Origin of the sequence: Stenotrophomonas maltophilia (assembly GCF_047497515.2) — a bacterium.
GTDB lineage: Bacteria > Pseudomonadota > Gammaproteobacteria > Xanthomonadales > Xanthomonadaceae > Stenotrophomonas.
In genome coordinates this window covers 1-56,748 of the sequence record NZ_JAXAXL020000002.1, presented here as the reverse complement: position 1 = coordinate 56,748, position 56,748 = coordinate 1, and the positions used below count along the sequence as shown (strand labels likewise).

Annotated in this window: 51 protein-coding genes and 1 tRNA gene (1 of these 52 only partly in view); 22 read left to right on the top strand and 30 right to left on the bottom strand. The window is 66.4% G+C overall.

What is annotated here, in order from left to right; translation table 11 throughout:
• Positions 1-519, top strand: the 3' portion of a protein-coding gene (locus ACMZPQ_RS03960; RefSeq protein ID WP_197584055.1) for a cytochrome c biogenesis protein CcsA. 276 nt of this gene lie to the left of the window's left edge; only the last 519 of its 795 coding nucleotides appear in the window; its start codon lies beyond the left edge, outside the window; it ends in the stop codon at positions 517-519.
• A 101-nt stretch (positions 520-620) separates the two neighbouring features.
• Here ACMZPQ_RS03960 and ACMZPQ_RS03955 read toward each other — a convergent pair whose 3' ends face one another.
• The 4 genes from ACMZPQ_RS03955 to radA form a co-directional block, all read right to left on the bottom strand.
• Positions 621-1,085 carry a YqhG/Tai3 family protein gene (locus ACMZPQ_RS03955; protein WP_414486072.1) on the bottom strand — a complete coding sequence of 155 codons (465 nt, stop codon included), beginning with the start codon at positions 1,083-1,085 and terminating at the stop codon, positions 621-623.
• Positions 1,086-1,177: 92 nt separating this feature from the next.
• A complete protein-coding gene (locus ACMZPQ_RS03950; RefSeq protein WP_197583095.1) occupies positions 1,178-3,484 on the bottom strand; it encodes a tetratricopeptide repeat protein in 2,307 nt (768 codons plus the stop codon).
• Positions 3,485-3,532: 48 nt separating this feature from the next.
• Positions 3,533-5,389 carry an ATP-binding protein gene (locus tag ACMZPQ_RS03945; protein ID WP_197583096.1) on the bottom strand — a complete coding sequence of 619 codons (1,857 nt, stop codon included), beginning with the start codon at positions 5,387-5,389 and terminating at the stop codon, positions 3,533-3,535.
• 123 nt (positions 5,390-5,512) lie between these two features.
• Entirely contained in the window at positions 5,513-6,889 is a 1,377-nt protein-coding gene (gene radA / locus ACMZPQ_RS03940) for a DNA repair protein RadA (RefSeq protein WP_312646316.1), read from the bottom strand.
• A 149-nt stretch (positions 6,890-7,038) separates the two neighbouring features.
• Between radA and ACMZPQ_RS03935 the strand changes: the two genes are divergently transcribed.
• Positions 7,039-9,096, top strand: coding sequence for a putative bifunctional diguanylate cyclase/phosphodiesterase (locus tag ACMZPQ_RS03935; protein WP_197583099.1), 2,058 nt, complete (start codon positions 7,039-7,041; stop codon positions 9,094-9,096).
• 201 nt (positions 9,097-9,297) lie between these two features.
• On the opposite strand, the gene cyoD is transcribed toward ACMZPQ_RS03935, so the two are convergent.
• From cyoD to ACMZPQ_RS03910, 5 genes are all read right to left on the bottom strand, one after another.
• Complete coding sequence (cyoD, locus tag ACMZPQ_RS03930) at positions 9,298-9,639, bottom strand: cytochrome o ubiquinol oxidase subunit IV (RefSeq protein ID WP_005408584.1); 342 nt, start codon at positions 9,637-9,639, stop codon at positions 9,298-9,300.
• Positions 9,639-10,277 carry a cytochrome o ubiquinol oxidase subunit III gene (cyoC, locus tag ACMZPQ_RS03925; protein WP_053449130.1) on the bottom strand — a complete coding sequence of 213 codons (639 nt, stop codon included), beginning with the start codon at positions 10,275-10,277 and terminating at the stop codon, positions 9,639-9,641. The genes cyoD and cyoC overlap by 1 nt, the downstream gene beginning before the upstream one ends.
• Positions 10,274-12,271, bottom strand: a complete 1,998-nt coding sequence (cyoB, locus tag ACMZPQ_RS03920; protein ID WP_197583100.1) for a cytochrome o ubiquinol oxidase subunit I — start codon at positions 12,269-12,271, stop codon at positions 10,274-10,276. Before cyoB ends, cyoC begins: the two co-directional genes overlap by 4 nt.
• A 2-nt stretch (positions 12,272-12,273) precedes the next feature.
• On the bottom strand, positions 12,274-13,314 hold the full coding sequence (cyoA, locus tag ACMZPQ_RS03915) for a ubiquinol oxidase subunit II (RefSeq protein ID WP_107230228.1): 1,041 nt from the start codon (positions 13,312-13,314) through the stop codon (positions 12,274-12,276).
• Positions 13,315-13,630: 316 nt separating this feature from the next.
• Positions 13,631-13,987 (bottom strand): hypothetical protein, encoded by a 357-nt coding sequence (locus tag ACMZPQ_RS03910; RefSeq protein WP_414486073.1) that lies wholly within the window; start codon positions 13,985-13,987, stop codon positions 13,631-13,633.
• 731 nt (positions 13,988-14,718) lie between these two features.
• Here ACMZPQ_RS03910 and ACMZPQ_RS03905 point away from each other — a divergent pair.
• Both ACMZPQ_RS03905 and ACMZPQ_RS03900 read left to right on the top strand, forming a co-directional pair.
• Positions 14,719-15,054, top strand: a complete 336-nt coding sequence (locus tag ACMZPQ_RS03905) for a hypothetical protein (protein ID WP_197583102.1) — start codon at positions 14,719-14,721, stop codon at positions 15,052-15,054.
• Positions 15,055-15,084: 30 nt separating this feature from the next.
• Positions 15,085-15,411, top strand: a complete 327-nt coding sequence (locus ACMZPQ_RS03900; protein WP_197583103.1) for a hypothetical protein — start codon at positions 15,085-15,087, stop codon at positions 15,409-15,411.
• Between the two features lie 26 nt (positions 15,412-15,437).
• Here the strand turns inward: ACMZPQ_RS03900 and ACMZPQ_RS03895 are convergent, their stop codons facing one another.
• From ACMZPQ_RS03895 to ACMZPQ_RS03860, 8 genes are all read right to left on the bottom strand, one after another.
• Positions 15,438-15,956 carry a hypothetical protein gene (locus tag ACMZPQ_RS03895; protein ID WP_197583105.1) on the bottom strand — a complete coding sequence of 173 codons (519 nt, stop codon included), beginning with the start codon at positions 15,954-15,956 and terminating at the stop codon, positions 15,438-15,440.
• Positions 15,953-16,807, bottom strand: a complete 855-nt coding sequence (locus ACMZPQ_RS03890; protein WP_312646307.1) for an RHS repeat-associated core domain-containing protein — start codon at positions 16,805-16,807, stop codon at positions 15,953-15,955. Before ACMZPQ_RS03890 ends, ACMZPQ_RS03895 begins: the two co-directional genes overlap by 4 nt.
• 388 nt (positions 16,808-17,195) lie before the next feature.
• Positions 17,196-17,555 carry a TonB family protein gene (locus ACMZPQ_RS03885; protein ID WP_197583108.1) on the bottom strand — a complete coding sequence of 120 codons (360 nt, stop codon included), beginning with the start codon at positions 17,553-17,555 and terminating at the stop codon, positions 17,196-17,198.
• 430 nt (positions 17,556-17,985) lie between these two features.
• Positions 17,986-18,384 carry an Imm8 family immunity protein gene (locus ACMZPQ_RS03880; protein ID WP_197583109.1) on the bottom strand — a complete coding sequence of 133 codons (399 nt, stop codon included), beginning with the start codon at positions 18,382-18,384 and terminating at the stop codon, positions 17,986-17,988.
• Positions 18,342-19,268 (bottom strand): RHS repeat-associated core domain-containing protein, encoded by a 927-nt coding sequence (locus tag ACMZPQ_RS03875; protein ID WP_312646305.1) that lies wholly within the window; start codon positions 19,266-19,268, stop codon positions 18,342-18,344. The genes ACMZPQ_RS03880 and ACMZPQ_RS03875 overlap by 43 nt, the downstream gene beginning before the upstream one ends.
• A 377-nt stretch (positions 19,269-19,645) precedes the next feature.
• A tRNA-Thr gene (locus ACMZPQ_RS03870) sits at positions 19,646-19,721 on the bottom strand.
• Positions 19,722-19,771: 50 nt separating this feature from the next.
• Positions 19,772-20,776 (bottom strand): 2-hydroxyacid dehydrogenase, encoded by a 1,005-nt coding sequence (locus tag ACMZPQ_RS03865; protein ID WP_197583667.1) that lies wholly within the window; start codon positions 20,774-20,776, stop codon positions 19,772-19,774.
• Between the two features lie 101 nt (positions 20,777-20,877).
• Positions 20,878-23,751: an autotransporter domain-containing protein gene (locus ACMZPQ_RS03860; protein WP_197583666.1), complete on the bottom strand. Its 2,874-nt coding sequence runs from the start codon at positions 23,749-23,751 to the stop codon at positions 20,878-20,880.
• A gap of 238 nt (positions 23,752-23,989) precedes the next feature.
• Here ACMZPQ_RS03860 and ACMZPQ_RS03855 point away from each other — a divergent pair, with 238 nt between their 5' ends.
• From ACMZPQ_RS03855 to ACMZPQ_RS03845, 3 genes are read left to right on the top strand one after another with little or no spacing between them, the layout of a single operon-like run.
• Positions 23,990-24,517, top strand: coding sequence for an RNA polymerase sigma factor (locus tag ACMZPQ_RS03855; protein WP_197583664.1), 528 nt, complete (start codon positions 23,990-23,992; stop codon positions 24,515-24,517).
• Positions 24,514-25,482: a FecR family protein gene (locus ACMZPQ_RS03850; RefSeq protein ID WP_197583663.1), complete on the top strand. Its 969-nt coding sequence runs from the start codon at positions 24,514-24,516 to the stop codon at positions 25,480-25,482. Before ACMZPQ_RS03855 ends, ACMZPQ_RS03850 begins: the two co-directional genes overlap by 4 nt.
• 13 nt (positions 25,483-25,495) lie before the next feature.
• Positions 25,496-28,282 (top strand): TonB-dependent receptor domain-containing protein, encoded by a 2,787-nt coding sequence (locus ACMZPQ_RS03845; protein WP_197583661.1) that lies wholly within the window; start codon positions 25,496-25,498, stop codon positions 28,280-28,282.
• A 17-nt stretch (positions 28,283-28,299) separates the two neighbouring features.
• Here the strand turns inward: ACMZPQ_RS03845 and ACMZPQ_RS03840 are convergent, their stop codons facing one another.
• From ACMZPQ_RS03840 to murJ, 7 genes are all read right to left on the bottom strand, one after another.
• A complete protein-coding gene (locus ACMZPQ_RS03840; RefSeq protein ID WP_197583660.1) occupies positions 28,300-28,965 on the bottom strand; it encodes a lysoplasmalogenase in 666 nt (221 codons plus the stop codon).
• Entirely contained in the window at positions 28,962-30,845 is a 1,884-nt protein-coding gene (locus ACMZPQ_RS03835; RefSeq protein WP_197583658.1) for a M61 family metallopeptidase, read from the bottom strand. Before ACMZPQ_RS03835 ends, ACMZPQ_RS03840 begins: the two co-directional genes overlap by 4 nt.
• Positions 30,846-31,286: 441 nt before the next feature.
• Entirely contained in the window at positions 31,287-32,237 is a 951-nt protein-coding gene (gene ispH / locus ACMZPQ_RS03830; protein ID WP_197584065.1) for a 4-hydroxy-3-methylbut-2-enyl diphosphate reductase, read from the bottom strand.
• Between the two features lie 27 nt (positions 32,238-32,264).
• Positions 32,265-32,789 carry a signal peptidase II gene (lspA, locus tag ACMZPQ_RS03825; RefSeq protein WP_006424833.1) on the bottom strand — a complete coding sequence of 175 codons (525 nt, stop codon included), beginning with the start codon at positions 32,787-32,789 and terminating at the stop codon, positions 32,265-32,267.
• Positions 32,789-35,620, bottom strand: coding sequence for an isoleucine--tRNA ligase (gene ileS, locus ACMZPQ_RS03820; protein ID WP_312647189.1), 2,832 nt, complete (start codon positions 35,618-35,620; stop codon positions 32,789-32,791). Before ileS ends, lspA begins: the two co-directional genes overlap by 1 nt.
• Positions 35,617-36,564 carry a bifunctional riboflavin kinase/FAD synthetase gene (locus tag ACMZPQ_RS03815; protein WP_053449120.1) on the bottom strand — a complete coding sequence of 316 codons (948 nt, stop codon included), beginning with the start codon at positions 36,562-36,564 and terminating at the stop codon, positions 35,617-35,619. The genes ileS and ACMZPQ_RS03815 overlap by 4 nt, the downstream gene beginning before the upstream one ends.
• Positions 36,565-36,639: 75 nt before the next feature.
• Positions 36,640-38,244: a murein biosynthesis integral membrane protein MurJ gene (gene murJ, locus ACMZPQ_RS03810; protein ID WP_040008511.1), complete on the bottom strand. Its 1,605-nt coding sequence runs from the start codon at positions 38,242-38,244 to the stop codon at positions 36,640-36,642.
• A 117-nt stretch (positions 38,245-38,361) separates the two neighbouring features.
• Between murJ and rpsT the strand changes: the two genes are divergently transcribed.
• Positions 38,362-38,631 (top strand): 30S ribosomal protein S20, encoded by a 270-nt coding sequence (rpsT, locus tag ACMZPQ_RS03805; protein ID WP_005408560.1) that lies wholly within the window; start codon positions 38,362-38,364, stop codon positions 38,629-38,631.
• Positions 38,632-38,853: 222 nt separating this feature from the next.
• Here the strand turns inward: rpsT and cgtA are convergent, their stop codons facing one another.
• From cgtA to rplU, 3 genes are all read right to left on the bottom strand, one after another.
• Positions 38,854-39,906 carry an Obg family GTPase CgtA gene (gene cgtA / locus ACMZPQ_RS03800; RefSeq protein ID WP_006424789.1) on the bottom strand — a complete coding sequence of 351 codons (1,053 nt, stop codon included), beginning with the start codon at positions 39,904-39,906 and terminating at the stop codon, positions 38,854-38,856.
• A 202-nt stretch (positions 39,907-40,108) separates the two neighbouring features.
• Positions 40,109-40,372 (bottom strand): 50S ribosomal protein L27, encoded by a 264-nt coding sequence (gene rpmA / locus ACMZPQ_RS03795; protein WP_004148333.1) that lies wholly within the window; start codon positions 40,370-40,372, stop codon positions 40,109-40,111.
• An 11-nt stretch (positions 40,373-40,383) separates the two neighbouring features.
• Positions 40,384-40,701, bottom strand: a complete 318-nt coding sequence (rplU, locus tag ACMZPQ_RS03790) for a 50S ribosomal protein L21 (protein ID WP_197584023.1) — start codon at positions 40,699-40,701, stop codon at positions 40,384-40,386.
• A 319-nt stretch (positions 40,702-41,020) separates the two neighbouring features.
• On the opposite strand from rplU, the gene uvrA reads away from it, so the two are divergent.
• From uvrA to ACMZPQ_RS03775, 3 genes are all read left to right on the top strand, one after another.
• The gene (gene uvrA, locus ACMZPQ_RS03785; RefSeq protein ID WP_197584022.1) at positions 41,021-44,023 is read left to right on the top strand and encodes an excinuclease ABC subunit UvrA; all 3,003 of its coding nucleotides are present in this window, start codon (positions 41,021-41,023) and stop codon (positions 44,021-44,023) included.
• Positions 44,023-44,430 (top strand): acyl-CoA thioesterase, encoded by a 408-nt coding sequence (locus ACMZPQ_RS03780; RefSeq protein WP_006424673.1) that lies wholly within the window; start codon positions 44,023-44,025, stop codon positions 44,428-44,430. Before uvrA ends, ACMZPQ_RS03780 begins: the two co-directional genes overlap by 1 nt.
• 97 nt (positions 44,431-44,527) lie before the next feature.
• The gene (locus tag ACMZPQ_RS03775; protein WP_197584020.1) at positions 44,528-45,253 is read left to right on the top strand and encodes an enolase; all 726 of its coding nucleotides are present in this window, start codon (positions 44,528-44,530) and stop codon (positions 45,251-45,253) included.
• A 155-nt stretch (positions 45,254-45,408) separates the two neighbouring features.
• Here ACMZPQ_RS03775 and ACMZPQ_RS03770 read toward each other — a convergent pair whose 3' ends face one another.
• Positions 45,409-45,855, bottom strand: coding sequence for a copper chaperone PCu(A)C (locus ACMZPQ_RS03770; RefSeq protein WP_197584018.1), 447 nt, complete (start codon positions 45,853-45,855; stop codon positions 45,409-45,411).
• A 34-nt stretch (positions 45,856-45,889) separates the two neighbouring features.
• Between ACMZPQ_RS03770 and ACMZPQ_RS03765 the strand changes: the two genes are divergently transcribed.
• The 4 genes from ACMZPQ_RS03765 (at position 45,890) to ACMZPQ_RS03750 (ending at position 49,598) form a co-directional block, all read left to right on the top strand.
• A complete protein-coding gene (locus ACMZPQ_RS03765) occupies positions 45,890-46,666 on the top strand; it encodes an enoyl-CoA hydratase/isomerase family protein (protein ID WP_312646965.1) in 777 nt (258 codons plus the stop codon).
• Positions 46,667-46,793: 127 nt separating this feature from the next.
• The gene (gene tesB / locus ACMZPQ_RS03760; protein ID WP_004148214.1) at positions 46,794-47,714 is read left to right on the top strand and encodes an acyl-CoA thioesterase II; all 921 of its coding nucleotides are present in this window, start codon (positions 46,794-46,796) and stop codon (positions 47,712-47,714) included.
• 4 nt (positions 47,715-47,718) lie between these two features.
• Positions 47,719-48,228, top strand: coding sequence for a pathogenicity-like protein (locus ACMZPQ_RS03755; RefSeq protein ID WP_414486185.1), 510 nt, complete (start codon positions 47,719-47,721; stop codon positions 48,226-48,228).
• A 152-nt stretch (positions 48,229-48,380) separates the two neighbouring features.
• Positions 48,381-49,598: an RNA polymerase sigma factor gene (locus tag ACMZPQ_RS03750; RefSeq protein ID WP_197583889.1), complete on the top strand. Its 1,218-nt coding sequence runs from the start codon at positions 48,381-48,383 to the stop codon at positions 49,596-49,598.
• A 51-nt stretch (positions 49,599-49,649) separates the two neighbouring features.
• Here the strand turns inward: ACMZPQ_RS03750 and ACMZPQ_RS03745 are convergent, their stop codons facing one another.
• Positions 49,650-50,216 (bottom strand): EF-hand domain-containing protein, encoded by a 567-nt coding sequence (locus ACMZPQ_RS03745; protein WP_197583888.1) that lies wholly within the window; start codon positions 50,214-50,216, stop codon positions 49,650-49,652.
• Positions 50,217-50,372: 156 nt separating this feature from the next.
• Here ACMZPQ_RS03745 and ACMZPQ_RS03740 point away from each other — a divergent pair, with 156 nt between their 5' ends.
• A complete protein-coding gene (locus ACMZPQ_RS03740) occupies positions 50,373-51,128 on the top strand; it encodes an arginyltransferase (protein ID WP_197583887.1) in 756 nt (251 codons plus the stop codon).
• A gap of 38 nt (positions 51,129-51,166) precedes the next feature.
• Entirely contained in the window at positions 51,167-52,375 is a 1,209-nt protein-coding gene (locus ACMZPQ_RS03735; RefSeq protein WP_197583886.1) for an endonuclease/exonuclease/phosphatase family protein, read from the top strand.
• A gap of 77 nt (positions 52,376-52,452) precedes the next feature.
• Here the strand turns inward: ACMZPQ_RS03735 and purT are convergent, their stop codons facing one another.
• Positions 52,453-53,640, bottom strand: a complete 1,188-nt coding sequence (purT, locus tag ACMZPQ_RS03730) for a formate-dependent phosphoribosylglycinamide formyltransferase (RefSeq protein ID WP_197583885.1) — start codon at positions 53,638-53,640, stop codon at positions 52,453-52,455.
• Between the two features lie 137 nt (positions 53,641-53,777).
• Here purT and ACMZPQ_RS03725 point away from each other — a divergent pair, with 137 nt between their 5' ends.
• Genes ACMZPQ_RS03725 through ACMZPQ_RS03705 form a run of 5 tightly spaced genes read left to right on the top strand, consistent with a single transcriptional unit; the run spans position 53,778 to position 56,476 of the window.
• Entirely contained in the window at positions 53,778-54,659 is an 882-nt protein-coding gene (locus ACMZPQ_RS03725) for an SPFH domain-containing protein (RefSeq protein WP_197583884.1), read from the top strand.
• Between the two features lie 45 nt (positions 54,660-54,704).
• Positions 54,705-54,884, top strand: a complete 180-nt coding sequence (locus ACMZPQ_RS03720; protein ID WP_197583883.1) for a type II toxin-antitoxin system antitoxin — start codon at positions 54,705-54,707, stop codon at positions 54,882-54,884.
• Positions 54,881-55,060: a DUF4177 domain-containing protein gene (locus ACMZPQ_RS03715; protein ID WP_197583882.1), complete on the top strand. Its 180-nt coding sequence runs from the start codon at positions 54,881-54,883 to the stop codon at positions 55,058-55,060. Before ACMZPQ_RS03720 ends, ACMZPQ_RS03715 begins: the two co-directional genes overlap by 4 nt.
• 3 nt (positions 55,061-55,063) lie before the next feature.
• Positions 55,064-55,657: a PH domain-containing protein gene (locus ACMZPQ_RS03710; protein WP_197583881.1), complete on the top strand. Its 594-nt coding sequence runs from the start codon at positions 55,064-55,066 to the stop codon at positions 55,655-55,657.
• A 9-nt stretch (positions 55,658-55,666) separates the two neighbouring features.
• A complete protein-coding gene (locus tag ACMZPQ_RS03705) occupies positions 55,667-56,476 on the top strand; it encodes a D-alanyl-D-alanine carboxypeptidase family protein (RefSeq protein WP_197583880.1) in 810 nt (269 codons plus the stop codon).
• The last annotated feature ends 272 nt before the right edge of the window (positions 56,477-56,748 follow it).

The window sequence follows — 56,748 nt, the reverse complement described above, 5'->3', positions numbered from 1 at the left end:
GTGGTGTTCCCGCTGGCGGCCGTGCTGCTGCTGGCCTACCACGGCTATGGCCACGAACCGAGCAAGGTGCTGGGCTGGCGCCTGGCCAGCCACGCCTGGCTGGCGCTGCTGGCCTACGCCACGCTGAGCATCGCCGCGCTGCTGGCGATCATGCTGTGGCTGCAGGAGCGCGCACTGCGCCGCCGTGAATTCCGCCCCTGGCTGCGCGCACTGCCGCCGCTGGCCGACCTGGAATCGCTGCTGTTCCGGGTGATCACCGTGGGTTTCGCGCTGCTGACCCTGACCCTGGTCACCGGCGTGCTGTTCGTCGACGACCTGCTGGCACAGAAGCTGGTTCACAAGACCGTGCTCAGCGTGCTGTCGTGGATCGTGTTCGGCGTGCTGCTGATCGGCCGCCGCCGCTACGGCTGGCGCGGCATGAAGGCGGTGCACTGGACGCTGGCGGCGATGCTGTTGCTGCTGCTGGCGTTCTTCGGCAGCCAGTTCGTGATCGAACTGGTGTTCGGGCATACGCGATAGAGGCGTGCCGACCAACGGTCGGCGCCCCCCCCAACATCACAGGGTAGTGCCGGCCGCTGGCCGGCAACTGGACAGCACCCTGCGTGGATGCCGTAGGCGGTTCAGGGCACCGGCTGGGCCAGGATCTTCCGCACCGACTGGCCGCGACTGGTAACGATGTCATCGACCTGCCAGCAACCCTCGCCCTGCCGGACCATCGGTACGCGGGTCAGGCGCGCCTGCTTCCACACGGTATAGCGCATCTCGACCACGCCGGCGCTGGCCGAATCCTGCCGCCATTGGTAGTCCACCGCGCTGTCGATGTCACCGTCCTGGCCATCCAGCCAAGGGTCCGAATCGATGGTGCAGATGCCCTCCTCGCGCACCTGGCAGGCGCGTTCGCCGCGCAGCGCCTTGCCGAACGCCGGGCTCACCAGCGTAGTCGGCGGCTCCAACAGATCCCCCTTGCCCGTCGTCGCCTCATAGAACGCGCGCGCCACGGCCACCGGCGCCTGGCAGGCCGGCGCAGCCTGCACGGCAGGGGCCAGCAGCAGCGCGGCGATCACCCACATCCCTGTCTTTCGCATATATCTCTCCTTGGGGTAGTGCCGGCCGCTGGCCGGCAACAAAGCATCGCATGGCGCTGCCGGCCAGCGGCCGGCACCACCCGGCGCCGGGCTTACAACCCGTAGCGCTCGATCACATCCAGATGCGGCTGGCGGTCCTGGTCGCAGGCTTCGGCCAAGCGCAGCCAGCAGTGCGGATGGGGCCACGTCGCGGTCTGCTGCTGCAGGAAGCGATGCAGCGCCAGCGGCGCATGGTCCTGCGGCTGGGCCACGGTGAACAGCACGCCCGGCAGGGTGCCCTCGTCCGCGTCCGGATCGGTCACGGTGTAGTCCGGGCGGCTGTGCGACCAGACCTGCCAACCCTGTGCTTCCGCGGCTTCAACAAAGGCGTTCCAGGCCTCTTCGCCCGGGTGCGCGCCATCGATCAGCCAGCTGCGGGCGAAACCACCACGCTCCAGCACATGCACCTGTGCATAGGTCGGGATGAAGTGCTCGCGCGCTTCCTCCTCTTCCGGTGCCGGATGCACCAGCGCGGCGTCGAACACCACCCAGTCGCCGACCTGCTGGGCGCGGTTGGCCGGTGCGTTCTCGACGATGCGCGCGGTGACCGGGCCACTGCGGCGGGCGTAGTACTCCATCGGCTCGCCATGCTCTTCGCTGCGGATGATCACCCAGCCCCACGGCTCTTCGACCACGCCGTCCTGGCTGGACAGCTCCATGCCGATCGCCGCCGCCGAGCGGCGCACTGCGTCCCAGTCGCGCGCCGCGCTGGCCGCACTCATGTGGTCCCAATGCGCGGCGCTGGGTTCTTCCAACAGCTCCACCAGCTGCGCATAGCAGGCCTGTGCTTCGCTGAAGCGGCCGGTTTCCATGTACATGCGCGCCAGCGTGCCGCGTGCACCGTGCGAGCCCGGCGATGCCGCCAGCAGCGCCTGCGCGGCCTGCTCCAGCGCCGGCCAGTCGGACACGCGGCGTGCGCGTTGCACTTCGCACCAGTGCGCGAACACCGGCACGCTGCCACGATAGACGTCGGCCAGGCGACGCAGGCCGTCGTCGTCGCCCTGCTCGGTCAGCCAGCGCATCAGGGTGTAGGCCGCCGGGCCGTCTTCCTGCGCGTGCGCCTGCACGAACTGCCACAGCAGCGCGCGCGCCTCGGCCTGCGCACCGCAGGCCGCCAGCGCAGAAGCCGCCGTCTCGGCCAGTGCTTCGTCATCGGGCAGTTGCGACTGCGCCTGCAGCAACCATTGCGCCTCGCGCTCCGGGTCACGCGACTGGTTCTGTTCGCCCTGCTCGCTCAGCCACGCCAGCAGGTCGCCCGCGGGAACCGGCAGCGGCGCCACCGCCGGCAACGCCTCGATGCGCGCGGCGAGCCCAGCCACCAGCGCCGCCGCACCGCGGTCCTGGCGCAGCTGCGCCAGATGGGTGCGGGCCAGCTCCAGCTGGCGCAGCGCCACCCAGCGCGCCCCACGTTGCAGGGCCAGTTCCAGGCTCAGCGCCGCCACTTCAATCAGCAGGCGATGCGAACCGACACGCGCGAAGTGCTCGATGATCGTGTTGAAACGCGTGCCCAGATCCCACGTATTGCGCGCGGGATCGCGCTGGCACAGCGCCGCGGCAGTGTTCGCCCACAGCCGCCAGTAATTCGGGGTCAGCTCGCTCCACGGCACCAGCTGCTGCAGCGCCTCTTCGTCGCGGCCCAGCTGGGCCAGCGCCCACGCCTTGGACAGGCGGCGTGGCACCGTGCAGTTGGCCGGCTCGTACTCACCGGACGCGGCCACTTCAGCCTCGCGCTTCTCGATCAGCACCAGCGCCTCCTCGGCGCGCCCCATGCCCAGCAGGATCTTGATCTGCATTTCCGGGAAGCTGTCGAACACTTCCTTGCCACAGGCCTCGATCGCATCGGACTGCACCTGCAGGTAGTCGAGCGCATCCTGGCCGCGGCCATCATCGAGCAGCGCGTCGGCCTTCTCGCAGCTCAGGCACTGGAAGCAGGCCCAGCTCGGGTCGACACGACCGAGGGTTTCATCGCACACCTCGATGCGTTCGGGCACCCAGCCCGGGCCATCGATGTTGCCGTAGCAAGCGGCCAGGTCCTGGGTCACGCAGATCGACTGCGGGCATTCCAGCGTGTCCTCGCGGTGCGCGCGCTCGAACAACGCCACCGCTTCGCCCAGCGCGCTCTCGCCTTCCACGCGGTTGCCGACGCGGTTGCGCAGCGCCCAATGGCCGACATACACGTCGACCCAGGGATTGTCGAGCGCCTTGCCCAGCGCGCGCGCTTCAGGCAACAGCGCATCGACGCGGTCGATCTGCAGCTCACTGACCTCGTCGGCGAGGCGGTTCAGCAGATGCGCGTTCTGCGCTTGGCCGGCCTGGCGCAGGTCACCCTGCAGTTTTTCGACCCAGTTCCAGATATCCATGGGGTAAATGCTCCTGTCTAGCGAAGGCTGGATGAGAGGGTGCGGTGCTCAGCGCAGCATCTGCTGCAGGGCACCGGCAATATCGGAGAAGGCGCCGTTCAGATCCGGGCCGGGCGTGGCGGTCGCGCGGGCCAACGGACGGCCCTGCGCAGCAACGATGATCTTCAGCGAGCGCAGCAGGCGTGCGGCGGCCTCGGCCTGCGGGTGGCCCTCGCGCTGGGCGCGAAGCAGCGCCTGCACCGCCGGATTGTCGAGATTGAGATACAGCCGCGACGGTGCGCGCGATTCGATGCGCGCGGTGAACTGACGGGCCAGGCGCAGCGCCGCCATCGAAACACGCTTGTCGTTCTCGTCGTCTTCCAGGCGCTGCTTCAGCTCGGCCTCGCGGTCGGGCACCACCACCACCGGCAAGGCCTCGGGGCTGAAGCGCGCCGGCAGCAACTGCTCGCCGTCGCCCAGCTGCTCACGCAGCCACGCCAACTGGGCTTCGTCGAGGCTGTCGTCACTCCGGAACAGCGCGCGATTGCCCTGCTCGGTGCCGAGTTCAACCAGGCGCAGGCCCTTGGCCTGAGCCCAGCGCCGCAGGAACGGCACCACCGCATAGCGATGGCCATGCGCGACCGGCACGCCCATCGCACGGAACAGCATTTCCTCGAAGCCGCCACCATTGTCGAGGATCACATGCACCGCGCCACGCGCCGGCAGCGCGCTGGCCGGCAGGTCACCCTGCGAGGTCGGCACGCGCACGTGTTCCAGCAGCAGGTCGAACAAGCGGTCGTCGCACAGCGCCGCGCCCAGCAGCGCCTCGTTGTGGCGGCTGAGCACGCGTCGCCAGGCTTCCGGCTGCTGTCGCGCAACGTCGGCCAGGCCGTCGATCAGTGCCTCCAGCAGTGCATGCTGCACGGCGCGGTACTGGTCATCGCGCTGCAGGTCTTCGCGGCTGGCGGTGGGCGTCAGCCGCGAGGATTCGATCACCCCGCCGATGAAACCGGCCCACGGCGGCAGCAGGTCGCGTGCATCGTCGTCCAGCAGCATGCCGCGCACGAATACCGACAGGTTGCGGTTGTCGCTGGTGCCATAGGTGGCGCCGTCCTGCACCCATAGCAGGCCGGTGGCATCACTGCTGCCATCGGCACGCAGCGGTACGGTGACGATCGGTTCGAAATCGTGCTCGAAGCGTGCCGCGAACTGCAATGCCTGGCGCCGCGCCTGCACCGGATGCACGGCGACATCACCCTGTGCGCGCCACGGCGGCGGCTCGGGGTTGAGCGCCTCGGCCGCAGCACCGATGAAGATCGGCTCGGACAGCAGCGCGCAGTAGCGGCCCAGCACTTCATGCAGGCGTGCTTCGTTGGCCAGCGGCAGGAAGTCCGGGTGCAGCTCCAGCTCCACCTCGGTACCCACCGCACGTGCCGGCACTTCGCTGACGGTGTACTGCTCGGCGTTGCTGGACACGTACAGATGGCCCAGCTCGGGCGCCTGGTAGGAGGTGGTGCGCACGCTGACCCGGCGCGCCAGCACGAACGCCGACAGGAAGCCCAGGCCGAACATGCCGATCAGGCCTTCATCATCCTCGCCGCCCTGGCGCAGGCCACGGGTATAGCCGACGCCGACGGTGGCCAAGTAGTCGTGGATTTCCTGGCGGGTCAGGCCCGCACCGGTATCGATGATGCGCAGCACGCCGGCAGTGGCATCGACCTGCACCGATATGCGCGAAGGCACCTCGACGCCGGGCTGTTCGATGCGGCGGCGGATGATCGAGTCGTGCGCGTTCTGCACCAGCTCGCGCAGCGCCACCACTGGGGTGGAATACAGGTGCTTGCCCAGCACCGTCATCAATCCATTGAGATCGACCCCGGCACGACGGATCTCGGCGTTGGGGGCGATGAGCGCGGTGTCCTGCATGTAAACGTTTACTCCTGGGCACGGAAAGACGCCTCAGGGCGTCTTCGTCGAGCGGGAAAAACTAACACAGGCAAGCTGACCGTTGCCGTGTCGGCTGCCGTATTCCACGCGCGCGCCGCTGCGTCACGCCGCGTCGATGGCCTCGGACAGGCGCTCCACCGCGATCACTTCCATGCCCTTCACCGAGCCCCCCTTGGGGGCATTGGCCTTGGGCACGATGGCACGCTTGAAGCCATGAGTGGCCGCCTCGCGCAGGCGGTCTTCGCCATTGGGCACCGGGCGGATCTCGCCGGACAGGCCGACCTCGCCAAAGGCAATCGTCTTCTCCGCCAGCGGCCGGTCCTGCAGCGAGGACAGCACCGCCAGCAGCACGGGCAGATCGGCGGCGGTCTCCTGCACGCGGATGCCACCGACAACATTGACGAACACGTCCTGGTCGCCAACCAACACGCCGCCGTGGCGGTGCAGCACGGCCAGCAGCATGGCCAGGCGGTTCTGCTCCAGGCCAACCGCGACACGGCGCGGGTTCGACAGTGGCGACGCATCGACCAGCGCCTGCACCTCCACCAGCAGCGGCCGGGTGCCCTCGCGGGTCACCATCACGCAGCTGCCCGGCTGGTGGGTACTGCCGCCGGACAGGAAAATCGCCGAGGGATTTGAGACCTCCTTCAGGCCCTTGTCGCCCATCGCGAACACGCCCAGCTCGTTGACCGCACCGAAGCGGTTCTTGAACGCGCGCAACAGGCGGAAGCGACTGCCGCTCTCACCCTCGAAATACAGCACCGCGTCGACCATGTGCTCCAGCACGCGCGGGCCGGCGATGCCGCCTTCCTTGGTGACGTGACCGACCAGGAACACGGCAATGCCGGTCTCCTTGGCGAAGCGCACCAGCCGTGCAGCGCTCTCACGCACCTGGCTGACCGAACCCGGCGCGGCGGTCAGGCTCTCGGTCCACAGGGTCTGCACCGAGTCGGCCACGATCAGCCGCGGGCCGGCCTTGGACGCGTGCTGCAGGATCGATTCGACACCGGTCTCGGCCAGGGCGTTGACGCCATCCAGCGGCAATTCCAGCCGGTGCGCGCGACCGGCCACCTGCGCCAGCGATTCCTCGCCGGTCACATACAGCACCGGCAGCTCGGCGGCCATCTTCGCCACCGCCTGCAGCAGCAGGGTCGACTTGCCGATGCCCGGATCGCCGCCCACCAGCACCACCGCACCCTCGACCAGGCCGCCGCCCAGCACGCGATCGAACTCGCCGATGCCGGTGCTGACCCGACGGTGCTCGGTCTGCTCGACGTCCTTCAGGGCGGTGATCTTCGGCGGGTCGATCTTGCCGGCCCAGCCCGCGCGACGCGATGCTGGCGCCTTGGCCGCCGCCGCACTCTCCAGCACGATTTCCGACAGCGCGTTCCAGGCATTGCACTCGGTGCACTGGCCCTGCCACTTGCTGTATTCGGCGCCGCATTCATTGCAGACGTAGGCGGTGCGGGCTTTGGCCATCGGATGATTTCCAGCAACGGGAACAGGCGTGGCAGGATAGCCGAGCCGGGTCGCAGGTGCTGCGACCGCTCAAGTCCTGCCCGCCCGCGCCGATAGGGGTCGCGGGCGTGCGCCTTGCGGGCGCCCCTCCCTCTTCCACTGGATTCGACATGACTGGCAGTTACAGTCAGAGCCTGGTCACCATCTCGCTGCTGGTGGCCATTCTTGCTTCGTACACCGCGCTGGACATGGCCGGCCGCCTGGCCACGGCCGAGGGCCGCGTGGCGCGCTGGTGGCTGGCCGGCGGCGCGACAGCCATGGGCCTGGGCATCTGGTCGATGCACTTCATCGGGATGCTGGCCTTCGACCTGCCGATCCCGGTGGGCTACGACCTGGGCATCACCCTGTATTCGCTGGCGATCTCGATCGGAGCCTCGGCCTATGCGCTATGGCTGGTATCCAGGCCCAGCCTGCCATGGCCGCGGTTGCTGGCCGGTGCCGTGCTGATGGGGCTGGGCATCGCCACCATGCACTACCTGGGCATGGCGGCAATGCGCATGCAGCCAGGCATCGACTATCACCCGGGCTGGTTCGCCGCCTCGATCGCGGTGGCCATCGGTGCCGCCGGCGCCGCGTTGTGGATTGCCTTCCGTCTGCGCACCGAGCAGCGCAACACCCTCCTCCTGCGCGCGCTTGCTTCGCTGGTGATGGGCCTGGCCATCGTGGGCATGCATTACACCGGCATGGCTGCCGCGCGCTTCCCCGCAGGCAGCCTCTGTGGCGCCGTCGGCAGCGGCGGCATCGACACCCGCTGGCTGGCGGTGCTGGTGATCGTCACCACCGTGGCCACGCTGGGCATCGCCCTGGTTGCTTCGCTGTTCGACCGGCAGATGCGCGTGCGCACCGGGCTGCTGGCCGACTCGCTGGCACGCGCCAACAACAAGCTGATCCAGGCTGCCCTGCACGACCCGTTGACCCAGCTGCCCAACCGCATGCTGCTGCAGGACCGCATCGAGCAGGCCATCGAGAAAGCGCAACGCCGCAACCACGCCGTCGCGGTGATGTTCTGCGACCTGGATGGCTTCAAGGCGGTCAACGATGCCTATGGCCACCAGTTCGGCGACCGCCTGCTGGTGGCGGTCGCGCAGCGCATCGCCGGCCTGCTGCGGCCGCAGGACACCTTCGCGCGCCTCGGCGGCGATGAATTCGTCATCGTGCTGGCCATCGATATTCCCGACGATGCGGTGGTGGTGGCTGAGCGCATCATCGCCGCGGCCGGCGAGCCGTTCACGCTGGATGCGGCCGAGCTGCAGGTCAGCGCCAGCCTGGGCATCGCCCTGTATCCAGACGATGCCGGCAACGAACGCGAGCTGATGGCCCACGCCGACGCGGCGATGTACCACACCAAGGAAACCGGCCGGAACGGCTACACCTTCTTCACCCCATCGATGCAGCTCAGCGCCAACCGGCAGCTGCGCCTGCTGCAGGACCTGCGCCGGGCGATCGTCCGCGATGAACTGCTGCTGCATTACCAGCCCAAGTTCCCGGCCGCGGGCGCGCCGGCCACGGGCGCCGAGGCTCTGCTGCGCTGGCAACACCCGGAACTGGGCCTGCTGGCCCCGGACGTGTTCATCCCCATCGCCGAGCGCAGCGGCCTGATCCTGCCGATCGGCGACTGGGTGCTGGACCGCGCCTGTGCGCAGCTGCGTGCGTGGCACGACGCGGGGCACAGCGAATGGTCGATGGCGGTGAACCTGTCGCCGTTGCAGTTCGCCTCGCCCGCGCTGCTGGACAGCGTGCGCCAGGTGCTGGAGCGGCACCGGATCGAACCGGCACGGCTGACCCTGGAAATCACCGAAACCACAGCGATGAAGGACGTCGACGCCAGCCTGGCGATCCTCAACGATCTGACCGCGATGGGCGTGCACATCGCCATCGACGATTTCGGCACCGGCTATTCCAGCCTGCTCTACCTCAAGCGCATGCCCGCCACCGAACTGAAGATCGACCGCGCGTTCGTGCACGACCTGGAGTGCAATGCCGAAGACGCCGCCATCGTCTCGTCGATCATTGCACTGGGCCGCACCCTGCAGCTGCAGGTGGTGGCCGAAGGGGTCGAGACGCAGGCGCAGCGCGAGTACCTGAGCGAACTGGGCTGCGACCAGTTGCAGGGTTACCACCTGGGCCGGCCGATGGAGGCCGAGGAATTCCTGCGCAAGGTGGGGTGAGGCCCCGGTTTCGGGGTCGGATCCCTTGCCGCAGGCAAGGGCTCTGACCCCATCCACGCAATCCCATCCACGCGTGGCGTGGATCTACCCGGCCCCCGGGGTCAGAGCCCTGTCCTGCGGACAGGGATCCGACCCCATCCATCCGACAAACAAAAAGGCCGCCCGGGGGCGGCCTTTCTGCGTGGCAACGTCGCGGGGACGTCAGTGCATCATGTGCACGTTCATGTTGTGCATGACCCACAGGGTACCGACCACGATGATGCCGATCACCACCACGGTGAAGGCCGCAGCGTTGACGTTCCAGCGGCTTTCCGAAGAGCGGTCCAGGTGCAGGAAGAACACCAGGTGGACCAGCATCTGCAGTACCGCGGTGATCGCGATGACCACACCGTTGACGGTGCGCGAGAAATCACCCGACATCACCATCCAGAACGGGATGACGGTCAGCACCACCGCCAGCACGAAGCCGATCAGGTACGACTTCACGGTGCCATGGCTTTCGCCGCCGGTGCCGTGGTCGTGTGCATGGTTGTCATGTGCCATTACAGCGCTCCATTGAGGTAGACGACGGAGAACACGCCGATCCAGATCAGGTCCAGGAAGTGCCAGAACAGGCTCAGGCACGCCATGCGGGTCTTGTTGGTCGGGGTCAGGCCGTACTTCTTCAGCTGCACGAACATCACCAGCAGCCACAGCAGGCCGGCGCTGACGTGCAGGCCGTGGGTACCGACCAAGGCGAAGAACGCCGACAGGAAGGCACTGCGGTCCGGACCGTAGCCCTGATGGATCAGGTGCTGGAATTCATAGACTTCCATGCACATGAAGCCGAAGCCCAGCAGCCAGGTGACCGCCAGCCACAGGAACATCTGGCCGACCTGCTTGCGGTGCATGGCGATCATGCCCAGGCCGAAGGTCAGCGACGAGGTCAGCAGCAGCGCGGTTTCCCACGCCACGAACGGCAGCTCGAACAGGTCCTTCGCGCCGGGGCCGCCATCGGTACCGCCGGACAGCACCACGTAGGTGGCAAACAGCGAGGCGAAGATGAGGCAGTCGCTCATCAGGTACACCCAGAAACCGAAGACGGTGTTGCCGCCGGTGTCGTGGTGCTCGTGGTCGTCATGGCCATGGGCCGCCGCATGCGCGGCGTGCCCGTGGCTCAGGGTCGAGGTATTGGTGCTCATGCCTTCAGCTCCGACTTCACCAGGCCCTGGTTTTCCAGGTGCTTGCGGTGTTCGTTCTCGATGCGTTCCACCTCGGCGGCCGGGACCCAGTAGTCCACGTCCTGGTCGAAGGTGCGGTAGATGAACGTGGCGATCATGCCGACGAAGCCGACGATGGCCAGCCACCAGATGTGCCAGATCATCGCGAAGCCGAACACCAGGCTGAAGGCACCGATCACAACGCCCGTGCCGGTGTTGCGCGGCATGTGGATGTCGGTGTACTTGGCCGGCTTCGGCCAGGCTTCACCACGCTGCTTGCGCTCCCAGAAATCGTCCAGCTCGGTGACTTCCGGCAGCGTGCCGAAGTTGTAGAAGGCCGGCGGCGAAGAGGTTTCCCACTCCAGCGTACGGGCATCCCACGGGTCGCCGGTCAGGTCGGCGGTCTTCTTGCGGTCGCGGATCGACACGGCCACCTGGATGATCTGGCACAGGATGCCGGCGCCGACGATGAAGGCACCTGCAGCGGCCACCAGCAGCAGCGGCTCGTAGGCCGGGTTGACGGTGCTCTGCAGACGACGGGTCATGCCCATGAAGCCCAGCACGTACATCGGCATGAAGGTCACGTAGAAGCCGATGAACCAGCACCAGAACGCGCACTTGCCCCAGAACTCATTGAGGCGGAAGCCGAACATCTTCGGCCACCAGTAGGTGATGCCGGCGAACATGCCGAACACCACGCCGCCGATGATGACGTTGTGGAAGTGGGCGATCAGGAACAGGCTGTTGTGCAGCACGAAGTCGATGGCCGGGATCGCCAGCATCACGCCGGTCATGCCGCCGATGGTGAAGGTGACCATGAAGCCGATGGTCCACAGCACGGGCGTGGTGAACTGCACGCGACCGCGGAACATGGTGAACAGCCAGTTGAAGATCTTCACGCCGGTCGGGATCGAGATGATCATCGTCGTGATGCCGAAGAAGGCATTGACGTTGGCACCCGAGCCCATGGTGAAGAAGTGGTGCAGCCACACGATGAACGACAGCACGCCGATGCAGGCGGTGGCATAGACCATGCCCTTGTAGCCGAACAGCGCCTTGCGCGAGAAGGTCGCGATGACTTCGGAGAACACACCGAACGCCGGCAGGACCAGGATGTACACCTCCGGGTGGCCCCAGATCCAGATCAGGTTGATGTACAGCATGGCGTTGCCGCCACCGTCATTGGTGAAGAAGTGCGTACCCAGGTAACGGTCCAGGGTCAGCAGCACCAGGGTGATGGTCAGCACCGGGAAGGCAGCGACGATCAGCACGTTGGTCACCAGGGCGGTCCAGGTGAACACCGGCATCTGCATCAGCTTCATGCTGGGGGTACGCATCTTCAAGATGGTGATGAAGAAGTTGATACCGCTCAGCGTGGTACCCAGGCCTGCGACCTGTAGACCCCAGATGTAGTAGTCCATGCCGACGCTTGGACTGTATTCAATGCCCGACAACGGCGGGAACGCCAGCCAGCCGGTGGCGGCGAATTCACCGATCCACAGCGACAGCATGATCAGCACCGCGCCGGACACGAACAGCCAGAAGCTGAGCGAGTTGACGAACGGGAACGCGACGTCGCGCGCACCGATCTGCAGCGGCACGGCCAGGTTCATCAGGCCGGTGATCAGCGGCATCGCCACGAAGAAGATCATGATCACGCCGTGGGCGGTGAAGATCTGGTCGTAGTGGTGCGGCGGCAGGTAACCCTCGGACCCGCCGACGGCGAGCGCCTGCTGGGTACGCATCATGATGGCGTCGGAGAAACCGCGCAGCAGCATGACGAAGGCGACGATGAGGTACATCACGCCGATCTTCTTGTGGTCCACCGAGGTGAACCACTCCTTCCACAGATAGCCCCACAGCTTGAACTTGGTGATCAGGGCCATGACGCCCAGGCCACCCAGCACCGCGCCGACCAGGGTGGTCAGCACGATCGGATCGTGGGGGATCGACTCAAGAGAGAGTTTTCCCAACATGTTCATTCTCCCGAACCCGCGTGGCCAGCATGGCCAGCGTGTTCGTGTTCGGTGGCATCCAGGTTTTCACCCGATTCCTTGGAATCATGCGCGTCACTGGGGGCGTGGCCCTCGTGCGCTTCATGGCTGGCGGCATCGGCAGCGGCGGCACCGGCATGTTCGTGCTTCATGCCGTAGTGCTTGTTGTCGCCCATGTGCTTGGCGATGACCCAGTTGAACAGGCCTTCTTCGGTCTTGCCGAAATAGGTGACCGGGTACCACTCGGCGTTGCGTGCTTCACCCAGGGCCTTGAACGAGGCCTTGTCCAGGGTCTGCTCGCCGGCACGGACCTGGTCCAGCCACTGGCGGTATTCGGCATCGGTGACCGAGTAGGCGGTGAAGTGCATCTTGGCGAAGCCCGCGCCGCTGTAGTGCGAGGACATGCCCGGGAATTCACCGGTCTCGTTGGCGATCAGATGGAGCTTGGTCTCCATCGCAGCCATCGAGTAGATCATGCTGCCCAGGTGCGGGATGAAGAAGGCATTCATCACCGTGTCGGACGTGATCTTGAAGTTCAGCGGCGTGTTGACCGGGAACTTGATTTCGTTGACGACCGCCACCTTCTCTTCCGGATAGATGAACAGCCACTTCCAGTCCAGCGAGATCGCCTCGATGGTGACCGGCTTGACGTCCGATTCCAGCGGCTTGTACGGGTCAAGCGCGTGCGACGAACGCCAGGTCAGGACCGCCAGCACCAGCACGATCATGCACGGAATGGACCACACCACCACCTCGATCGCCGTCGAGTGGGACCACTTCGGCTCGTAACGGGCCTTGGTGTTGGAGGCGCGATACTTCCACGCGAAGGTCAGGGTCATGATGATGACCGGGATGACGACCAGCAGCATGAGCACGGTGGCCGTGATCAGCAGGGTCTTCTCATCCTGGCCGATCTGGCCCTTCGGACTGAGGATGGCCACGGCATCGCAGCCGGTGAGCATCACCAGCAACGACAGCAGCAGGCCCGGGCGCAACCAGCGCCCAAGGGTTTTCAACGGAATCATCGGTCGATCCAATTGCGAGGGAATGCCGTTCCCCGTCCTGCCTGCTCCGGCAAAAGCCGGTCCCACCGGTCCGAAGGACAGGCAGGGAGGTGGGGTCGAGTCAGCCTTTCAATTTTAGGCCGTCACCCACCATTTAAGAAAGGCATTGACAATGATCGAGCGCAGGAAAGGCCCGTTTCAGGCTGCGACACGTTGTCGCACCGCGTGCGCGCGGGCCGTCCAGCCGCACGGGCACGCAGCGTAACACCGGGCCCGGCCACGCCAAAGCCACCTCACCGGCAAAGCCTGCTGAATGCGTTCAGCCATGCACGGAAGCTCAGGACGGCCGCACTTCCCTGCACACCAGCTCAGCCAGTTCACGGCATGCGAAGAACAGCCCCTCGACCACCCCCTCGTCCAGATAGCGGTCGGGCGTGGCCATGGATTCGCAGCGACTGGCCGCATGCAGCATCTCCACCGCCGTCTGGATGCCCACGGCCGCGCGGTCGATCCTGGCCAGGGACTGGCGGCGGCCGTCAGACAGGTTCTCTTCCGGCCACAGCATGCCATCTGAGCCTTCGCCATCGCGGATGCGCTTGAGGCAGCCCTGGAAGGTGCTGAGGTCGAAGGCGGGGTTGTTGTCGTCGTTGGTGGGTTCATCGACGGGGAATGGCGGAATCTTGCGAGTGGTCATGGCGTCGGCTTCCGTGGCTGTACTTAACAGCGCCACCGCGCGGAAGCGGGGTGGCGGACGGTGCGGGTTGCAAACCGGACATAGCTAAACCGGCGGGTCCGAAGACCCCCACGCACCGCCCGCCATATAGGCCGACGGATTGCCAGCCGGCACCGCTTCAGGACGGTGCCGGCTGGCAAGCGCTTACAGCTATGAACGGGTTTGCACGCCCGGCCACCCTTTTTCGGTGGCGCGCCATGGTGTTTACGCCTGCACCTTCGATTCAATGAGAAAAATCCGAAAGGTTCGGATGCATCGAAGGAGCGGTACGAATTGTTGCATGCGCGGTAAGGGACAGAGGCGACAGCACAAGACGCGAGTGCGCTAGCGCATAGGCGCAGATGACAGCCCGTGCCGTGAATGGCCCGGAAAGCAGGGGCGCGCGTGACGCTTCTCGCTTACTACTCGTTGTATGAAGCACTGTCGCAGACTGCGTGGAAAACGAGAGGCTCGGCTTGATTTGACGCAACCGGCCGATCAAGCATGCGGAACGCGACAGATGTTTCGCCTTGGTCTTGCCGTGGCGACAAGGCGAACCCAGGGCCGCTGCTAGGCGATAGCGGGATGCGGATCGTCCACAAGCATGGGATGCTCGGCACAGAAGCCATCGGCGGGCGCAGGGCTGTGCTGCGGCGGCCCGTGCGCGCGGCATGCCCCCTGCATGCGCTGCTCTGACAAGGAACCAGACATTCATGCCCCTGATTGATCATTTACTGCGCTGGACCACCCTGCCAACCGGCCGCCGGACCTTCGCGCTGCTCGGCAGCCTGCTGGTGCTTCTACTGGCCTGCAATCCCGACCTGCTGCCGTTGCTGTCGTTGATCGACGCGTTGGGGCTGGATGTAGTGGTAGTGCTGCTGGCTGCGCAGATGACGATGCTGATGCCCTGGCTGCGGGAACGCGCCGGACGGTGGGTCCGGCTGATCATGCGGATCGCGGCCGGGATGTTGGCCGGGACAATCGGCGGCTATCTGCGACAATTGGTGACGCTCGTGCTCATCAGATCCGGCACGTTCCACGCGATGTAGGGATTCATCACTCAGGCCTGCAGGGAAAATATGAAGCAACTCGCCATCACGCTCGGTGCACTGCTGCTGTCCGGCAGCGCGTGGGCCGATACACATCAGACCGGAAAAATCACAAAGCTGGTTGTCGAGTCCACGTTCGTTTCCGTATGGCTGGAAGGCCAGCCTACGAACAACGAGTGTGCTTCCGACGGGCGATGGACAATCGATCTGGCCAGCGACAAATCCGGCCGGGAAAAATACGCGGCCATCCTGTCGGCGGCGTCATCGCGGACACCGATTGGCTTCCATGCCCTGACCAGCGAAGGGTGCGGCGTATTCGCAGCGAAGAAGATCTACTACTTCGATCTTGCCTACTGAGGCAACGGTCCACGCCGATGCGCTGCTCAGCGCTTCGGCGCTGGGTCCGCCACGCAGACCTTCTCCCCGAGCCGGAGGGTTCTGCCCTCCCCCCGCCCTGCCGATGAACGATCGAGTGGCCAGAAACAGACACTGATACCGGAAAGATCATCGCCATAGCTTTCGGGAATGCCGGTCATGGCAATGCCCATGACTTCATTCCAGCCGGGCTCGCCACACTTCAGGCACGCCGCCGCGTTTGCCTTGCCTTTACCCAGGGTCCAGCGCGGAGCGGAAAGCTTCGTTCCCCCAGTTTTCCATTCGACATACTGGGAACGGAAGGCGATTGAGAATCCACGCCCCATGTCCACCCTGGTCGTCGAGGCATCCGCGGGAACCGTTGATTCAACCCGGATCGCCAGCGGTCGATCCGGCGCCGTGGCGATGACCTCGATGCAGTAAGTCGGGGCGCAGGCCTGTGGAACAGAGACAGGCGGCGCAGCGGATGCCGCAGTCGCCAGCGAGGCGGCCAGGATGACGACTGAAGCAGCAATCCGCACGATCATTTCCTCTTGTCGTCCTCGATGAGGGTCTTGAACTCCTGCTCGCTGCCGTTGCCGTTGTACGCGTGGTTCATGAAGCTGGTTTCAAACGACTTCAGCAGGTTGCCACCGGTATTGGCCATGATCTGGTCCTTGCCGAATCCCGGCTTGTAACCGGTGAACGTACGCCCCCCATCCTTGCCGGCCGTCTCAAGGTAGCCATCGGACTTCCGTCCATCCCCCAGACCCATCACAAAGTGAAGCGAGTCATGCAGGGTCGCCCCCTTGGCATCATCGCGGGTGGAGTCGATATGGGCCACCGATCCGTTGTATCCCCTCACGATGCCTTCGCCGCGGATCGTATTTGGATTCTGCCCTGGCGATACGTCCATGATGTTGCCGCGGGGATACATGTTGTTGCGAAGCGGCACGATGACAAACCGGGTGCCGTCTTCAGTAACCAATCCGGCTGCCGCCTTGACCTGGCCGGCGATGAAGTCGGCGGTTGCGCCGGCGCCCTGATAGTAGATGGGAATGTAGACGGTATTGCCGGCCTGGTAGGCCACGCGTCCGTCCGGGTCCGTGAACGTATAGGGATTTCCGTTGGCGTAGCGATAGCGATTGAACTGCCCGATGGGCTGCTCCTGCGCCGTCACCGGATCCACCGACAGGAACACACCCAGCTGCGGATCCATGTACCGCTGCTGCATGTAGCTGAGGCCCGTGGCCGAGTCGCTCACATGACCCGTATAACCCGGCCCGTCCGTAACCTGGCCACCTACCAGAGCGCCATAGGGCTCGTAGTCATTGCGCTTGGTCACAGCGCCACTGGCATCCGTCTCGGCCACAACGGACCCCAGGGCATCGGTATGCATGTAGGTGACCGTCTGCGCAACTGCGATAGGCGACAGGCCAAGGCCAATCAGCAGTACAAGGTATGGCCACGCGCCAGCATCACCACGGGGCCGAAAGAGACCGACGGATCCCTTGGCATGGGTCGATACATCGCCTGCAGTTCCCCCGAACCTGCGCATCCCTGCAATTCCTGAAAGAGCCTCCAAGCAAGGCCGCGTATTCATAGCACAGCAAGGGCGCTTCGGAAATCGGCCTCCGGTCAGGAGGATGGACGCGCCTGCGCCGTATCGAGCCGCAGGCGCTGTACGCGCGGGACGCCGAAGATGCTACGTGGGCAATCCTGGGCGTTGCGCATGCCTGCGCTGGGGTCGCGCTGCTGAAGCGCGGAAAAGGCCCAGGCGGGCTCAATCAATCCAGACGCTGGAAGTCGAATGTGACCTTCCTTGTACAGCGAGACAGGACCGGCGGGAAACGCCATTTCGCCACAGCAACCAGAGCTGCGTGCTCATAAGCAGCATTGTCGTCCCTTCCCCGATCCAGCCCTTCAAGCTGGGACCGTGTGATGACAGGATTTGTCACCCGCCCATCCTCTTCAACGACAACGGACACCACGACAGAGCCGCGTACCTGCCTCTCAGTCGCGTTGGGAATGGTCGGCGCAATGGACTGCACCGGGCTGCTTGCCCCCTGGCAAGGCCCGGGGAGTTCTTCATCGGCCCGGCATGAAGCACTGGACAAGGCCAGCGCAAGCATCAGAACGCGGTTCATTCAACACCCTCGATTGCGAGTGGGGGACACTGGATCCACCGGCAGGAACACACCCAACTACATGGATAGACAGCGACCGGCCCGAGAGGATTTCACGCAATCGCCCGGCTGGGTGTGCAGGAAGCGACAGGCGATTGACCCTGGTGTTGCCAGGCATGGGCTGGCACTACCGCGCGCCCTCCTCCCTGCCATCTGCCGTGGCCGCGGCCGCGCTACCCGACTAGAGCAAAGTCCCGACCAAGATCGCGGCGTTCCATTACAACTGGCACCGGAGGCAGGAGTCCGAACTGCGACCTACGCATCTCCGAAAGGGGAAAATAGCCAACGCTAACCATCACCTGCATGGGTAACTCGAACATATGCAGCCAATGTACCTGAGCGTGCGAGCCAGTGACTGGCAGCAGCCGGGGGTTTGTCCATGCACCCCTGATTACCTGCGTCTGGGGACATAACCTTCAAACTCCCAGTCCATCACTTCAGCCAACTTACGGGCAACTTCTTCCCACCTACCATCTGGTACGGCGCCACACACAAGCTCGACGGCTCGCTCGACGGCCTCAAGGCTGACATCATTTACGACAACGAACTTGGGAATGGAATGATCCTTCTCAACCATAGATTCCAGCCACTCGCGATTACATGCAGTAAAGCCAAACAAGTCTGCGCCCGGACTATCATCTGCACCAATGGAAGCCTCAAAGTAGCAATCAAATAGATCCGTTTTTTGGTACCTTTCAAATGCAGCATCCCAATCGGCGGTATCAATCCCTTTTAGTTTTGCCCTAGTCATCTCTTTTTCTCGATATTGAGATGGGCGTTGTTCGTCCATCTCCCTTCAGGCATGGAGCGAGACTCAAAATTCGCCTGAGTACCTGTAGGTGCGTGATTGCTATTGGGCTTCTCTGATGGAAAGCGGTATTGCCGCAGACCATCTCGACTGATAAGTGCGTTCCCGGAACTGTTTTCGCGTGAACCCGATCCAACCCATGCCCGCCCCATGACATCAGCTTGCTCAGAAGTTGCACTACCAATTCCAAAATTTCCTTTTCCACGAGCGGCATCGCGAAGCATGCCACTCATTTCAGCCACCTCCGTAGTCGCACCCACCCTGCCTTCTGCTGAAATTATTGCCCGCGCGCCGGCGCCAGAGCCAGCACCAATCCCAGCGGACATCGCAATTGCGGTATACAGAACAACGTCTTCCGCGCTGTGCGGTTGACTGAGTTCGGATGCAAGCTGCTGCCCCACCATCTGACCCGTGCTGGCCCGCCCATCTGATGGACTCATAAGCCAATCAAAGAAGGGAACTCCGGTTGATCGCGGATTGACATTGCTACTGGACTGCCGGCCGTCTGGGTCCGTGAACTTATACGGATTCCCATTTGCATACCGATAGCGATTGAACTGTCCCACTGGCTGCTCATACGCCGTCACCGGATCCACCGACAGGAACACACCCAACTGCGGATCCATGTACCGCTGCTGCATGTAGCTCAGCCCAGTGGCCGAGTCGCTCACATGCCCGGTATAACCCGGCCCGTCCGTGACCTGACCGCCTACCACGGCGCCATAGGGCTCGTAGTCATAGCGCTTGATCACGTTACCGCTGGAATCACTTTCAGCCACGACCGAGCCAAGAGCATCAGTGTGGATGTACGTGACCGTCGTCTGGGCGATTGCAGCTGGCGACAAGCCAGAGCCAATCAGCAGCACGCAGCCCAGCCAGGCGCCTAATGCCCACGACTTCCGAACTCGATCTTCAAATCCCCTGAAGCGAGACAACGCACCGCTTGCAGCACCCCCGAAACTCCCCATCCTTCCAATCCCTGAAAGAGCCTTGAAGCAAGGCGGGGTATTCATAGCACAGGACCGGGGACCAAGAACTCTGATGGCTGCATGTGGGCCAGATGCAGTGCCCGGGTCGGGGTGAGGCGAGGCGACTGGGATGCCGGCGGGGCGAATAGGTCGCGAAGTTCGGAAATCCTGGGCTGCCAGCCATGGGCTGGCACTACGGGTTGCCGGCCAGCGGCCGGCACTACCAGAGCCACAAACAAAAAGCCCCGACCAAGGCCGGGGCTTTTCATTACAACTGGTGCCGGAAACAGGAGTCGAACCTGCGACCTACGCATTACGAATGCGCCGCTCTACCAACTGAGCTATTCCGGCGGAGCCCGCGATTTTACGGGCTGGGTGCCCCGGTGGTCAATCCACCCGGCTCAGCCCGCTTCCACCCGGTTGGCACAAGCCCGCCCGGCGGCGAAATCGGCCAGGTTGCCCAGCGTGATCGCCGAGATCTCCTGCAGCGCCTCCACGGTGAAGAAGCCCTGGTGGCCAGTCACCAGCACGTTGGGGAAGGTCATCAGGCGCTGGAAGGCCTCGTCATCAATGATCTCGCCGGACAGGTCCTGGAAGAACAGCGCGCTTTCCTGTTCGTAGACGTCGATGGCCAGATGGCCGAGCCGGCGCGACTTCAGCGCGCGGATCACCGCGTGGGTGTCCACCAGTGCGCCGCGCGAGGTGTTGACCAGCATCGCGCCGGGCTTCATCCGCGCCAGCGAGGCGTCGTTTATCAGGTGCTGGGTGTCGGGTGTCAGCGGGCAATGCAGCGAGACGATGTCGGCGCGCGCCAGCAGCTCATCCAACGCCACCATGTCGCCGATACCATTGAACGCCGCCGACGGATACGGGTCGTGCCCCAGCACGGTACAGCCCATGCCCTTGAAGATGCGCGCGGTGGCCAGCCCGATCTTGCCGGTACCGACGATGCCGACCGTGCGGCCATGCAGGGTGCGGCCAAGCAGGCCATCGAGCATGAAGTTGCCTTCGCGCACGCGGTTGTAGGCGCGGTGGGTCTGCCGGTTGAGGGTCATCACCAGCGCCAGCGCATGCTCGGCCACGGCTTCGGGCGAGTAGGCCGGTACGCGCGCGACGAACAGGCCCAGTGCCTTCGCCGCAGCCAGATCGACATTGTTGAAGCCAGCGCAGCGCAGCAGCGCCGCACGCACACCGAGCGAATGCAGGGCGTGCAGCACTGGCGCGTCGAGGCGGTCATTGACGAACACGCAGACAGCGGCGCAATCCTGTGCCAGCGCGGCGGTATGCACGTCCAGCGCAGCATCGAAGTAGACGAACGTGTACCCCTGCCCGTCCGCATCGCGCTGGTTGGCTTCGTCCAGGAAGCGGCGGTCGTAGGGTCGGGCGCTGAAGACGGCGATCTGCATGGAAGGACCTGGGTGGGATGCCCTGCCGACCATACCGCAGCCACGCGCCTGTGGGGATGGTACCGGCGATGCAGGCATCGCCGGTACCCCCTGCCACTTGCTTAGAACCGATAGCCCAGGCCCAGCATCACGCCGTTCTGGATCTGCCCGTCGCGGCGCTCGCCCACGTAGTCGGCCATGATCGACAGGCGTTCGCTGGCGCGGCTGGTCACGCCCAGGTTCCAGGCCAGCACCTGCTCACCCACGGCCTGGCTGCTGGCGCCGAACACCAGGTCCGGGGCGGCGGCGAAGCCGGTGCTGTAGCGGGCCTGCGAATCGCCCAGTTCCTTCTGCCAGACCACGCGGGCGCGCGGGGTGATGCGCTCGCCGTTGTTGCCTTCGAAGGTCTTGAACAGCTGCAGGCCGGCGCCGACGCGGATGCTCTCCAGGCTGCCGCTGCGGCCGACCAGTGCGCCCGCGCCCTGCCCTTCATTGAAACGCGTGGCCGAGGTGCGCGCGTAATCCACCACCGGCAGCAACGGCTGGATCACCAGCCCCTTGCCGGTGGTGAACGAGAACGCGTGCTCGACACGTGCGGAGATTGCATCGTTGTTGTACTTGGCGCGCAGCGGCTGCTGCAGGCCATCGATGCCGCTGACGCTGCGACGGGTGTCGTGGCGCAGGTCGGTATAGCGCACCGCCGCCGACAGGTAGCCGCGCGAATAGGTCGCATCCAGGTAGCCGCCCACGTCCAGCGCGCGCACGTCACCGCTGAAGTCGGAGCCGTCGCGGCCCTTGGTCGACATGTCAGCTGCCGCCACGCTGACGCCCAAGGTGACGCGGTCATCGGCCACGCGGGTATCGGCACCGACCACGATGCCACCGATGTTGTGGCTGAGGCCGGCCACGCCGCCCTCCGCATCGATGCGGCCATGGCTGGCGAAGCCGCGCGCCCACAGGCCACGGCTGCGCCCGGCCTCGCTGCCGCCAGCAGCACCGCCGGCGGCCGGCTCGACCAGATGCATCGCCAGCTGGTTGAACAGGCTGCCGTGGCGCATGCCCGGCTGCGCCGACGCCGACTGCGCGGCCTGCGAGGCCAGACCATCGGCATCACCACCGCTGCGCATCGCCGTCTGGTGCTGCTGCACCACGTTGCCGATGCTGCCGACCAGCGCGTTGTCGGCCAGTCGCAGGCTGGCGTGCGCGTCACCGCGCAGGGCGCCGGACTGCTGCGCGATCACATCGCGGTCGGCGAACTGCAGCGCGCCCAGCAGCGACTTCAGGCCAGTGTCTTTGCGATCGGACGCGGTCGCCAGCGCGCGGCCCAGGCCATCACCCGAGGTGCCGTTGGTGAACAACCCCAGCTGGTCGAAGCCGGGGTTGGCGGTCAACCACAGGCCATCGGCGGTCTGCTTCACGTTGAAGCTCAACAGCGAGTTGTGGCGCGGGCGGAACACGTCGCCAGCGGTGATGCTGGCGGTGTAGCCGGTATCGCCCAGGCGCACGGCCTCTTCAAACCCGCCCTGGTAGATCGGGCCCTGTACGAGATCGCGGCGGAAATCCTGGCCGTAGTAGCCCTGCGCCACATTCAGTTCGAGGAAGGCGCCCTTGGAGATCACCAGCGCGCCTTCGGTCTGCTGGCTGTCGAAGAAGCTGCCTACGCGTATACGGCCACTACCGGCGCCGCCGTTCTCGGTGACGTCGAACAACACCTTGCCACCCGGCATGATGTTGACGTAACCGTGGGTCACCAGATCGCCACCGCGCGGCATCAGGGTGCCGTACACACGCAGGCGGTTGAAACCATCCTCGCGCCAGGACGGTCGCGTGCCGCTGGCCAGTGCACTGAGGTCCATCGCAGTGCCGGCTACATCACCGTGGCCGACCAGCATGCCCGCGCCCATCACCCGCACCTCCGAAGCACGCAGCGCGCCGCCCTCCAGTGCGATGGTGCCATTATCGACCAGCATGAAGTCTGCACCGGTGGTGGCAGCGGTGCGCCAGGTGGCGCCGTTGGTCACGCGGATCACGCCCATGGAGTTGTCGAGCGTGGACACATCCAGGTCGGCCAGGCGCAGCTTGGACAGCAGCAGGGCCTTGTACATCGGATCGTTCTGATAGTCCTGCACCGAGTTCGCACCGATGCCCTGCGGACCGTTGCTGGACGCGTTGTAGATGCTCTGCGCCAGGTTGATGTAGCTGGACTGCCAGTTGGTATTCCACCGAGCGAAATCGTCATCGACGAAGGTCTGCAGCTGGCGGCCGGTACGCAGATAGCCCGGGTTGATGTCACCGCTCACGTTCGCGCTGACGTTCAGCGTATCGCCCGGATCGCGGTAACCCTTCGCGGTGATGATGCGGTTGCTGTAGATGTCCTGGCCTGGGAACGACTCCAGCTTGCTGCCGCTGCCATCAGGATCGAAGGTGACCGAGGTACCGGTGGTACGCGCCGGATCGCGGAACACCAGCAGGCCGTTCGGCTGCACCACTTCATACATGGCCTTGTGCAGCAGCCCGGCATCCATGCCGCCGCCGTAGTTACCGGTGTAGATCTGGGTCATGCGCGGCGACGGTGTGTAGATCACCTTGCCGCTGTTGCTGGCAGCGTGGATCTGCACCGAATCGACGATCGGCAGGTCGCCGGCCAGATAGCGCTCGACGCCACCGGACTGCATGATCGAGCAGGACGAAATGCAATGGCCGGATACGATGGTGTTCAGGCCAGAGGTTCGAATGATGCCCTGCAGCCACTCGCCGGCGATCAACGCGCCACCGTTGGAAGTGCGCAGCACGACCTCGCGGATGGGGCGGCCTTCGGCCTGCGCCTTGGCCAGCAGTGCCGGCAGCGACACCACGTCGGCGTAGGTCACTCCGCCACTGAGGAAGATGCGATCGCCCTGCACGTGATAACTCATTGCCATGACGTCATCAGCTGCCGCGAGGGCACCCATGCCAATCAGCCCGGCCAGGGCCAGGCTCAACTTCGAATGCTTCATACGTTCTCTCTCTCCACCCGCAACACGCGGATGAAAAGCCAAACGTTGCAACGGCGTGACCACCCCCAGCGCGCCGACGCACGAAAAATGAATGCATTCACAATGGAATCGTGTGGCATGCACACTCTTCCCCATCCGGTCATCGTCGCGTAAAACTCGATGACGCAACCGCCAATGTCAGCCGAGGCCAGCCCTGTCCGCCCCGTCCCCCCTGATCCATCGCGCGCCGGAGCCACCCGTGCCTGCGGACGCCTTCATCGCGTTCGTGCGCGAGGAACGTGCGCCGCTGTGCGCATTCCTGCGCACGCGGGGCGTCGGGCCGGAGGATGCCGAGGACATTGCGCAGGACTGCATGGAGCGGCTGATCCGTTATCGCGCGCACGGCGCCGATGAACTGCGCCTGCTGCTGTATCGTATCGCCCGCAACCGCCTGGCCGATCGCGGCCGTTCGCCACAATCGCGACCGCACCTGTCACTGGCCGAGCACGAGGGCCGCGACGAGCCCACCAGCCCGTCGCCGGATCCACTGCGCCAGGCCGAGTCCGGGCAGATGCTGACCCTGCTGCGGCAGGCCCTGTTCAAACTGCCCGAGCGCGCGCGCGAGGTGTACCTGCTCAACCGGATTACCGGCATGAGCTATACGCAGATCGCGCGGCACTGTGGAATTACTGCAAAGACCGTGGAAAAACATATCGCCCGCGCCCTGCAGGGGCTGCGCCAGGAGTTGGGACCAGAGCCACTGCACAACGACAGGGATACGGAATGAACAGCCAACGGCACACGGAAGACGCCCCGCTGTTCGAACGCGCCAGCGACTGGGTGGCGCGTCTGGAAGCGCCGGACTGCACGCCCGCCGAGCGCGAGTCGTTCGAGGACTGGCTGGCCGAAGATCCTGCCCACGTCAAAGCGTGGGTGCAGGCAGAAAACCTGTTCCAGCAGGGCCAGGGCCTTGCCGCAGACCCTTGGCTGCGTACTGCCGCGGCACGCGCTGCGCGGCCGGCCAGGCGCCGCTGGCTGCCCGCGATGGCTGCAGCGGCCAGCGTCTGCCTGGCCGTCGGCGTCGGCTGGATGGTGGCCGTGGATGGCAATCCCACGCCGCAGCGCTACACCAACGACGGCCATCAGCCGCAGCAGCTGACCCTGGCCGATGGCAGCGTGGCCACGCTCGATGCCGGCACCACGCTGCATGCGCGTTTCGGCTGGCGCCACCGCGAACTGGACCTTGAGCGCGGGCGCCTGCAATTGAAGGTTGCGCCCTCCAGCAAGGCGCTGCAGCTGCACGCCGGCGACAGCACGATCCGCGACATCGGCACCACCTTCCAGGTAGAGCGCCTGCACGATGGCCTGGTCGAAGTGGCGCTGCTGGAAGGTGCGGTGGAAGTCAGCAGCGGCACGGCCCAGCACATGCTGGCGCCCGGCCAGCAGCTGCAGGTGCTGCCCTCCGGCCGCATCCAGCCGGGCCCGGCGCTTTCCTCCACCGTGGCCGCTGAAGGTTGGCTGCATGGAGAACTGGTGTTCGATGCCACACCGCTGTCGATCGTGGTCGAACGCATGAACCGCTACGGACGAACGCCACTGGTGATTGTCGACCCGGAGATCACCGGTCTGGCGGTAAGTGGCACGTTCCGCGCGGGCGACGCACAGGAGTTGCTGTCCGCGCTGGAACTGGGTTGGTCTGTCGCTGGCCAGACGCGCCCGGATGGCGCGCTGGAACTGCGCCGCACCTACTGAGGGGGCTGCGGTGATGGCAGGACCGGGCGCGCTGCAGTGGGGGCTGCTCCGGCCCCTGCTGTGCCTGGCATTGCTGCTGGCGATGCTGCCTGCCACCGCTGGCGCTGAAGGCAGCGCCGCCACCGACTACCGCATCAAGGCCGGCCCGCTGCCCACAGCGCTGCAGCAGTGGGCACGGCAGAGCGGCATCGCGCTGGTGTTCGATGCCCGCGAACTGGCAGGGCTGGACACCGACGGCCTGCACGGAGCGGCCGACCCTGCGGCCGCACTGAAGCAGCTGGTTGCCGGCAGGCCGGTAACGGTTCTGCGCACGCCGTCCGGTGGCTTCGTCATCCGTCGCGTGCATGCCCTGCCCATCACTGCACCGCCGCCGCCGGCAACGGTGCCCGCGCGCCCACGCACCGCCCCCACGCAGCCGCGCCAGGTAGACCTCGCGCCGATCCACGTCACGGGCAGCCGCCTGCCGCGCACGTCGGTGCAGACCACACTGCCGGTGACCACCATCGATCGCGCCGACATCCTGCGCAGCGGTTACGGCAGCCTGTTCGACCTGTTGCGGCACCTGCCCGGCATGAATGGTCTGCCGGCGATGAGCAGTGCACGCAGCGGCGATTCGCAATACCTTCCGGTCGGTGCCGCGGCCACTACCAGCCTCGATGGCATGGGGCCGCGCGCGACCCTGTTCCTGGTCAATGGACGACGCCTGCCGCGTTACCCGATGGTGTCGCTGGAACAGGGCGGCCTCACCGATCTGGGCGGCATTCCGCTCAGCTTCGTCGAGCGCATCGAACTGGTGCGTGGCGGCGCCTCGGCCATCTACGGCGCCGACGCGATGTCCGGCGTGGTCAACATCATCCTGCGCGACCAGGCCGAGGGGCCCGAAGCCACGCTGCAGACCGGCCTGAGCAGCCGGGGCGACGCCGGCCAGTACCGCGTGCAGGCCGCGACCGGCGGCTTGCGCGGGAACGGCGACCGCTGGTTCGCGGGCCTCGACCTGCACCGTGTCGAGCACCTGGCCGGCGACCAGCGCGACTGGCATGCGGAAACGTCGCAGTACCTGATTGGTGCGTTCCGCGATGACCGCTACTGGCCCGCCGCCCGCTGCGAGGGCCCGCTGAAGCGGCGCAATGGCGCCTGCTGGTTCGACAGCTCGCGCCCACGCTCACTGCAACCGGCCTCCGATACCGCCTCGGCCTACCTGCGCTATCGGCATGAGCGCGGCGAAGGACGCTACGTATATGCCGAAGCGCGCGCCAGCCACAACCGCCAACGCTTCGATCTGGGCCCCACTGCGGTCGCACTCGGCCTGTATGGCTTTACCTTCAACAGTGTCCTGCGCGAAGCCGGCAACGTGCGGCCACGTGTGCGCGCGACCGATGCCGATTTCACCGTCGGCATGGGACGCGACCAGGGCCGGCGCAGCTGGGAGGCCGGCCTCAGCGCACAACGCAGCGACGTCAGCCTGTCCACGGCAGGCACCGTGCGCGCCACGCCACTGATCGAGGCCGCGCAATCGCTGCGGTTCCTGCCGGGGTTCAACACCCTGCCGGCCGAGGAGGCGACGTCCCTGTTTCCGTCCATCCGCAACCGTGGCCTCACCGAACAATGGCAAGCGTGGTGGGGCCTGCAGCGCGAACTGATGGCGCTGCCGGGCGGCGCGGCGCAGGTGGCCACGGGCATCGATCTGCGCCACGAGCGCTGGACCTCGCACCCGGACGCGCTGCTGAGCCAGGGCGACCTCGCACTGGGACTGCCGCAGCAGCAACGCCGCCTGTCGCGGCAGAGCGGTGGCGCCTACGCCGAACTGGGGCTGCCGCTCACCCCGACGCTGCGCATGGACCTGGCCGCACGCGGCGACGACGACGGCGGCTACACGGCCTTTTCGCCGCGCGCCGGGCTGCGCTGGACGCCCACGCCGCACTGGTCGTTCCTGCTGGCCAGTGGCCGCGGTTACCGCGCCCCCAGCCTGTTCGAGCAGCGCCGGCCGCCCGGCCAGTTCGGCAGCGTGACCCTGCCCGCCTCCAGCACGCTGCCGCCCTGTGCGCAGAGCACGCCCGACGGCCGCTGCGTGGTGACCGCCGATGTGGAGGAAAACACGACCCTGAAGGCTGAACGCTCGCGCAGCCATTCGCTGGCGGCAACCTGGTCGCCCAACGACGCCTTCTCGCTGTCGCTGACCCACAACATCGTCGAGCTGCGCAACGAGATCCTCGCGCTGCAGTCGGCCGATGCGGTGTGGAACCGCGACACCTGGCAACTGGACGAGGACGGCAACCTGAGCAGCCTGCGCCTGTCGTTCGACAATATCGGCCGTACCACCTCGCGCAACTGGGTGCTACGCGGCGAATACCGTATCGACAGCGGCAGCAACGGCCAATGGCTGTTCTCGCTGGATGCACTGAGGCAGCAGGAACTGCGTCGCCAGCGTGACCATGAGCCGGCCATCGACCTGCGCGGGCATGTGACGCCCGGCATGGCGGCGGTATTGAACGTGCAGTGGCAGAACAGCAACTGGGACATCGCCCTGCGCGGCAACCAGGTCGGCCGCACGCGTGCATGGCTGCCGGGCGGCGAGTGCCCGCAGGTGCAGGTTGACCGGAACCACTGCATGAATCCCCGACAGCTGCGCTGGAACCTGCACCTTGCCCGACGGCTGGGCCCGCGCATTGTTGCAGCGCTGGACGTGCACAACGTACTGGACGCACAACCGGTGAACTACCTGGAAGGCAATGGCGGGCAGATGCCCGGCCTGGACGACCCACTCGGCCGCTACTACCTGCTGACCCTGCAGTTCCGCTGAGCGCAGCACCTTTTTTGCTATTTCACCGAGCGGGCGATGGCGTACTGCGCGGCGTAGTAGGTGGACAGCACCAGCAGGCTGGCCAGCGGCAAGCCACCGGCGAAGCGGTCCCAGGCCAACAGTGAATCGCTGGCGACGAACAGTACGGCACCGGCAGCGGCCCAGCGGGCACTGGCTGCCTCCACGGCGTCAGGCTGCGGGCGGCGCCACTGCCGTGCCAAGGCCAGCACCGCCATCGATGCCAGCACCACCACATAGGCCAGCACCGGAATGCGCATCGGCGCCGGCAGGTGCGGCCACAGGCCCATCACGTTGAGCACGGCGAATGCGCCCAGCGGCCCGACCGCAGCGAGCAGCCCGCGGCCCGCGCGCAGGCCGTCGCGGAAGGCGACGATGTAGCAGACGTGGGCCAGCAGGAAGGCGACCAGGCCTGGCACGAACGCATCCATCGGCAGCATCAACGCGATATCACCCACGCACGACAGCAGCATGCCGGCCAGCACCGCACGCCGGTAGAACGGCTGCGCCGGAGCGCGCGCCTGCCAGGCGATGGCGGCGATCAGCAGCGTGGTGGCCGGCTTGGCCAGCCAGTGCAGCCAGCGCCCGTCACCGGCCAGGAACGCGCCGACGATGGCGAGCACCGCTGCCAGCAGGATCACGCCATCGCGCACGCGCGGTTTCATCGCGCCTTCCACAGGTCCGCCAGGCGGTCGGGCTTGCCGGCAATGCGCTCCAGCACCGGATACTGCAGGCCACCGTGGTAGTCGATGCTCATCGTATCGATGCGGTCGAACTGCTTGACCAGCAGCACGATCGGCGCCTTGTCTTTCGCCGCTTCGGCCACCGCGTCCTTCAGGCGTTGGCTGCTGTACTCGCGGCCACCGACGGCGATCACCTTCATGCCGGGCGCCAACCCTGCGTTGAACGCCGGGCTGTCCCAGATCACGTCACCCACTGTCCCGCTGTCGAGCACGGTCGCGCCCAGCGAGTAGGCCAGCAATGCGGCCTTGGCGCGTTTTTCCTGCGCCTTGTAGGCATCGTTCGGGGTATCGCGGTAGACCAGCTTCCAGCCGGCCAGCGCCAGGCCACCGGTCAGCGAACCGTGCCCGTCCAGGCGGCCGCGCAGGAACGTCGCCCAGTCATACGGCGCAATGCCGTTCAAGGTCGCGACCACATCATCGAAGGTGTACGGGTTGACATCCCAATCGCCATTGCCGACGCCGAAGAACGCACGCGCGAAGTCATCCAGGCTGCGACGGTTGCCGCTCAGCTCGCGCAGCTTGCCTTCCACTTCCAGCCACAGCATCTGGCCGCCGGAGTAGTAGTCCTCGCTCATCTGGTAGTTGCGGTACGGCAGCGTGCGGCGCTGGGCGATGGTCGGGTCGTTGGTGGTGTCCTGCAACGGGCGCCAGGCCAGGCCCGGGCGGCCGCGGTCATAGGTCGCCGCCACATTGGCCAGCATGTCGCGCGCCTGCTCGACCGACCACAACCCGGAACGCGCGGCCAGCACCTGGCCCCAGAACTGGGTCTGGCCTTCGTACACCCACAGCAGGCTGTCACCCATCGGCACGTTGAAGTTGGCGGTGGCCAGGTCAGCGCCGCGGCGGTACTTGCCGTTCCAGGAATGGGTGTACTCGTGCGGCAGCAGGTCACGCATCCACGCACTCTTGTCCCATTCGGTGAAGTAACCCGGCTCGGCGCTGTTCTCGCTGGAGCGGTGATGCTCCAGGCCGATGCCACCAAGTCGGTCGGTCAGCGCCAGCAGGAATTCATAGTGGTTGTAGTGGCGCGCACCGTAGAGCTTGTCGGCCTGCTGCACCAGCGCACGGTGCAGGGTGATCTGCGCGTCGGTCGGCTTCAGCGACTTGGCCTCGTCGGCGAACACGTTGAGGTGCACCGGCACCTTCGCGCCCGGGTCGAGGTCGATGCGCTGGTAGTGCTCGCCGGCAAACAGCGGCGAGTCGACCAGATGGTCATAGGAAATCGGCTTGAACACCACGGTGTCACCGTCGCGGCGCGCGGTTTCCAGCGCGGTGGCGAACGACCAGCCCTTGGGCAGGGTCACGCTGGCCTGTGCCTGCAGTTGGCGGGCGTCGACGCCCGCCGGATACAGCGAGTTGGCGTTCCACTGCAGGTTGAGCATTTCCGGGGTCATCACCACCCGGCCCTGGCTGCCGCCCTGCGAGGACAGGAAATCGAAATGGGCGACGATCTCGCTCACGCCTTCGGGCACATCCACCTTGAAGGCATAGACGTTGTACTGGTCACGCTGCCAGGCCAGCGGCTTGCCGTTGGCGGTGACGCGCAGACCCGCCAGCTTGTCGATCGGGCCGGTCGGCGAATGGTTGCCGGGAATCCACTGCGGGTACAGCAGGGTCATCGGACCGGGCTTGGCCGGCACCGTGGCGGTGACCTTGAAGATGCGCCGGGCCAGATCACGTGCGTCCACGTCGATGCGCAGCATGCCGGGCGCCGTGGTGTTGGCCGGCGGTGAGGTCTGCGCCTGTGCAGGCGTGGCCGCCAGCGCGAACAGCAGGGACATCACCAGGGCACGGGTCTTCATCGGGCAGCATCCAGCAACGGAGAATCCTCCGATGCTAGGCCTGTGGGATGCGTGGCCCCATGGCCAAAGGTCATGGCCCGCGCGAACTCCACCAGAAGCGGCAAACCCGGCAACAAGGCTGCGGGCAGTAGATCCACGCCATGCGTGGATGGAGTGCAGCCAGAAGCAGTGCGAACCAAGGTTCGCACCCACCCAAGCAGGTTCAGTAGATCCACGCCATGCGTGGATGGAGTGCAGCCAGAAGCAGTGCGAACCAAGGTTCGCACCCACCCGAGCAGGTTCAGTAGATCCACGCCATGCGTGGATGGAGTGCAGCCAGAAGCAGTGCGAACCAAGGTTCGCACCCACCCAAGCAGGTTCAGTAGATCCACGCCATGCGTGGATGGAGTGCATCCAGAAGCAGTGCGAACCAAGGTTCGCACCCACCCGAGCCAGGCCCGGTCAGTCCACCAGGCGCAGGCGCAGTTCCTTCGGCAACGCGAACACCATCGATTCCGGCTCGCCGTCCAGCTCGCCGACGCCGGTCGCGCCCAGCTCGGCCAGCCGCGCGAGCACGCCATCCACCAGCACCTGCGGCGCCGAGGCACCAGCGGTGACGCCGATGTGCTGCTTGCCTGCCACCCATGCCGGGTCGATCTCGTGCGCACCGTCGATCAGGTACGACTCGACACCTTCACGGCGGGCCAGCTCACTGAGGCGGTTGGAATTGGAACTGTTCGGCGAACCGACCACCAGCACCAGGTCGCAGCGCTTGGCCAGATCGCGCACGGCGTCCTGGCGGTTCTGCGTGGCGTAGCAGATGTCGTCGTTCTTCGGGCCCTGCATCGCCGGGAAGCGCTCGCGCAGCGCATCGATGATGCCGCGCGTGTCATCCACCGACAGCGTGGTCTGGGTGGTGTAGGCGAAGTTCTCCGGCTGGTTGATCACCAGCGTGGCCACCTGCTCCACATCCTCGACCAGATAGATCTGGCCGGTGCCGGCTTCGCGGTTCCACTGGCCCATGGTGCCTTCCACTTCCGGGTGGCCGGCGTGGCCGATCAGCACCACGTCACGGCCGGCACGGCAGTGGCGGGCCACTTCGAAGTGGACCTTGGTCACCAGCGGACAGGTGGCGTCGAACACCTTCAGGCCACGGCGCTCGGCCTCCTGGCGCACCGCCTGGGACACGCCATGGGCGCTGAAGATGACCGTGTTGTTGTCCGGCACTTCGTCCAGTTCCTCGACGAAGATCGCGCCGCGCTGCTTCAGGTCGTCGACCACGAAGCGGTTGTGCACCACTTCATGGCGGACGTAGATGGGCGCGCCCAGCGTTTCGATCGCGCGCTTGACGATCTCGATCGCACGATCGACACCGGCACAGAAACCACGCGGGTTGGCGAGCAGCACATCCATCAGTTCAATCTCCCGGCAGCGGCCGGCTTACGGTTTCGGGTTGGCATTATCCGCCTTTTTGGCGGACTTGCCGTCGAACAGGCCAAACAGGGCGATGCCGATGGCACCGACCACGATGGCCGAATCGGCGATGTTGAACGAGGGCCAGGTGTAGCTGCCCACGTACCACTGGATGAAATCGACCACGTGGCCGTGCACCTGGCGGTCGATCACGTTGCCGATGGCACCGCCGATGATCAGCGCATACGGCACCGCGGCCTTCCAGTTGCCGCGGGCAGTGCCGCGCAGCCACCAGGCCATCAGGCCGCTGATGGCGATCGCCAGCGCGGTGAAGAAGTACTTCTGCCAGCCACCGGCGTCGCTCAGGAAACTGAACGCCGCGCCGGTGTTGTAGGTGCGGTACCAGTTCCAGAAGCCATCGATGACCACCACCGGCTGGAACTCCGGCAGGCTCGACAGCACCCAGGCCTTGGACCACTGGTCCAGGCCGATGATGACGACCGACAACAGCAGCCAGACCAGGGCGTTGGGATGCGGGCGTGCAGTGCTCATCAGAACCAGCTCCGCAGTTCGCCGGCGCCGGTGATGTTGCTCACGCAGCGGCCGCACAGTTCGGGATGGTCGGCGTTGCTGCCGACATCGGCGCGGTGGTGCCAGCAGCGCACGCACTTGGCCTTGGTGGTCGGCTGGGCGCTGACGAACACTTCGTCGGTGGTTGCCGGGCGCACCTGCACGTCGCCGCTGATGAACAGGAAACGCAGTTCATCGGCCAGCGGCTGCCACTTCGCGGCCTGCTCTTCGCTGGCGGCGACGGTGATCTCCGCTTCCAGCGCGGCGCCGATCGCGCCGTTGGCACGCATCGGCTCCAGCACCTTGGCCACCTGCTCGCGCACGGCCAGCAGCTGGTCGAAGTCGGTGGCGTTGAGTTGGGCATCGGCCGGCAGCGGCGCCAGGCCGTCGTACCAGGTGGTGAACAGGACGTGCCCGGCACGCTCGCCCGGCAGGTAGCCCCACAGCTCGTCGGCGGTGAAGGTCAGGATCGGCGCCACCCAGCGGGTGAACGCTTCGGCAATGTGGTACATCGCGCTCTGCGCCGAACGGCGACCGTGCGAGTCGGTCGGCATCGTGTACAGGCGGTCCTTGGTCACGTCCAGGTACAGCGAGCCGAGGTCCACGCTGCAGAAGTTCAGCAGCAGCTGCACGATCTCGGCCATGTTGTAGCCGTCGTAGGCCGCCTTGATCTTCTCCTGCAGCTCCCACGCGCGGTGCACGATCCAGCGGTCCAGCGCGACCATCTGGTCGAGCGGGCGCAGGTGCTGGGCCGGGTCGAAGCCGTCCAGGTTGCCGAGCAGGAAGCGCGCGGTGTTGCGCAGGCGACGGTAGGCATCGGCGTTGCGCTTGAGGATCTCCTGCGACAGAGACATCTCGTTGCTGTAGTCGGCCGAGGCGATCCACAGGCGCAGGATGTCCGCGCCCAGCTTGTTCATGATGTCCTGCGGCTCGATGCCGTTGCCCAGCGACTTGGACATCTTGCGGCCGTGCTCGTCCACGGTGAAACCGTGGGTCAGGCACTGCTTGTACGGGGCGCGCTTGTCGATCGCCACGCCGGTCAGCAGCGAGGACTGGAACCACCCGCGGTGCTGGTCGGAGCCTTCCAGGTACAGGTCGGCCGGCTTGCCGAAGCCGCGCGCGGCGAGCACGCCTTCATGGGTCACGCCCGAATCGAACCAGACGTCGAGGATGTCGGTGACCTTCTCGTAGTCGGCCGCTTCGGCGCCCAGCAGTTCGGCGGCATCCAGCGAGTACCACACGTCGATGCCGTCGGCCTCGACGCGGTCGGCGACCTGCTGCATCAGCTCCACCGAACGCGGATGGATCTCGCCGGTCTGGCGGTGGGTGAACAGTGCGATCGGCACGCCCCAGGTGCGCTGGCGCGAGATGGTCCAGTCCGGGCGACCGTCGACCATGCTCTGGATGCGCGCCTTGCCCCAGGCCGGGAACCAGCCGACGGTGTCGATGGCGGCCAACGCATCGGTGCGCAGGTTGGCCTTGTCCATCGAGATGAACCACTGCGGGGTGGCGCGGAACACCACTGGCGTCTTGTGGCGCCAGCAATGCGGGTAGCTGTGGCGGATCGGGTGGAAGGCCAGCAGCGAACCGTTGTCGCGCAGCACGCCGACGATGGCCTCCTGCGCCTTCCACAGGTGCTGGCCGGCCAGCACCACGTCACCGGCCGGCGGGGTCGATTCCAGGTACACGCCACGGCCGTCGATCGGGGTGACCTGGCCGGCGTTGTACTTGTCCAGCAGGCCGTACTTCTGGCTGACCACGAAGTCTTCCTGGCCGTGGCCGGGCGCAGTGTGCACCGCACCGGTACCGTCCTCGTCGGAGACATGGTCGCCGTTGAGCACCAGGATTTCGCGCTCCGGGTAGAACGGGTGCGCCAGCAGCTGGTTTTCCAACGCCGCGCCGGTGGTTTCACCGTGCAGCACGACTTCATCCACGCCGTAGCGCTGCAGCGCGCGCTCTGCCAGCGCGGCGGCCAGCACCAGCCAGCGGCGCTTGCCGTTGTGGGCCGGGCCTTCGGCCAGCACGTAGTTGATCTCCGCGCCCAGCGAAACGGCCAGCGAGGCCGGCAGCGTCCACGGCGTGGTGGTCCAGATCGGCACGGCCACTTCGACGTCGGCCGGCACGCTCACGCCGAACGCCTGGCCAATGGCCTGCGCATCGCGCGCGGCGTAGGCCACGTCGATCGCCGGCGATTCCTTTTCCTGGTACTCGATCTCGGCTTCGGCCAGCGCCGAACCACAGTCGAAGCACCAGTACACCGGCTTGGCGCCACGCACCAGGTGGCCATTGGCCACGACCTTGGCCAGCGCGCGGATCTCGTTGGCCTCGAAGTCGAAGCTCAGGGTCTTGTACGGGTTGTCCCAGTCGCCGGTCACGCCCAGGCGCTTGAAGTCCACGCGCTGGATGTTGATCTGCTCTTCGGCGAACTCACGGCACTTCTGCCGGAATTCAACCGCGTCGAGCTTGGTGCCGACCTTGCCCCACTTCTTTTCCACCGCGATCTCGATCGGCAGGCCATGGCAGTCCCAGCCCGGCACGTAGGGCGCATCGAAGCCGGCCAGGTAGCGCGACTTGACGATGATGTCCTTCAGGATCTTGTTGACCGCGTGGCCGAGGTGGATGCGGCCGTTGGCGTACGGCGGGCCGTCATGCAGCACGAACAGCGGGCGGCCGGCGGCGTTGTCGCGCAGCTGCTGGTAGAGCCCCTGCGCTTCCCACTGCGCCAGAATGCCCGGCTCGCGCTTGGGCAGGTCGCCGCGCATCGGGAATTCGGTGGCTGGCAGGTTCAGGGTGGTCTTGTAGTCCTGGCTCACGCAGTGGCTCGCAATCTATGTTCGGAAAGGATGGCGCGCGCCTGTTCGGCGTCGCGGTGCATCTGGTCGGTCAGTGCCGCCAGATCATTGAATTTCTCTTCGTCGCGCAGCTTGGCGACGAACTCCACGTCGATGTGGCGCCCGTACAGGTCGCCCTGGAAATCGAACAGGTGGGCTTCCAGCAGCGGCTCCACGCCGTCCACGGTCGGCCGCGTGCCGAAGCTGGACACCGAGGGCCACGGCTGGTCGAACACGCCGTGCACCCAGGTCGCGTAGATGCCCGACAGCGCCGGGGTCTTCGGGAAGCGCAGGTTGGCGGTGGGGAAGCCCAGCGTGCGGCCGAGCTGGCGCCCGCGCACCACCCGCCCGCTGATCGCGTACGGACGGCCGAGCAGGTCGCCTGCACGGGCGAAGTCGCCATCCTGCAGCAGCTGGCGGATGCGGGTGCTGGAAATGCGCTCACCGTGCAGGTCCACCGCTTCGATTTCGCCAGCGCTGAAGCCCAGCTCAGCGCCCATCTTCTGCAGCAGGGCCAGGTCGCCACGGCGGCGGTTGCCGAAGCAGAACTCCGGGCCGATCCACACTTCGCGGGCGCCCAGCCGGTGCACCAGCAGGCGCCGCACGAAGTCCTCGGCCGGCATGGCGGCCATCGCCGCGTCGAAACGCAGCAGGCCGATCGCATCGACGCCGAGCTCGCGCAGGATCTCGACCTTGCTGCGCGCCAGGGTCAGCCGCGGTGGCGGCGTGCCCTGGGCGAAGAATTCACGCGGCAGCGGCTCGAACGCCACGGCCACCGCGGCCACGCCCAAGGCGCGCGCGCGGGCGACCGCGTGGCGGACCAGCGCACGATGCCCCAGGTGGAGGCCGTCGAATGCACCGATACAGACCACGCTTCCGTTGGGGAACAGCTCCCCGCCCTCGACGCTTCTGAACAGCCTGCTCATCAACTCTCGTTCCGGCCCGACCGGGGCCGCCGCTTCAATGGTGTAACCCTGAAGTATAGCCGCCACGGGCCGCGATCAATGCCCGCGCAGGTCGCGCGGGCGGAAGCCCATCGCCACCATCGCCACCGCATAGGTCGCACCACCGCCACCGACCAGCAGCGCCAGGGCACCGATCCGCTCCCACACGCTCATCGCCGAGAAGCCCGGCAGCCAGTACAGCAGCGCCAGCAGCACACCGACCATGGCCAGGCAGGCCAGCAGCAGGCGCAGCAGATAGCCGCCCCAGCCCGGGCGGCGCTGGTAGACATCGGTCTTGCCCAGCCAGTACCAGAGAAGGCCCAGGTTCAGGTAACTGGACAGCGCGCTGGCAATGCCCAGCGCCAGGTGCAGGCCCGGCTGCTTGCCGATGGCCGCCATCACACCCTGGGCCTTCAGTTCGTCCGGCACCATCACCTGGTACAGCACGGCCAGCAGCGCGAAGTTGAACACCATGTTGGCCACCAGCGCGGCGATACCGGCGCGCACCGGGGTCTTGGTGTCCTGCCGCGCGTAGAACGCCGGCAGCACCACCTTCAGCAGGGCGAACGCCGGCAGGCCGAAGCTCAGGCCGTACACCGACAACGCGGTCATGCGGGTATCGAAGGCACTGAACTGGCCGTGCTGGAAGATGGTCGCGATCAGCGGCTCGGCCAGCAGCAGCAGGCCGAGCATGGCCGGCACCGAGATTAGCAGGGTCATGCGCAGGCCCCAGTCCAGCGAACGCGAGAAGCCTTCACGGTCGGTGCTGACGTGGTGGCGGGCCAGCGCCGGCAGGATCACCGTGCCCAGCGCCACGCCGAACACGCCCAGCGGCAGCTCCAGGAAGCGATCGGCCAGCGACAGCCAGGACTGCGAGCCGTCGGTCAGCTTGGCCGCGATGACCGTATCCAGCAGCAGGTTGATCTGCGCCACCGAGGAACCGAACAGGGTCGGCACCATCAGCGTCATCACCTTGCGCACGCCCGGATGGCTCCAGCCCCAGCGCGGCAGGGTCAGCAGGTTGATGCCCTTCAGCGACGGCAGCTGGAACAGCAGCTGCAGGATGCCCGCGGCCAGTACCGCCCAGCCCAGTGCCAGGATCTGCTTCTCCGGGGTGCCGCCCAGCCGCGGTGCCAGCCACAGCGCGCCGGCGATCATGCACAGGTTGAGGATGACCGGGGTCAGCGCCGGCATCGCAAAGCGCTGGAAACTGTTCAGCGCGCCGCCGGCCAGGGCGGTGAGCGAGACGAACAGCAGGAACGGGAAGGTCAGGCGGAACAGGTCGACCAGCAGGCCCTGCTTGACCGGATCGGTATCAACACCGCTTGAGAAGACCGAGGCCAGCTGTGGCGCGAAGATCAGCGCCAGCGCGGTGACCAGCATCAGCACCCCACCCAGGGTGCCGGCGGTGCGGGCCATCAGTTCGCGCAGCTCGGCGTGGCTGCGGGTTTCCTTCACTTCCGTGAACACCGGCACGAAAGCGGTGGCGAAAGACCCCTCGGCGAACAACCGGCGCAGGAAATTGGGTACCCTGAAGGCGACCCAGAAAGCATCAGTGATGGCGTTGGTGCCGAACGTGGTGGTCACCACGAAGTCCCGGACAAGTCCAAGGACGCGCGAGACCATGGTCATGCTGCTGAACGACAGCAGGCCCCGCAACAACTTGGGTGAACTCACTCAGCGTCCCTCTTGACAATCGACTTGACGTGCATTTCTTACGCCATCATACTAGCTAGCTTGCTGTTCCCATAACACCGATTTTTTCAGGAAACCACCACCGTGGCCAATATCAAGTCCGCCAAGAAGCGCGCCAAGCAGACCGTCGTGCGCAACGCGCGCAACGTGGCTCAGCGCTCGATGCTGCGCACCGCTGTCAAGAAAGTGATCAAGGCGCTGGACGCCAACGATGCCGCCGGCGCCGAAGCCGCCTTCGCCGTTGCCCAGCCGATCCTGGATCGCTTCAGCGCGCGTGGCCTGATCCACAAGAACAAGGCTGCTCGCCACAAGAGCCGCCTGAACGACCGCATCAAGGCCCTCAAGGCCGCCTGATCCGGCGTTGCCGCCCCGCCCTTCGGGGTGCGGGCAGCAGACAAAAGCCCGGCCTCGGCCGGGTTTTTTGTTGCCTGCAATCCGGGCGATCCTGGGGGTCCGCGCGACCGGTAGTGCCGGCCGCTGGCCGGCAATTGCGAGGAATGCCGGCCAGCGGCCGGCACTACCGGAAAATGAAAAACCCGGCCTCGGCCGGGTTTTTCGCATGGAACCACAACAGCATTACTGCGCGTTGCGGGCTTCCAGCTCGTCTTCCTTCTGGCGATCGAAGAACGCCATGATCCGGCTCATGATCGGGAAGGTGCCTTCGCGACCCAGCGCCGACACCAGGAACCACGGCTCCTTCCAGCCCAGCTCGGCGACGATCTGCTCGGCCGCGGCCTTGGCCTCGTCCTCGAACATCAGGTCGGCTTTGTTCAGCACCAGCCAGCGCGGCTTGTTCAGCAGCTCCGGATCGTGCTTTTCCAGTTCGCGCTCGATCGCACGCACCTGCTCCACCGGAGAAATACCCTCCACGCCACCTTCCATCGGCGAGATGTCCACCAGGTGCAGCAGCAGGCGGGTGCGCTGCAGGTGGCGCAGGAACTGCGCACCGAGGCCGGCGCCATCGGCCGCGCCTTCGATCAGGCCGGGAATGTCGGCGATCACGAAGCTGCGGTAGTTCTCCACCTTCACCACACCCAGGTTCGGGTACAGCGTGGTGAACGGGTAATCGGCCACCTTCGGCGTTGCCGCCGAGACGGCGCGGATCAGGGTGCTCTTGCCGGCGTTGGGGAAGCCCAGCAGGCCGACATCGGCCAGCAGCTTCAGCTCCAGCTTCAGCGTGCGCTCTTCGCCCGGCTCGCCCGGCAGCGCCTGGCGCGGCGAACGGTTGGTCGAGCTCTTGAAATGCATGTTGCCCAGGCCGCCGCGGCCGCCCTTGGCCACCAGCAGGCGGTCGTTGTGCTGGGTCAGGTCGCCGATGACTTCATCGGTGGCAACGTTGATGACCACGGTGCCGACCGGCACGGTGATGGTGAGGTCTTCGCCACCCTTGCCATAGGCCTGGCGGCCCATGCCGTTCTCGCCGCGCTGCGCCTTGAAGATGCGGTCATGGCGGAAGTCGACCAGGGTGTTCAGGTTTTCGTCGGCGCGGATGTACACGCTGCCGCCCGCACCGCCGTCGCCGCCGTCCGGGCCGCCGAGCGGAATGAACTTCTCGCGACGGAAGCCAATGCAGCCGTTGCCGCCGTTGCCGGCGAACACTTCGATTTCTGCTTCGTCTACCAGTTTCATTGTTTCGATGCCTGCGATGGGCGCGGCATCTGCGCCGTCGCCTTGAATGTAATGCGGGCGCGCATGGCCCGCAGCCCGGCGCGGCCGGTCTTCCTTTTACCCGGTAACTCTAACGAAAAGCCCCGCCGAAGCGGGGCTCTTCATGCAGCGTGCGATTCGACCAGCAAGGCCATGCCGGGGCATGGCCGCCAGCCAAGCCTGATCAGGCTTCGACCGACACGACGCTGACGGTGCGACGCTTCTTGGCGCCCTTCACCGAGAACTCCACCTTGCCGTCCACGAGGGCGAACAGGGTGTGGTCGCGGCCGAGGCCGACGCCCGAGCCCGGGTGGAACTGGGTGCCGCGCTGACGCACGATGATGTTGCCGGCTTCAATGGCTTGGCCACCGAAGATCTTGACGCCCAGGTACTTCGGGTTGGAGTCGCGACCGTTGCGCGAGGAGCCTACGCCCTTTTTATGTGCCATGACCTATCTCCTTACTTGCTGCCACCGGCAATGCCGGTGATCTCGATTTCGGTGTAGTACTGACGGTGACCCTGACGCTTCATGTGGTGCTTGCGGCGACGGAACTTGATGATCCGGACCTTGTCAGCACGACCCTGGGACAGGACGGTGGCGGTGACCGCAGCGCCGTTCAGGGCGTCGCCGATCTTGATGCCATCGCTGTCGCCGAGCAGCAGGATGTTGTCGAACTTGATCTCGCTGCCGACTTCGACTTCGAGCTTTTCAATGCGGAGCTTTTCGCCCTGCGCCACGCGGTATTGCTTACCGCCGGTGACCAGTACTGCGTACATGACCAGACTTCCTCTGTAGTTATTGTGGTCTATGGACTGTCGCCATCGAGGGCGGACAGGAGCGGGATTGTACGCAGATCAATGGGCGCCGGTCAAGTCAACCCCTGAACGCCCCGGGCCGCCCCCTGCCGGAACGGGGGCAGATCCCTCTTCACGCCGTGAAAAGGATCTGACCCCTTCATAAAGCCTTGTCTCACAAGGTGAGACACCGGGCTGGCATTGTCGCCCATTGCCCCCATCTGGTCACCTCGGTAGGCTGACCGATTGCCGTTCCCTGCTGGCCCGGCACCCAGCCAACGCCCCCACAACCGGATCCCCCATGGCGATGGATTTCATCCGCATCCGCGGTGCGCGGACGCACAACCTCAAGAACATCGACCTCGACCTGCCCCGCGACAAGCTGATCGTGATCACCGGCCTGTCCGGCTCGGGCAAGTCCTCGCTGGCGTTCGACACCATCTATGCAGAAGGCCAGCGCCGCTACGTCGAGTCGCTGTCGGCCTATGCGCGCCAGTTCCTGAGCGTGATGGAAAAGCCGGACCTGGACCACATCGAAGGCCTGTCCCCGGCGATTTCGATCGAGCAGAAGTCGACCTCGCACAACCCGCGTTCGACGGTCGGCACGATCACCGAGATCTACGACTACCTGCGCCTGCTGTACGCCCGCGTCGGCACCCCGCGCTGCCCGGACCACGGCTACCCGCTGGAAGCACAGACGGTCAGCCAGATGGTCGACCAGGTGCTGACCCTGGACCCGGAACAGCGCTACATGCTGCTGGCGCCGGTCATCCGCGACCGCAAGGGCGAGCATGCGCAGGTGTTCGACCAGCTGCGCGCGCAGGGCTTCGTGCGCGTGCGCGTGGACGGCGAGCTGCATGAAATCGACGCGGTGCCGCCGCTGGCGCTGCGCCAGAAGCACACCATCGAGGCGGTGATCGACCGCTTCCGCCCGCGCGAAGACATCAAGCAGCGCCTGGCCGAGAGCTTCGAGACCGCGCTGAAGCTGGGCGACGGCATGGCCTCGGTGCAGAGCTTGGACACGGCCGACGCCGCACCGACGCTGTTCTCCTCCAAGTACTCCTGCCCGGTGTGCGATTACTCGCTGCCGGAACTGGAGCCGCGCCTGTTCTCGTTCAACGCACCGATGGGCGCCTGCCCCGGGTGCGATGGCCTGGGCATGGCCGAATTCTTCGATCCGTCGCGCGTGGTGGTGCACCCCGAGCTGTCGCTGGCCGCCGGTGCGGTGCGCGGCTGGGATCGCCGCAACGCCTACTACTTCCAGCTGATCGCCTCGCTGGCCAAGCACTACAAGTTCGACGTCGATGCGGCGTGGAACTCTCTGCCGGAAAACGTGCAGCAGGCCGTGCTGTACGGCAGCGGCGATGAAGCGATCACCTTCACCTACTTCACCGAAGCCGGCGGCCGCACGCAGCGCAAGCACCGTTTCGAGGGCATCATTCCCAACCTCGAGCGCCGCTACAAGGAAACCGAATCGCCGGCGGTGCGCGAGGAGCTGTCCAAGTACATCAGCGAACAGCCGTGCCCGGAATGCCATGGCGCCCGCCTCAACAAGGCGGCACGCAACGTGTTCGTGGCCGACCGCCCGCTGCCGGACCTGGTGGTGCTGCCGATCGACGAAGCACTGAAGTTCTTCAGCGAACTGAGCCTGCCGGGCTGGCGTGGCGAGATCGCCTCCAAGATCGTCAAGGAAATCGGTGAGCGCCTGGGCTTCCTGGTCGATGTGGGCCTGGATTACCTGACCCTGGAGCGCAAGGCCGACACCCTGTCCGGTGGCGAAGCGCAGCGCATCCGCCTGGCCAGCCAGATCGGCGCCGGCCTGGTCGGCGTGATGTACGTGCTCGACGAGCCGTCGATCGGCCTGCACCAGCGTGACAACGAGCGCCTGCTCGGCACCCTCACCCGCCTGCGCGACCTGGGCAACACGGTGATCGTGGTCGAGCATGACGAGGACGCGATACGCCTGGCCGACTACGTGCTGGACATCGGCCCGGGCGCGGGCGTGCACGGCGGCGAGATCGTCGGCCAGGGCACCCTGCAGGACATCCTGGAGGCACCGCGCTCGCTGACCGGCCAGTACCTGTCGGGCAAGCGCGCGATCGAGATCCCGGCGCGCCGGCACAAGCCGAACCCGAAGATGACCCTGCACCTGCGCGGGGCCAGCGGCAACAACCTCAAGGGCGTGGACCTGGCGATTCCGTCGGGCCTGCTGACCTGCGTGACCGGTGTGTCCGGCTCGGGCAAGTCGACCCTGATCAACGACACCCTGTTCTCGCTGGCCGCCAACGAGATCAACGGTTCCTCGCATCCGATCGCCCCGTACAAGGAGATCGATGGCCTGGACCTGTTCGACAAGGTGGTGGACATCGACCAGTCGCCGATCGGCCGCACCCCGCGTTCGAACCCGGCCACCTACACCGGCCTGTTCACCCCGCTGCGCGAGCTGTTCGCGCAGGTGCCCGAAGCGCGTGCGCGTGGTTATTCGCCGGGCCGTTTCAGCTTCAACGTGCGCGGCGGCCGCTGCGAAGCATGCCAGGGCGATGGCCTGATCAAGGTCGAGATGCACTTCCTGCCGGACGTGTACGTGCCGTGCGACGTCTGCCATGGCAAGCGCTACAACCGCGAGACGCTGGAGATCCTGTACAAGGGCTTCAACATCAACGACGTGCTGGAAATGACCGTCGAGGATGCGCTGAAGCTGTTCGAGCCGGTGCCGTCGATCGCCCGCAAGCTGGAAACGCTGGTCGACGTGGGCCTGAGCTACATCAAGCTTGGCCAGAGCGCGACCACGCTGTCCGGTGGTGAAGCGCAGCGCGTGAAGCTGTCCAAGGAACTGTCGCGCCGCGATACCGGGCGCACCTTGTACATCCTGGACGAACCGACCACCGGCCTGCATTTCCACGACATCGAAGCGTTGCTGGGCGTGCTGCACAAGCTGCGCGACGAAGGCAACACGGTGGTGGTGATCGAACACAACCTGGACGTGATCAAGACCGCCGACTGGATCGTCGACCTGGGTCCGGAAGGTGGCCATCGCGGTGGCACCATCCTGGTCACCGGCACGCCGGAAGACGTGGCGGCCTGCCCGCAGTCGTACACCGGCCAGTTCCTGGCGCGCATGTTGCCGTCCACCAGCGCGCGACCGGAACGCCCGGCCGCCGTGGCCAACAAGCCCGACGCCCGCCCACCGCGCAAGGTGAAGCCTGAAAAGCCCGCCAAGGTGGCCAAGAAGGCGGTGGCGGCAACAAGCACCGGCAAGGCCAGCAAGACTGCTGCCGCCAGCAAGAAGAAGAAGGACGCCTGATGAGCAGCGAACACAAGATCCTGGCCCGCATCCCGATCAGCGTGCGCTGGCGTGACATGGACAGCATGGGCCACGTCAACAACGCCAAGTACATCTCCTACCTGGAAGAAGCCCGCGTGCGCTGGATGCTGGGCGTGGACGGCGTGTCGATGACCGACCGCATCGCACCGGTGGTGGCCGCGACCAACGTCAACTACCGGCTGCCGATCGTGTGGCCCAACGACATCCTGGTCGAACTGTTCGTCGAACGCCTGGGCAACAGCAGCGTGACCATCGGCCACCGCATCGTCGACCAGCAGGACGAATCGAAGCTGTATTCGGACGGCAACGTGGTGGTGGTCTGGATGGACACCCAGACCGGCAAGAGCGCACCGCTGCCGGAGGCGATCCGCAGCGCGTCTACCTGAGGCACTCTGGTAGTGCCGGCCGCTGGCCGGCAACCTCCAGATGTATCGCGGATGCCGGCCCGCGGCCGGCACTACCGACACTGTTCAAAGGACTGACATGATCCACCACACCGAACTGCGCGACCTGCTGCCCGGCATGGTCGCCTTCCCCGCCGATGTCTTCCCCGCCGACCAGGCGTGGCTCGGCCAGCACCTGTTGCCGCTGCTGAAGATCGACCTGGGCGTGCTGCGCCCGGAACTGGTCGGCCAGGTGGCGACGATGCTGTGCCCGATCGAGCCGTATGAAGGCTGTATCGGCGAGACCACCGAAGAACACCACAACGCGTTCACCGGCACCAACTGGATCGCCTTCGAACTGACCGCCGGCAACGAGATGCGTTTCCTCGGCAACGAGGGCTACTTCATCGGTGATGCAGTAGACGACAAGGACGCGCAGGAACACATCGCGCAGATGCGCGAGAGCTACGCCAAGGCCCGCGATTACCATGCCGCGCATGGTCGCCTCGCGTGTTATTCGCGCTATGGCAAGGGTGAAGCCAGCGAACGCGATTATCTGGATACGCTGGGTGGCCCGATCGGTTTCGGCAACTGGACCGAGACGGCGGAGATTCCCGCGGCCTTCGCGCTGGCCTTCACCGAGGCGGCCGATGACCCCAACGCTGCGGACGATGCCGAAACGGTGATCATCACCCGCGACGGCAACAAATTCTTCGCCGTGGCCGACGTGGCTGGTTACAACTGGTGCGCTACCGGCGCCGATGCGATCGTGATGCTCTATGAGCCGGAAAGCCGCACGGTGCTGTTCTCCTACGACTGGTCATAAGCCACCGTGGTAATGCCGGCCGGTGGCCGGCATTCATCACGCTGCCGGCCAGCGGCCGGCACTACCGGATATTCCGGTCGCGCCGAGCGTCCGCGACGCTACGACGGCCATCCCAACCCCTTGCTTCAGCAGCAGCCTGCCGTTTCCCCGCGCGCTTACGGCGCGGCCTTGCGCACCACCAGCGTCGCACTCGCTTCGCCACCGCCCTCCAGCTGCAACCGCAGTGGCAACGCCTGCCCGTCCTTCAATGCGCCCTTGCCCTGCATCAGCATCAGGTGCAGGCCACCGGGCTTGAGTTCGGCACGAGCGCCCGGTGCCAGCGGCAGGCGCTCGATCGCGCGCATCCGGCTGACGCCGTCAGTGATCGTGGTCTCGTGCAGCGACACATCACCAAAGCTGCTGCTGGCCGCACCGGTAATCACCACCGCCTTGCCGCAGCCGTTGTGGATCACGCCGTAGCCGGCGGTCATCGGCATCGCCGGATTCGGCGGCAACCGCGCCCAGCCCTGCTCGACGGTGACGCACGTCGTCTCGGCGGTGGATGCCGATGCTGCGGCCGCACACATCATCAACAATACGCCAACGAATGGTTTGGTTATCATCGCCCAGGTTCCTTCTTCGCAACGAGAACGCAGCATGACGACGCTCATCGAGGTGATCAACCACGGCCCCATCCGCGAACTGCGCCTGGCGCGGCCGCCGGTCAACGCACTGGACACCGAACTGTGCCGGCAGTTGATCCACGCCATCGAGCTGGCCATGGCCGAAGACGCGCACGGCATCGTGCTGTCGGGCAGCGAACGCATCTTCACCGGTGGCATGGACGTGCCGCACCTGCTCTCGCACGGCGATGACAAGCACAAGCTGTTGGACACCTGGAACGCCTTCTTTGGCGCCGTGCGCACGCTGGCCGAGAGCCGCATCCCGGTGGTCGCGGCGATCACCGGGCATGCCCCGGCCGGCGGCTGCGTGCTGGCGCTGTGCTGCGACTACCGGGTGATGGCCCGCAGTGCCGATGCTTCGCGCCCGTATGCCATCGGCCTGAACGAAGTGCAGGTGGGCCTGATCGCGCCGGAGGGCATCCAGCGCCTGCTGCGCCGCGCGGTGGGCGTTCACCGCGCCGGCGTCCTGCTGACCACCGGCTCGCTGGTGCCGGCCGAACAGGCGCTGCAGATCGGCCTGGTCGATGAACTGGCTGAAGGTGACCTGGTGGTGGCGCGTGCGCTGGCCTGGCTGCAGAACCTGCTGAAGCAGCCGCGCCAGCCGATGCTGCTGACCCGCGCGGTTGCCCGCGCCGACCTGCACGAAGCCCTGCACCCGGACCTGATCCAGCTGGACCGCTTTGTCGAAGCCTGGTTCGCCCCGGACGCACAGAACGCCCTGCAGGCGCTGGTGGCCCGGCTCGGCAAGTAAACGGTAGTGCCGGCCGCTGGCCGGCAATCGCAGGCACCCCAAGATGATCATGAGGTTGCCGGCCAGCGGCCGGCACTACCGATGATGGGCCGGACTGGACCGGTATAATCAGGCCCTCTTCATTGCTGTGGCTGCCCCCTTGAACGACACGCCCGAACCCGTCGTCTCCGAGCTGATCGACCTGCTCACCCTGGAGCGGCTGGAGGACAACCTGTTCCGCGGGCAGAGCCGCGACATCGGCACCAAGTACGTGTTCGGCGGGCAGGTGCTGGGCCAGGCATTGGCCGCGGCGCAGGCCACGGTCGACAACGGCCGCCACGTGCATTCGCTGCACGCCTATTTCCTGCGCGCCGGCAACATCGACCACCCGATCGTCTACGACGTGGACCGTACCCGCGATGGCGGCAGCTTCTCGGTGCGCCGGGTCACCGCGATCCAGCACGGCAAGGTGATCTTCTTCTGCGCGGCCTCGTTCCAGCAGGCCGAAACCGGTGCCGAGCACCAGCACAAGATGCCCGAAGTGCCGCAGCCGGAAGACATCGAACCGAACCGTCCGCTGCCGGCCGAAGTGCTGGAGCGGCTGCCGATCAAGGTGCAGCGCTGGCTGTCGCGCGGCGGCCCGTTCGAGTTCCGCCACGTCTACCCGCGCGACGAACTGAACCCGCCCAAGCGCCCGCCCTACCACCAGGTGTGGCTGCGTCTGAGCGAGCCGGTCGGCGATGCACCCGAGCTGCACCAGGCGCTGCTGGCCTATGCCTCCGACTTCCACCTGCTGGGCACCGCGACGTTCCCGCACGGCATCAGCTACTACCACCCACATGTGCAGATGGCCTCGCTCGACCACGCCATCTGGTTCCACCGCCCGTTCCGTGCCGACGACTGGCTGCTGTACTCGCTGGACAGCCCCAGCGCACAGGATTCGCGCGGCCTGGCCCGCGGCCAGTTCTTCACCCGCAACGGCGTGCTGGTCGCCAGCACCGCGCAGGAAGGCCTGATCCGCGTCGTTCCCGACCAGGCAGCGGCCGCCGCCGTGCCGGCAAAGGATTGATCCGATGCGCCAGATCTTCAGCAGCCAGCGCGTGGAAACCGTGGAAGGCGTGGCCGAGCTCCTGCGCGGGCATGGCATCGAGGTCAAGGTGACCAATGGGCGCTCGTACAAGACCCGCCGCCGCGGCCAGTTCAGCTATACCGACCTGGGTAACGCCAGCGCCTACCCGGCGGTGTGGATCGTGCGCGCCGACGACCAGCCGCGCGCGCGTGAAATCCTGCGCGAGGCGCGCCTGCTCGACACCACCCGCCGCGATCATCCCACCGCCGAATTCGCCTTCCGCGACATGCAGGAAACCAAGGGCGGCGGCCGCAGCTGGGCCTGGCGCATCCGCATCGCCCTGCTGGTGGTGATCGCCGGCGTGGCGCTGGTGATCGGCCTGCGCCATCGCGGCGCCCCGGCGCCGACTGCGCCGGCCCCCGCCCCGCAGGCCCAACCGCAGCAGGCGCAACCTGCCCCGCAGGCTGGGCCGGAAGAGGAAGAAGTCCGGGTCCGCATCCAGCCCACCCAATGACGCACGGGTAGTGCCGGCCGCTGGCCGGCAACCTCATGAACCCGGCCGGCGGGCTGCGGTTGCCGGCCAGCGGCCGGCACTACCGTGCAGAAGGCCGGTCACACTTCGCGCGCGGCTCCGTCATGGGACACAATCCCAGCAGGAGAGCCGCCGTGACGACCTTCGCCGTATCGATCGACCAGACGCTGGAACGTGAACTGCCGGCAGCCGCCGGCGGCTGCCAGCATGCCTATGGCCGCATCGTGCTGGCCTGCCAGAACACGGTCACCGCCATTGCGCTGGCCATCACCCGCGACCGCCAAGCCAGCGAGGACATCGCCCAGGAAGCCTTCGTGAAGGGCTGGCAGCAGCTGCACCAGCTGCGCAGTTCAACCAGCTTCCTGCCCTGGCTGCGGCAGATCACCCGCAACCTGGCCCGCGACTGGCTGCGTGCGCAACATGGCCGGCCACTGACCGGCGAAGCCGCCGAGGTTGCGCTGGGCATGGCCGCCGACCCATCCCCGGAGGCGGCCGACCGGCTGCAGCGGGTGGAAGAAGAGATCGCCGCCGAGGACATCATTTCCGCACTGCCCGCCGACAGCCGCGAAGTGCTGTTGCTGTACTACCGCGAAGGCCAGCGCTCGCAGCAGGTCGCCGACCTGCTCGGGCTCAGCGATGCAGCCGTGCGCAAGCGCCTCTCGCGCGCCCGTGCCCTGGTGCGCGACGGCCTGCTGCAGCGCTTCGGCGAGTTCGCCCGCAGCAGCGCCCCGAGTGCGGCGTTCGCCACTGCCGTGGTGTCGATGGTGCTGGTGGCTGCGCCCGGCACCGCCAGCGCGGCGATCCTGCTCGGCACCGGGGTCGGCATCGGTGGCAGCAAACTCGGCCTCGGCGGTGCCAGTGCGGCAGGCGGCACCGCGCTGGGCTCGTTGACTGCCACGCTGGGCCAGCTGCACGTGCTGCCGGCCGAAAGCTGGGGCGCGGTCATCGGTGGCGTGATTGGCGGAGCGATCGGCAGCTATCTCGGCGGGCGCTTCCTGATGTCGTACACCGAGACCGACGCGGAGCGCACCGACGTGCGTCGCTTCCTCTACCTCAACATCACCACCGGCATGTTCTGGTGCCTGGCGATCCTGTTGGCGGTGATGCTGCAGGTGCCGGTCTGGGCGCAGCTGCTGGTGCTGGCCGTGGGCCTGGGCGTGGTCAACTACCAGTGCCTGGTGCCGCTGCAGCGGGTGATGGCACCGATGATCGCGCGCGATTCGGCGCGTCGCGGCCGCAGTGGAACCAACTGGAAGTACGAATCGATGTACGGCCGCACCGGCATCATCGCCATGAACCTGATGGTGATCGCACTGGTGCTGTATTCGCTGATGCGCAGCGGCCGGCTGTAACGGACAACGCCGGCAGTACGCCGGCGTTGTCGTAAATCACTGTGTTGAACCTCAGCGCTGCGGCTGCGGCTTCGGCGCAGCACCGTCGCGCGGGCCGCCCTGACGCGGACCACCGTGCATCGGGCGCTTGGCCGCATCGAACTCGGCCTTGCTCAGCTGGCCATCCTTGTTGGTGTCGGCCGCGGCGAACCAGGCATCACGCATCTGCTTCACGCGCAGTTCGCGATCGGCCTTGTCGAGGTAGCCGTCCTTGTTGAGGTCGAGCTGGTCGAAGCGTGCGGCCAGGCGCGGATCGGCCTTGGCTTCCTCGCGGCTGATGCGGCCGTCCTTGTTGACGTCCAGCTTGGCCCAGCGCTCACCACCGTGGCCACGGCGACCGTGCTTCCAGCGCGGCAGTTCATCGCGCGAGAGCTTGCCGTCCTTGTTCTTGTCCAGCTCGTCGAACTTCGCCGCCAGACGCGGGTTGGCAGCGGCTTCGCTGCGGTCGATGACGCCGTCGCCATTGGTGTCCAGCTTGGCCGGGCGCTGCGCCGGCGTGGTCGGCGTGTCGGCCGCCAGCGCGATACCGGAAGCGGAGGTGCCGAGCAGCAGGGCCAGCAGCAGGGGGGTACGGATCATGGAGTCACTCCTGGGGATGGGAATTGCGTCGGGGTGATCACTTCACCCTCGGGGGACAACAACGCCCGGGCGCGACATCGGTTGACGTCGCTGCCAGTTCCGTTCATCCAGCGGACAGTCGCCGCCACTGCGACGGGGTGGGGCTATGCTGTGCCCATGGCGATGCATGGCGACAGAGACGACGAACTGCGACTTTTCCAGACCGGCGAGCACCCCTGCGGGTACTGGTCGGACCGGGTGGCGCGCGACCTGGTGCTGGACCCGCACGACCGCCGCCTGGGTGGCCTGTACCCGCTGGCACTGAGCTGGGGCTTCCGCCGCAGTGGCGACCTGGTCTATCGCCCGCACTGCGCGCATTGCCAGGCCTGCGTGGCGGTACGCATTCCCGTGGCCCGCTTCGCACCGGACCGTAGCCAGCGCCGCTGTGCCGCCCGCAATGACGACCTGGAGGTGCGGATCACTGCCGCCACCGCCCGTGACGACCTGTTTGCGCTGTATCACCGCTACCTCACCCACCGCCACGCCAACGGCGGCATGGATGACCACGGCCCGCACGAATTCGAGCAGTTCCTGATCGGCAGCTGGTCGCACACCCGCTTCATGGAGATGCGCCTGCCCGGCCACGACGGCCAACCCAGCCAGCTGCTGGGGGTGGCGGTGACCGACGTCACCGAGCACGGCCTGTCGGCGGTCTACACCTTCTTCGACCCGGACCATGCCGCTCGCGGGCTGGGCACTTTCGCGATCCTGCAGCAGATCGAGTGGGCGCGCCGCGAGAGCCTGTCGCACGTGTACCTGGGCTACTGGATCCGCGGCCACCAGAAGATGGACTACAAGCGCCGCTTCCATCCGCTGGAAGCCTACGACGGCCGCCGCTGGCACGATTTCGACAAGGATCTGGACGGGCGCTGACAAACCGCTGACACCGGGCCGGGTGCACAATACGGCCCATGAACGCCAAACCCCTGATCCTCGCCCTGGCCCTGCTCTGCGGCGCCACCGCCCCCGCCTTCGCCACGTCCCCCGCGATGACCGAAAAGCCGTCCGCTGCGCTGCGCCTGGCCACCTACAACACCTCGCTGTACTCCGATGACGCCGGTGGCCTGATCAAGGAACTGGAAGGCGACAGCGAACACGCACGCAAGATCGCCGCGGTGCTGCAGCAGGTGCGCCCGGACCTGGTGCTGCTGAACGAGTTCGACTTCGACGACGCCCATCGCGCCGCCGACCTGTTCCAGAAGCGCTACCTGGAAGTGGCCCAGCCCGGCGGCGGCAAGCCGCTGCACTTCGCCTACCGCTACCTGGCCCCGGTCAACACCGGCCTGCCCAGCGGCCTGGACCTGGACAACAACGGCGTGGTCGGCGGCGAAGGCCGCAGCCGCGGCAACGATGCCTGGGGCTACGGCCTGCACCCGGGCCAGTACGGCATGCTGGTGCTGTCGCGCTACCCGATCGATGAAGCCAAGGTGCGCAGCTTCCAGCTGCTGAAGTGGAGCACGATGCCCGGCGCGATCCGTCCGGTTGACCCGCGCACCGGCAAGAGCTTCTACAACGACCACGTGTGGTCGCAGCTGCGGCTGTCCTCCAAGTCGCATTGGGACGTGCCGGTGAAGACCCCGGCCGGCGTGGTGCATGCGCTGGTCTCGCACCCGACGCCGCCGGTGTTCGACGGCCCGGAAAAGCGCAATGCCGCGCGCAACCACGACGAGCTGCGCCTATGGCAGGAGTACCTGTCCAAGGGTGACAAGCCGTGGCTGTGCGACGACAAGGGCCAGTGCGGCGGCCTGGCCCAGGACGCACGCTTCGTGATCCTGGGCGACCTCAACAACGACCCGGTCGATGGTGATGGGCGCCATGAGGCGATCGTCGAACTGATCGAGAACGCCCGCGTGCTGCGCTACCCCACCCCGCGCAGCGTCGGCGGCGAGCAGACCAGCCTGGCCTATGCGGCCAAGGGCATCGCACGCAAGGGCGCGCCGTTCCATGCCACCGGCGATTTCGGCCCGAAGTCCGGCACCATGCGCCTGGACTACGTGCTGCCCTCGACGGGTTTCGAGTACATCGGCAGCGGCATCTTCTGGCCGGCCAATGAAAGCCCGGAAGCGAAGATCGCCGACGGCAGCGACCACCACCTGGTGTGGGTGGACGTAAAACCGTAACCGGTGTCGATGGGGTACCGACCAACGGTCGGTACCCACCGGAATTCGGCCGCCGGGCATGGCCCGGCGCTATCGCCTTACGGGCGCAGTTCGACGCCGATGGCGTCGGCGGCGTCACGCGCGATCGAACGCGCTTCGTCGACGGTTTCGGCACGCGCCAGGGTCACGCCCACGCGACGATGGCCGTGCACGCTGGGCTTGCCGAACAGGCGCACGGCGGTGTCCGGCACCTGCAGCGCGGCAGCGACGTTGTTGAAGTACGGCACGCCTTCGCCATGCGCCAGCAGCGCGCACGAGGCCGACGGGCCGCTCTGGCGGATCACCGGAATCGGCAGCCCAAGAATGGCGCGCGCGTGCAGCGCGAACTCGCTCAGTTCCTGCGACACCAGCGTCACCAGGCCGGTGTCATGCGGGCGCGGCGACACTTCGCTGAACCACACTTCGTCGCCCTTCACGAACAGCTCGACGCCGAACAGGCCCCAACCACCGAGATCGTCGGTAATGGCGCGCGAGATCTCTTCGGCACGCGCCAGCGCCGCACTCGACATCGGCTGCGGCTGCCAGCTCTCGCGGTAGTCGCCGTCCTTCTGCAGGTGGCCGATCGGCGCACAGAACGAGGTACCGCCTGCGTGGCGCACGGTCAGCAGGGTGATCTCGTAATCGAAATCGATGAAGCCTTCCACGATGCAGCGGCCGGCACCGGCACGGCCACCGGTCTGCGCGTACTCCCAGGCCGGGGCGATGTCCGCCTCGCTGCGCAGGGTGCTCTGGCCCTTGCCGGACGACGACATCACCGGCTTGACCACGCAGGGCAGGCCGATCGCGGCCACGGCGGCACGGTACTCGGCCTCGGTATCGACAAAGCGGTACGGTGAGGTCGGCAGGCCCAGGGTTTCGGCGGCCAGGCGGCGGATACCTTCACGATCCATGGTCAGGCGTGCGGCGCGCGCGGTCGGAATCACCCGCAGGCCCTGCTCCTGTTCCAGCTGGACCAGGGTCTCGGTGTGGATGGCTTCGATCTCCGGCACCACCAGGTGCGGCTGCTCCTGGGCGATCAGCGCGCGCAGGGCCATCGCGTCCAGCATGTCGATCACGTGCGAGCGATGCGCGACCTGCATTGCCGGCGCATCGGCGTAGCGGTCGGCGGCGATCACTTCCACGCCCAGCCGCTGCAGCTCGATGGCCACCTCCTTGCCAAGTTCACCCGAGCCCAGCAGCAGCACCCGGGTGGCGGAGGGGGACAACGGAGTTCCAAGCTTGGCCATGGCGGTTCCAGCAGCGATGTGAAGGCGGGTGGGCATTCTAGCTGGCCGGGCACCCCGGCCACGGCATCCGACGAACGGTAGCTCGAACCTGATATCACTTTGATATCTTTATTCCGACCCCTCAAGGACGTACTGCCATGAAAGAGAAGTCGCTGTCCTCGCTCAACGGCCTCGGCACGCTGGCCGGCGCGCTGCTCGTTGCCCTCGCCGGTGCCGCCCTGTTCGTGCTCGGGGTCGCCGCCAAGGCCAGCACCGGCTCGCCCAACCTGCTGCTGATGCTGCTGGGCGTCCTGCTGGTCGCGGCGGGCGTGTTCATCCTGGCCGGCCTGTACACCGTCCAGCCCAACCAGGCCGCGGTGCTGAGCCTGTTCGGCAAGTACGTGGGCACGGTGAAGGACAACGGCCTGCGCTGGAACAACCCCTTCTACAGCAAGCGCCGGGTCAGCCAGCGCGTGCGCAACTTCGAGAGCGGCAAGCTGAAGGTCAACGAGCTCGACGGCAGCCCGATCGAGATCGCCGCAGTGATCGTCTGGCAGGTGGTCGATGCCTCCGAGGCGGTCTACAACGTGGACGACTACGAGAGTTTCGTGCACATCCAGTCCGAATCGGCGCTGCGCGCGATGGCCACCAGCTATCCCTACGACCAGCACGAGGACGGCCAGCTGGCCCTGCGCAGCCACGCCAGCGAGATCTCCCAGCACCTGAAGAACGAGCTGGCCGAGCGCCTGGCCGATGCCGGCGTGCAGGTGATCGACGCGCGCATCAGCCACCTCGCCTATGCCGCCGAAATCGCCCAGGCCATGCTGCAGCGGCAGCAGGCCAATGCGGTGATCGCCGCACGCACGCGCATCGTTGCCGGCGCGGTCGGCATGGTCGAGATGGCCCTGGCCGAACTGCAGAAGAACGGCGTGGTGCAGCTGGACGAGGAGCGCAAGGCGCACATGGTCAGCAACCTGCTGACCGTGCTGTGCTCGGACCGCGGCACCCAGCCGATCGTCAATGCCGGTTCGCTGTACTGAACCACCCTCGCAACGGGGCGCCCCACCGCCCCGCCAGGAGTTTTCATGAGTGAGAAGAAAGCCTATCCGCTGCGCATCAATGCCGAGGTCCTGGCCGCGGCACAGCGCTGGGCTGACGACGAGCTGCGCAGCCTCAACGCGCAGATTGAATACGTGCTGCGCGACGCCCTGCGCAAGGCAGGACGCCTGCCGAAACCCAAATCATCGCCGGAGGACAAGGAATGAGCACGCGCTGGAGTTACCAGACGATTGAAGTGAAGACCTCGATGATGGGCCTGCACAAGGCCGAGGACATCCAGAGCGAACTGACCCGCCAGGGGCTGCTGGGCTGGGAGCTGGTCAACATCATCATTCCGGCGCCGATGCGCCCAGCCATGCTGGTCTTCAAGAAGGAAATCTGAGCCATGAGCGGCAGCGACCCGAAGCGCTTCGACGTGGCGGAGAGCTCGCCGTTCCGCGTGCTGTGGGTGGTGCTGCCATTGCTGCTGGCGTTCGCCATCAGCGTCTACGCGCAGCTGCACACTGCCCGCGCCAACGCGCCGTGGATGGAAGTGACGCTCTCGCCGCCCTGGTTCCGGATGGGTGGCAGCGCCGCATGGAGCCTGCTGGTGATCGCCGCATTTGCTGTCGGGCTGGGCGCGGCTTTCTTCCGCCGCCGGGTGGAACTGGCCGGCGACGTACTGGATGTACGCTCGACGCTGTATCGGCGGCGTGTTCCGGTGGCGCAACTGCGATTGGATCAGGCCGAGGTGGTCGATCTCGGCCACGACCGCCGCTACGGCATCCGCTTCAAGACCAACGGCTATTCGATGCCGGGCTTCCATTCCGGTCATTTCCGCTTGAAGAGCGGCGGCAAGGGGTTTGCGTTGGTCACCGACCGTACCCGTGTCCTGGCCCTACCGGTCAGCGACGGCAGCACGCTGCTGCTCAGCATGGACCGGCCACAGGCGCTGCTGGATGCACTGCGCAAAGTGGCCCCACCGGCGCCGCGGCAGTAAGCTGCGGCGATGCAACGACGCCCGCCCCTGCTGCTCAATACCGAGGCCATCGAAGTGTGGCCCGCCGATCTGCTGCGTGCACGCAGCACTACCGATGCGCGCCTGTTGGCGCAGGCGCAATGGGTGCTGCGGCGCAAGCGTGATGGCCGCTACCTGGCGGCCGTACGGGCGCACGGCGTGCATTCGATGGTGCCGCGCCTGGCGCGTGAACCCGGGACCGAGGAGGCGCTGGCACTGCTGGACGCAGCGGCAGGCCGACCGTTCGGCGCTGCGCTGGAAGATCAATGGCTGCCACTGGCCGGGCTACAGCAGCGCCTGCAGCAGCTGGGCCTGGACGCACAGCGCTACGCCGACGACAGCGGCCTGCCCTTGGAACCGGAACCCTGCCTGCTGCATTTCGCTGGTCGTGACCGCTTCGCCCGCCCGCTGTGGCTGCGGCGCAGCGCCGCGCAGGGCTGGCGACGGATGCGCCTGCACGCGGCGCAGGATGGCATCGCGCTGGACGCGATCTCCGGTTTCCGCAGCCATGCCTACCAGCTGGGGATCTTCGAGCGTAAGCGCGCGCGTGGCCTGGGCGTGGCGGAGATCCTGAAGGTCAATGCAGCACCGGGCTTCAGCGAGCATCACAGCGGTCATGCGCTGGATATCGGCACCCCGGGCGATGCGCCGGCAGAGGAATCCTTCGACGCCACCGATGCGTTCGCCTGGCTGCAGTCCCATGCCGGCGCGCACGGCTTCCAGCTGAGCTACCCACGCGACAACCCGCACGGCATCGTCTACGAACCCTGGCATTGGTGCTGGAAGCCGGCCAACGGCTGAGCCCCTCGTGGCGGCCGCAAGGCGAAATTCATGGAGCTGTCCGGGCAGGTAGGCTGGGCAGGGGACGCTGTGAATCCGTCCCTGGAGCAACTGTGTTGAGGCAGGGGCCTCAGCTTCTCCGGCAGACACGCACGGTAGTGCCGGCCGCTGGCCGGCAGCCTCTTGCAGCGCGCACGGGGCTGGCTTCAGGCGGGGATCGATCCGCCTTGAGCGTCACGCACGCGGGCGTTGAGAATCACCAGCATCTTCCGCATCACCGCCACGATGGCCAC

Coding starts and splice junctions, on each gene's coding strand:
- rplU (WP_197584023.1), bottom strand. CDS start 40,701: ATGTACGCAGTACTGGTCACCGGCGGTAAGCAATACCGCGTGGCGCAG.
- rpmA (WP_004148333.1), bottom strand. CDS start 40,372: ATGGCACATAAAAAGGGCGTAGGCTCCTCGCGCAACGGTCGCGACTCC.
- ispH (WP_197584065.1), bottom strand. CDS start 32,237: ATGGATGTGCTGCTCGCCAACCCGCGTGGTTTCTGTGCCGGTGTCGAT.
- ACMZPQ_RS03740 (WP_197583887.1), top strand. CDS start 50,373: ATGGCGATGCATGGCGACAGAGACGACGAACTGCGACTTTTCCAGACC.
- ACMZPQ_RS03715 (WP_197583882.1), top strand. CDS start 54,881: ATGAGCACGCGCTGGAGTTACCAGACGATTGAAGTGAAGACCTCGATG.
- ACMZPQ_RS03755 (WP_414486185.1), top strand. CDS start 47,719: ATGCGCCAGATCTTCAGCAGCCAGCGCGTGGAAACCGTGGAAGGCGTG.
- ACMZPQ_RS03955 (WP_414486072.1), bottom strand. CDS start 1,085: ATGCGAAAGACAGGGATGTGGGTGATCGCCGCGCTGCTGCTGGCCCCT.
- ACMZPQ_RS03880 (WP_197583109.1), bottom strand. CDS start 18,384: ATGGACGAACAACGCCCATCTCAATATCGAGAAAAAGAGATGACTAGG.
- ACMZPQ_RS03950 (WP_197583095.1), bottom strand. CDS start 3,484: ATGGATATCTGGAACTGGGTCGAAAAACTGCAGGGTGACCTGCGCCAG.
- ACMZPQ_RS03725 (WP_197583884.1), top strand. CDS start 53,778: ATGAAAGAGAAGTCGCTGTCCTCGCTCAACGGCCTCGGCACGCTGGCC.
- ACMZPQ_RS03905 (WP_197583102.1), top strand. CDS start 14,719: ATGCCCCTGATTGATCATTTACTGCGCTGGACCACCCTGCCAACCGGC.
- ACMZPQ_RS03720 (WP_197583883.1), top strand. CDS start 54,705: ATGAGTGAGAAGAAAGCCTATCCGCTGCGCATCAATGCCGAGGTCCTG.
- ACMZPQ_RS03885 (WP_197583108.1), bottom strand. CDS start 17,555: ATGAACCGCGTTCTGATGCTTGCGCTGGCCTTGTCCAGTGCTTCATGC.
- ACMZPQ_RS03935 (WP_197583099.1), top strand. CDS start 7,039: ATGACTGGCAGTTACAGTCAGAGCCTGGTCACCATCTCGCTGCTGGTG.
- ACMZPQ_RS03845 (WP_197583661.1), top strand. CDS start 25,496: ATGGCAGGACCGGGCGCGCTGCAGTGGGGGCTGCTCCGGCCCCTGCTG.
- ACMZPQ_RS03945 (WP_197583096.1), bottom strand. CDS start 5,389: ATGCAGGACACCGCGCTCATCGCCCCCAACGCCGAGATCCGTCGTGCC.
- ACMZPQ_RS03815 (WP_053449120.1), bottom strand. CDS start 36,564: ATGAGCAGGCTGTTCAGAAGCGTCGAGGGCGGGGAGCTGTTCCCCAAC.
- uvrA (WP_197584022.1), top strand. CDS start 41,021: ATGGCGATGGATTTCATCCGCATCCGCGGTGCGCGGACGCACAACCTC.
- ACMZPQ_RS03865 (WP_197583667.1), bottom strand. CDS start 20,776: ATGCAGATCGCCGTCTTCAGCGCCCGACCCTACGACCGCCGCTTCCTG.
- ACMZPQ_RS03835 (WP_197583658.1), bottom strand. CDS start 30,845: ATGAAGACCCGTGCCCTGGTGATGTCCCTGCTGTTCGCGCTGGCGGCC.
- cyoD (WP_005408584.1), bottom strand. CDS start 9,639: ATGGCACATGACAACCATGCACACGACCACGGCACCGGCGGCGAAAGC.
- ACMZPQ_RS03745 (WP_197583888.1), bottom strand. CDS start 50,216: ATGATCCGTACCCCCCTGCTGCTGGCCCTGCTGCTCGGCACCTCCGCT.
- ACMZPQ_RS03900 (WP_197583103.1), top strand. CDS start 15,085: ATGAAGCAACTCGCCATCACGCTCGGTGCACTGCTGCTGTCCGGCAGC.
- cyoB (WP_197583100.1), bottom strand. CDS start 12,271: ATGTTGGGAAAACTCTCTCTTGAGTCGATCCCCCACGATCCGATCGTG.
- ACMZPQ_RS03765 (WP_312646965.1), top strand. CDS start 45,890: ATGACGACGCTCATCGAGGTGATCAACCACGGCCCCATCCGCGAACTG.
- ACMZPQ_RS03710 (WP_197583881.1), top strand. CDS start 55,064: ATGAGCGGCAGCGACCCGAAGCGCTTCGACGTGGCGGAGAGCTCGCCG.
- ACMZPQ_RS03780 (WP_006424673.1), top strand. CDS start 44,023: ATGAGCAGCGAACACAAGATCCTGGCCCGCATCCCGATCAGCGTGCGC.
- cyoA (WP_107230228.1), bottom strand. CDS start 13,314: ATGATTCCGTTGAAAACCCTTGGGCGCTGGTTGCGCCCGGGCCTGCTG.
- ACMZPQ_RS03840 (WP_197583660.1), bottom strand. CDS start 28,965: ATGAAACCGCGCGTGCGCGATGGCGTGATCCTGCTGGCAGCGGTGCTC.
- ACMZPQ_RS03890 (WP_312646307.1), bottom strand. CDS start 16,807: ATGCATACCGATGCCCTGGGGTCCGTTGTGGCCGAGACGGATGCCAGT.
- cgtA (WP_006424789.1), bottom strand. CDS start 39,906: ATGAAACTGGTAGACGAAGCAGAAATCGAAGTGTTCGCCGGCAACGGC.
- ACMZPQ_RS03770 (WP_197584018.1), bottom strand. CDS start 45,855: ATGATAACCAAACCATTCGTTGGCGTATTGTTGATGATGTGTGCGGCC.
- ACMZPQ_RS03775 (WP_197584020.1), top strand. CDS start 44,528: ATGATCCACCACACCGAACTGCGCGACCTGCTGCCCGGCATGGTCGCC.
- ACMZPQ_RS03895 (WP_197583105.1), bottom strand. CDS start 15,956: ATGATCGTGCGGATTGCTGCTTCAGTCGTCATCCTGGCCGCCTCGCTG.
- ACMZPQ_RS03850 (WP_197583663.1), top strand. CDS start 24,514: ATGAACAGCCAACGGCACACGGAAGACGCCCCGCTGTTCGAACGCGCC.
- lspA (WP_006424833.1), bottom strand. CDS start 32,789: ATGAGCACTGCACGCCCGCATCCCAACGCCCTGGTCTGGCTGCTGTTG.
- ACMZPQ_RS03910 (WP_414486073.1), bottom strand. CDS start 13,987: ATGACCACTCGCAAGATTCCGCCATTCCCCGTCGATGAACCCACCAAC.
- ACMZPQ_RS03735 (WP_197583886.1), top strand. CDS start 51,167: ATGAACGCCAAACCCCTGATCCTCGCCCTGGCCCTGCTCTGCGGCGCC.
- ACMZPQ_RS03860 (WP_197583666.1), bottom strand. CDS start 23,751: ATGAAGCATTCGAAGTTGAGCCTGGCCCTGGCCGGGCTGATTGGCATG.
- cyoC (WP_053449130.1), bottom strand. CDS start 10,277: ATGAGCACCAATACCTCGACCCTGAGCCACGGGCACGCCGCGCATGCG.
- ACMZPQ_RS03705 (WP_197583880.1), top strand. CDS start 55,667: ATGCAACGACGCCCGCCCCTGCTGCTCAATACCGAGGCCATCGAAGTG.
- radA (WP_312646316.1), bottom strand. CDS start 6,889: ATGGCCAAAGCCCGCACCGCCTACGTCTGCAATGAATGCGGCGCCGAA.
- purT (WP_197583885.1), bottom strand. CDS start 53,640: ATGGCCAAGCTTGGAACTCCGTTGTCCCCCTCCGCCACCCGGGTGCTG.